The sequence below is a fragment of the Pseudomonas sp. EL_65y_Pfl1_R83 genome, from assembly GCF_963970695.1.
Lineage (GTDB): Bacteria > Pseudomonadota > Gammaproteobacteria > Pseudomonadales > Pseudomonadaceae > Aquipseudomonas > Aquipseudomonas tritici.
Genome location: NZ_CAXAQI010000002.1, coordinates 56,593 through 113,399, shown reverse-complemented (window position 1 = coordinate 113,399; position 56,807 = coordinate 56,593). Strand labels below are relative to the sequence as shown.

54 protein-coding genes and 1 tRNA gene (2 of these 55 only partly in view) are annotated in these 56,807 nt (G+C 59.0%); 21 read left to right on the top strand and 34 right to left on the bottom strand.

The window, feature by feature from the left end; genetic code table 11:
• The 8 genes from AACY08_RS02755 to ppsA all read right to left on the bottom strand — a co-directional run.
• Positions 1-741 carry the 5' portion of an OmpA family protein gene (locus tag AACY08_RS02755; RefSeq protein WP_339467880.1) on the bottom strand. The gene continues 240 nt to the left of window position 1, outside the view, so only the first 741 of its 981 coding nucleotides appear in the window; its start codon is at positions 739-741; its stop codon lies off the left edge, out of view.
• Positions 742-848: 107 nt separating this feature from the next.
• Positions 849-1,439, bottom strand: coding sequence for an RNA polymerase sigma factor SigX (sigX, locus tag AACY08_RS02750; protein WP_003175518.1), 591 nt, complete (start codon positions 1,437-1,439; stop codon positions 849-851).
• An 87-nt stretch (positions 1,440-1,526) separates the two neighbouring features.
• The gene (locus AACY08_RS02745) at positions 1,527-2,351 is read right to left on the bottom strand and encodes a mechanosensitive ion channel family protein (protein WP_131699687.1); all 825 of its coding nucleotides are present in this window, start codon (positions 2,349-2,351) and stop codon (positions 1,527-1,529) included.
• Positions 2,352-2,353: 2 nt separating this feature from the next.
• Entirely contained in the window at positions 2,354-2,599 is a 246-nt protein-coding gene (locus AACY08_RS02740) for a hypothetical protein (RefSeq protein ID WP_025854229.1), read from the bottom strand.
• Positions 2,600-2,685: 86 nt separating this feature from the next.
• Complete coding sequence (locus tag AACY08_RS02735) at positions 2,686-3,681, bottom strand: zinc transporter ZntB (RefSeq protein WP_339418813.1); 996 nt, start codon at positions 3,679-3,681, stop codon at positions 2,686-2,688.
• Positions 3,682-3,694: 13 nt separating this feature from the next.
• Positions 3,695-4,186 (bottom strand): ribonuclease E activity regulator RraA, encoded by a 492-nt coding sequence (rraA, locus tag AACY08_RS02730; protein ID WP_339467878.1) that lies wholly within the window; start codon positions 4,184-4,186, stop codon positions 3,695-3,697.
• Between the two features lie 188 nt (positions 4,187-4,374).
• Positions 4,375-5,364: an alpha/beta fold hydrolase gene (locus AACY08_RS02725; protein WP_339418817.1), complete on the bottom strand. Its 990-nt coding sequence runs from the start codon at positions 5,362-5,364 to the stop codon at positions 4,375-4,377.
• 106 nt (positions 5,365-5,470) lie between these two features.
• Positions 5,471-7,846, bottom strand: coding sequence for a phosphoenolpyruvate synthase (gene ppsA / locus AACY08_RS02720; protein WP_339427937.1), 2,376 nt, complete (start codon positions 7,844-7,846; stop codon positions 5,471-5,473).
• 178 nt (positions 7,847-8,024) lie between these two features.
• Here ppsA and ppsR point away from each other — a divergent pair, with 178 nt between their 5' ends.
• On the top strand, positions 8,025-8,843 hold the full coding sequence (ppsR, locus tag AACY08_RS02715) for a posphoenolpyruvate synthetase regulatory kinase/phosphorylase PpsR (RefSeq protein WP_027603681.1): 819 nt from the start codon (positions 8,025-8,027) through the stop codon (positions 8,841-8,843).
• Positions 8,844-8,936: 93 nt separating this feature from the next.
• On the opposite strand, the gene AACY08_RS02710 is transcribed toward ppsR, so the two are convergent.
• Positions 8,937-10,361: an aminotransferase-like domain-containing protein gene (locus tag AACY08_RS02710; RefSeq protein WP_339467876.1), complete on the bottom strand. Its 1,425-nt coding sequence runs from the start codon at positions 10,359-10,361 to the stop codon at positions 8,937-8,939.
• A gap of 160 nt (positions 10,362-10,521) precedes the next feature.
• On the opposite strand from AACY08_RS02710, the gene AACY08_RS02705 reads away from it, so the two are divergent.
• From AACY08_RS02705 to AACY08_RS02685, 5 genes are read left to right on the top strand one after another with little or no spacing between them, the layout of a single operon-like run.
• On the top strand, positions 10,522-11,415 hold the full coding sequence (locus AACY08_RS02705) for a DMT family transporter (RefSeq protein WP_175403055.1): 894 nt from the start codon (positions 10,522-10,524) through the stop codon (positions 11,413-11,415).
• Positions 11,416-11,453: 38 nt separating this feature from the next.
• On the top strand, positions 11,454-13,316 hold the full coding sequence (moeB, locus tag AACY08_RS02700; RefSeq protein WP_339467874.1) for a molybdopterin-synthase adenylyltransferase MoeB: 1,863 nt from the start codon (positions 11,454-11,456) through the stop codon (positions 13,314-13,316).
• 15 nt (positions 13,317-13,331) lie between these two features.
• On the top strand, positions 13,332-14,246 hold the full coding sequence (locus tag AACY08_RS02695; RefSeq protein ID WP_339427934.1) for a PLP-dependent cysteine synthase family protein: 915 nt from the start codon (positions 13,332-13,334) through the stop codon (positions 14,244-14,246).
• Between the two features lie 37 nt (positions 14,247-14,283).
• Positions 14,284-15,276, top strand: a complete 993-nt coding sequence (locus AACY08_RS02690; protein ID WP_339467872.1) for a serine O-acetyltransferase — start codon at positions 14,284-14,286, stop codon at positions 15,274-15,276.
• A 2-nt stretch (positions 15,277-15,278) separates the two neighbouring features.
• Entirely contained in the window at positions 15,279-16,007 is a 729-nt protein-coding gene (locus tag AACY08_RS02685; protein ID WP_339467870.1) for an alanyl-tRNA editing protein, read from the top strand.
• A gap of 75 nt (positions 16,008-16,082) precedes the next feature.
• On the opposite strand, the gene prpD is transcribed toward AACY08_RS02685, so the two are convergent.
• From prpD to AACY08_RS02655, 6 genes are all read right to left on the bottom strand, one after another.
• Positions 16,083-17,567 (bottom strand): 2-methylcitrate dehydratase, encoded by a 1,485-nt coding sequence (prpD, locus tag AACY08_RS02680; protein WP_339467868.1) that lies wholly within the window; start codon positions 17,565-17,567, stop codon positions 16,083-16,085.
• A gap of 128 nt (positions 17,568-17,695) precedes the next feature.
• Positions 17,696-18,886 (bottom strand): 2-methylaconitate cis-trans isomerase PrpF, encoded by a 1,191-nt coding sequence (gene prpF / locus AACY08_RS02675; protein WP_339467866.1) that lies wholly within the window; start codon positions 18,884-18,886, stop codon positions 17,696-17,698.
• A gap of 9 nt (positions 18,887-18,895) precedes the next feature.
• Positions 18,896-21,490, bottom strand: a complete 2,595-nt coding sequence (acnD, locus tag AACY08_RS02670; protein WP_339467864.1) for a Fe/S-dependent 2-methylisocitrate dehydratase AcnD — start codon at positions 21,488-21,490, stop codon at positions 18,896-18,898.
• Positions 21,491-21,626: 136 nt separating this feature from the next.
• Positions 21,627-22,754 carry a bifunctional 2-methylcitrate synthase/citrate synthase gene (gene prpC, locus AACY08_RS02665; RefSeq protein ID WP_339467862.1) on the bottom strand — a complete coding sequence of 376 codons (1,128 nt, stop codon included), beginning with the start codon at positions 22,752-22,754 and terminating at the stop codon, positions 21,627-21,629.
• Between the two features lie 40 nt (positions 22,755-22,794).
• Positions 22,795-23,688 (bottom strand): methylisocitrate lyase, encoded by an 894-nt coding sequence (prpB, locus tag AACY08_RS02660; RefSeq protein ID WP_025854214.1) that lies wholly within the window; start codon positions 23,686-23,688, stop codon positions 22,795-22,797.
• Positions 23,685-24,395 (bottom strand): GntR family transcriptional regulator, encoded by a 711-nt coding sequence (locus AACY08_RS02655; protein ID WP_339467860.1) that lies wholly within the window; start codon positions 24,393-24,395, stop codon positions 23,685-23,687. The genes prpB and AACY08_RS02655 overlap by 4 nt, the downstream gene beginning before the upstream one ends.
• 272 nt (positions 24,396-24,667) lie before the next feature.
• On the opposite strand from AACY08_RS02655, the gene rloA reads away from it, so the two are divergent.
• The 4 genes from rloA to pabB all read left to right on the top strand — a co-directional run bounded on the left by rloA (position 24,668) and on the right by pabB (position 29,162).
• Positions 24,668-25,201, top strand: a complete 534-nt coding sequence (rloA, locus tag AACY08_RS02650; RefSeq protein ID WP_339467858.1) for a retropepsin-like aspartic peptidase RloA — start codon at positions 24,668-24,670, stop codon at positions 25,199-25,201.
• 5 nt (positions 25,202-25,206) lie between these two features.
• Positions 25,207-26,739, top strand: coding sequence for an osmotic stress tolerance membrane protein RloB (gene rloB, locus AACY08_RS02645; RefSeq protein WP_339467856.1), 1,533 nt, complete (start codon positions 25,207-25,209; stop codon positions 26,737-26,739).
• Positions 26,739-27,725 carry an alpha-L-glutamate ligase-like protein gene (locus AACY08_RS02640; protein ID WP_339418837.1) on the top strand — a complete coding sequence of 329 codons (987 nt, stop codon included), beginning with the start codon at positions 26,739-26,741 and terminating at the stop codon, positions 27,723-27,725. The genes rloB and AACY08_RS02640 overlap by 1 nt, the downstream gene beginning before the upstream one ends.
• Positions 27,726-27,818: 93 nt before the next feature.
• Positions 27,819-29,162 (top strand): aminodeoxychorismate synthase component I, encoded by a 1,344-nt coding sequence (pabB, locus tag AACY08_RS02635; protein WP_339418839.1) that lies wholly within the window; start codon positions 27,819-27,821, stop codon positions 29,160-29,162.
• A 70-nt stretch (positions 29,163-29,232) separates the two neighbouring features.
• Here the strand turns inward: pabB and thrH are convergent, their stop codons facing one another.
• Positions 29,233-29,850 carry a bifunctional phosphoserine phosphatase/homoserine phosphotransferase ThrH gene (gene thrH, locus AACY08_RS02630; protein WP_339436457.1) on the bottom strand — a complete coding sequence of 206 codons (618 nt, stop codon included), beginning with the start codon at positions 29,848-29,850 and terminating at the stop codon, positions 29,233-29,235.
• Positions 29,851-30,003: 153 nt separating this feature from the next.
• Here thrH and AACY08_RS02625 point away from each other — a divergent pair, with 153 nt between their 5' ends.
• From AACY08_RS02625 to AACY08_RS02615, 3 genes are all read left to right on the top strand, one after another.
• Positions 30,004-30,738: a phosphoadenylyl-sulfate reductase gene (locus AACY08_RS02625; RefSeq protein ID WP_339436458.1), complete on the top strand. Its 735-nt coding sequence runs from the start codon at positions 30,004-30,006 to the stop codon at positions 30,736-30,738.
• Between the two features lie 376 nt (positions 30,739-31,114).
• Positions 31,115-32,641 carry an NCS1 family nucleobase:cation symporter-1 gene (locus AACY08_RS02620; protein WP_339467854.1) on the top strand — a complete coding sequence of 509 codons (1,527 nt, stop codon included), beginning with the start codon at positions 31,115-31,117 and terminating at the stop codon, positions 32,639-32,641.
• A 13-nt stretch (positions 32,642-32,654) separates the two neighbouring features.
• Positions 32,655-33,383 (top strand): aspartate/glutamate racemase family protein, encoded by a 729-nt coding sequence (locus AACY08_RS02615; RefSeq protein ID WP_339467852.1) that lies wholly within the window; start codon positions 32,655-32,657, stop codon positions 33,381-33,383.
• 104 nt (positions 33,384-33,487) lie between these two features.
• On the opposite strand, the gene AACY08_RS02610 is transcribed toward AACY08_RS02615, so the two are convergent.
• The gene (locus AACY08_RS02610; protein WP_339467850.1) at positions 33,488-34,411 is read right to left on the bottom strand and encodes a LysR family transcriptional regulator; all 924 of its coding nucleotides are present in this window, start codon (positions 34,409-34,411) and stop codon (positions 33,488-33,490) included.
• A 125-nt stretch (positions 34,412-34,536) separates the two neighbouring features.
• Here AACY08_RS02610 and AACY08_RS02605 point away from each other — a divergent pair, with 125 nt between their 5' ends.
• Positions 34,537-35,283, top strand: coding sequence for a 3-oxoacyl-ACP reductase family protein (locus AACY08_RS02605; protein ID WP_339467848.1), 747 nt, complete (start codon positions 34,537-34,539; stop codon positions 35,281-35,283).
• Between the two features lie 52 nt (positions 35,284-35,335).
• Here the strand turns inward: AACY08_RS02605 and AACY08_RS02600 are convergent, their stop codons facing one another.
• Positions 35,336-36,025, bottom strand: coding sequence for an HAD-IA family hydrolase (locus AACY08_RS02600; RefSeq protein WP_339467846.1), 690 nt, complete (start codon positions 36,023-36,025; stop codon positions 35,336-35,338).
• Between the two features lie 108 nt (positions 36,026-36,133).
• Here AACY08_RS02600 and AACY08_RS02595 point away from each other — a divergent pair, with 108 nt between their 5' ends.
• Positions 36,134-36,499: a DUF2784 domain-containing protein gene (locus tag AACY08_RS02595; protein WP_339467844.1), complete on the top strand. Its 366-nt coding sequence runs from the start codon at positions 36,134-36,136 to the stop codon at positions 36,497-36,499.
• 54 nt (positions 36,500-36,553) lie between these two features.
• A complete protein-coding gene (locus tag AACY08_RS02590) occupies positions 36,554-37,132 on the top strand; it encodes a DUF4337 domain-containing protein (protein ID WP_339467842.1) in 579 nt (192 codons plus the stop codon).
• 130 nt (positions 37,133-37,262) lie between these two features.
• Here the strand turns inward: AACY08_RS02590 and AACY08_RS02585 are convergent, their stop codons facing one another.
• Positions 37,263-37,631 (bottom strand): hypothetical protein, encoded by a 369-nt coding sequence (locus AACY08_RS02585; protein ID WP_339467839.1) that lies wholly within the window; start codon positions 37,629-37,631, stop codon positions 37,263-37,265.
• A 454-nt stretch (positions 37,632-38,085) separates the two neighbouring features.
• Between AACY08_RS02585 and AACY08_RS02580 the strand changes: the two genes are divergently transcribed.
• Positions 38,086-38,421: a hypothetical protein gene (locus AACY08_RS02580; RefSeq protein WP_339418854.1), complete on the top strand. Its 336-nt coding sequence runs from the start codon at positions 38,086-38,088 to the stop codon at positions 38,419-38,421.
• An 89-nt stretch (positions 38,422-38,510) separates the two neighbouring features.
• On the opposite strand, the gene AACY08_RS02575 is transcribed toward AACY08_RS02580, so the two are convergent.
• The gene (locus AACY08_RS02575) at positions 38,511-39,575 is read right to left on the bottom strand and encodes a 2,3-butanediol dehydrogenase (RefSeq protein WP_339468286.1); all 1,065 of its coding nucleotides are present in this window, start codon (positions 39,573-39,575) and stop codon (positions 38,511-38,513) included.
• Between the two features lie 504 nt (positions 39,576-40,079).
• Positions 40,080-40,169 (bottom strand) — tRNA-Ser (locus AACY08_RS02570).
• 336 nt (positions 40,170-40,505) lie between these two features.
• Between AACY08_RS02570 and AACY08_RS02565 the strand changes: the two genes are divergently transcribed.
• The 3 genes from AACY08_RS02565 to AACY08_RS02555 all read left to right on the top strand — a co-directional run bounded on the left by AACY08_RS02565 (position 40,506) and on the right by AACY08_RS02555 (position 43,233).
• Positions 40,506-41,198 carry a crotonase/enoyl-CoA hydratase family protein gene (locus AACY08_RS02565; protein ID WP_339418856.1) on the top strand — a complete coding sequence of 231 codons (693 nt, stop codon included), beginning with the start codon at positions 40,506-40,508 and terminating at the stop codon, positions 41,196-41,198.
• Positions 41,199-41,411: 213 nt separating this feature from the next.
• The gene (locus AACY08_RS02560) at positions 41,412-42,134 is read left to right on the top strand and encodes a 1-acylglycerol-3-phosphate O-acyltransferase (RefSeq protein ID WP_339467836.1); all 723 of its coding nucleotides are present in this window, start codon (positions 41,412-41,414) and stop codon (positions 42,132-42,134) included.
• Positions 42,135-42,261: 127 nt separating this feature from the next.
• Positions 42,262-43,233, top strand: coding sequence for a magnesium and cobalt transport protein CorA (locus tag AACY08_RS02555; protein WP_339467834.1), 972 nt, complete (start codon positions 42,262-42,264; stop codon positions 43,231-43,233).
• Here the strand turns inward: AACY08_RS02555 and AACY08_RS02550 are convergent.
• The 3 genes from AACY08_RS02550 to AACY08_RS02540 form a co-directional block, all read right to left on the bottom strand.
• Positions 43,230-43,955, bottom strand: coding sequence for an amidotransferase (locus tag AACY08_RS02550; RefSeq protein WP_339467832.1), 726 nt, complete (start codon positions 43,953-43,955; stop codon positions 43,230-43,232). The genes AACY08_RS02555 and AACY08_RS02550 overlap by 4 nt on opposite strands.
• An 82-nt stretch (positions 43,956-44,037) precedes the next feature.
• Positions 44,038-46,185, bottom strand: coding sequence for a 3-hydroxyacyl-CoA dehydrogenase NAD-binding domain-containing protein (locus tag AACY08_RS02545; RefSeq protein WP_339467830.1), 2,148 nt, complete (start codon positions 46,183-46,185; stop codon positions 44,038-44,040).
• Positions 46,186-46,201: 16 nt separating this feature from the next.
• Positions 46,202-47,407 carry an acetyl-CoA C-acetyltransferase gene (locus AACY08_RS02540; protein ID WP_339467828.1) on the bottom strand — a complete coding sequence of 402 codons (1,206 nt, stop codon included), beginning with the start codon at positions 47,405-47,407 and terminating at the stop codon, positions 46,202-46,204.
• A gap of 647 nt (positions 47,408-48,054) precedes the next feature.
• On the opposite strand from AACY08_RS02540, the gene AACY08_RS02535 reads away from it, so the two are divergent.
• Positions 48,055-48,855 (top strand): c-type cytochrome, encoded by an 801-nt coding sequence (locus AACY08_RS02535; protein ID WP_339468285.1) that lies wholly within the window; start codon positions 48,055-48,057, stop codon positions 48,853-48,855.
• Between the two features lie 27 nt (positions 48,856-48,882).
• Here AACY08_RS02535 and AACY08_RS02530 read toward each other — a convergent pair whose 3' ends face one another.
• The 10 genes from AACY08_RS02530 to AACY08_RS02485 all read right to left on the bottom strand — a co-directional run.
• Positions 48,883-49,686, bottom strand: a complete 804-nt coding sequence (locus AACY08_RS02530; RefSeq protein ID WP_339467826.1) for a transglutaminase family protein — start codon at positions 49,684-49,686, stop codon at positions 48,883-48,885.
• Positions 49,683-50,633: an alpha-E domain-containing protein gene (locus AACY08_RS02525; RefSeq protein ID WP_065873938.1), complete on the bottom strand. Its 951-nt coding sequence runs from the start codon at positions 50,631-50,633 to the stop codon at positions 49,683-49,685. The genes AACY08_RS02530 and AACY08_RS02525 overlap by 4 nt, the downstream gene beginning before the upstream one ends.
• Positions 50,634-50,637: 4 nt before the next feature.
• Entirely contained in the window at positions 50,638-52,047 is a 1,410-nt protein-coding gene (locus tag AACY08_RS02520) for a circularly permuted type 2 ATP-grasp protein (protein ID WP_339467824.1), read from the bottom strand.
• A 436-nt stretch (positions 52,048-52,483) separates the two neighbouring features.
• Positions 52,484-52,825, bottom strand: a complete 342-nt coding sequence (locus AACY08_RS02515; RefSeq protein ID WP_010208429.1) for a ribonuclease E inhibitor RraB — start codon at positions 52,823-52,825, stop codon at positions 52,484-52,486.
• A 213-nt stretch (positions 52,826-53,038) separates the two neighbouring features.
• Positions 53,039-53,275, bottom strand: a complete 237-nt coding sequence (locus AACY08_RS02510) for a hypothetical protein (protein ID WP_339418867.1) — start codon at positions 53,273-53,275, stop codon at positions 53,039-53,041.
• A 103-nt stretch (positions 53,276-53,378) separates the two neighbouring features.
• Complete coding sequence (locus tag AACY08_RS02505) at positions 53,379-53,984, bottom strand: START domain-containing protein (RefSeq protein ID WP_339467822.1); 606 nt, start codon at positions 53,982-53,984, stop codon at positions 53,379-53,381.
• A gap of 41 nt (positions 53,985-54,025) precedes the next feature.
• Complete coding sequence (locus tag AACY08_RS02500) at positions 54,026-54,280, bottom strand: YkgJ family cysteine cluster protein (RefSeq protein ID WP_049711955.1); 255 nt, start codon at positions 54,278-54,280, stop codon at positions 54,026-54,028.
• Positions 54,281-54,442: 162 nt separating this feature from the next.
• Positions 54,443-54,910, bottom strand: a complete 468-nt coding sequence (locus AACY08_RS02495; RefSeq protein WP_339418869.1) for a translation initiation factor 2 — start codon at positions 54,908-54,910, stop codon at positions 54,443-54,445.
• Between the two features lie 104 nt (positions 54,911-55,014).
• On the bottom strand, positions 55,015-56,454 hold the full coding sequence (locus AACY08_RS02490; RefSeq protein ID WP_049711953.1) for an aminotransferase-like domain-containing protein: 1,440 nt from the start codon (positions 56,452-56,454) through the stop codon (positions 55,015-55,017).
• Positions 56,455-56,621: 167 nt separating this feature from the next.
• A protein-coding gene (locus AACY08_RS02485; protein WP_339467820.1) for an OmpA family protein crosses the window boundary here: on the bottom strand, positions 56,622-56,807 show its end. The gene runs 630 nt beyond the window's last position; only the last 186 of its 816 coding nucleotides appear in the window; the start codon falls outside the window, past its right edge — the gene reads right to left on this strand; it ends in the stop codon at positions 56,622-56,624.

The window sequence follows — 56,807 nt, the reverse complement described above, 5'->3', positions numbered from 1 at the left end:
TGGGTACTGAGCCATGAAGTCGGCCAGGTTTTTAACGTCGCTGTAGCTGTTAGGCTTAACAACGGCCTTGTCGAAGTCGAACTTAACGTCCAGCTCAACACGAACAACCTGAGCAACTGGAGCTTCTGGCTCTGGAGTTGGCTCTGGAGCTGGTGCTGGGGTAGGAGCTGGAGCTGCTGCGCCAGCGTTACCGCCGAAGTTCACGCCCAGGCCGACCAGTGCGGAGTAGTCCCACTTGCCGTTGTCCAGACCGTAGTCAGCTTCAACACCGGCACGAGCGTACAGGTTGTTGGTGAAGTAGTACTTCACGCCAGTACCAACGGTAGCGAAAGTGGTCTGGTCGCGACCGCTGTGGCCGTCAGCCAGAACGTTGGTACGGCTCTGGTGGCCGAAACCGCCTTCTACGTACGGACGCAGGCTGTCTACGCCAGCTTGACCGAAGTGATACTGGGCAACCAGGCTGCCGGTGTCGCCTTTGATCTTCTGGCTACCAGTACCGTCGTTCGAACGGGTGTGGTTGGTCTTGTCGTACGACAGGTTCAAGGACAGGTCGTCGGTCAGGAAGTAACCGATGCGAGCGCCAGGATTGAAGCCGTCTTCGATGTGCTTGACGCTATCGTTGTACTGCTTCTTGTAGAACAGCTCGCCTTCAACTGCGCCTTGGCCTTGTGCCAGAACGCCGAAAGAAGTAGCGGCAATAAGAGAACCAATGGCCAAGCCCAAGGTGTTTTTCAGTTTCATCCGTTAAATCCCCATCTGGTGATTGTAAAGCAGTCCCACAAACCGGGGGACAACTCGGCGACAAGTCTAACAGAACTTGCCTACACGTAAGAGATATTTGCTACGCACTAAGTTTCAGTCTCGCCCGCAAATTTCTCACGTAATTTATCAAGAGCACGTTTGTAACGCATTTTTGTAGCACTCAAACCCATGTGCATGATGTCAGCGATTTCCTGAAATTCCAGCTCTGCGACAAATCGTAGCACCAGAATTTCGCGGTCAATCGGGTTCACATACACCAACCAGCGATCAAGTCCGCCCTTCTCCTCGGGTGCCGGCGCCTTCTCTTCAGACGCCTCCTCAAGGGGGTCAAGACTCAAGGCGTCCATCAAGCGACGCTTTCGCCGTTCCTTGCGATACTGCGTGATGCACTCGTTGTAGGTGATGCTATACAGCCACGTTTTGAACTTCGATTTGCCCTCGAAGTTCTTTAAGCCGTACAGCACCTTGAGCATCACTTCCTGACAGACATCATCCGCATCTCTATCGTTCCCTAAATACCTTGAACAAACGTTGAACAGAGTGCGTTGATATCTGCGCATCAATTCTTCATACGCACGAGTTACGTGAAACAGCTCCGTGTGCGCGCGCGCGACCAGCTCCTCATCAGAGAGCTCACGGGGGTCATAGCGCGTGGACAGCGTTTGGGCTTTATTCAAAACAAGTCGTGCCGACAGTCAGGTCAATGTCCGCCACTGCCCGGTCAGCCGGGTTCGCGGCGGCGTACATTAGCAGGGTTTTCCGGATTAGCGGCTACTGACCTGCTGCTCGAGGAGAATCCGATTGGACAACGACACCAGGTCGCCGTCATCGGTGAGTACTGTCGTCTTGACTGTGCCGATCTCTTCGATTTGCCCTTCGACCTCGCCCACACGCACCTGTTGCCCTACCTGATACAGCTCACGCACATAGATTCCCGCAAGAATCTGACTGGCAATTTCCCGGCTTCCCAAGCCCATGGCCAGCGCAACGGCCAGACCAACGGTAATCAAAACAATCACAATCACGTGGTTGAGCAGGTCAGTCTTGACCTCCAACTGGCTGATCGCGACCGAAATACTGATGATGATTACCAGTCCCTGAGCGATTCGCCCAAGACCGGCGGCATAGTCCAACCCCACACCTTCAGCGGCGCCACGCACCAGCCCATTGGCCAATTGCGCCAGCAAAACGCCTACCAGCAATACCAGCGCGCCGCCGAAAACTTTCGGCAAATACAGCGCCAGCATGTCGAGCGTAGCTGATACTCGCTCAAGCCCAAGGGATTGAGCCGCAGAAACCAGGAAAATCAACAAAACAAACCAATAAACGATTTTGCCGATCAATGTGGAGATCGGCACCTGCAGCCCCGCGCGGCCCAGCAGCTTAGTCAGGCCAGTGCCTGCCATCAAGCGGTCGAGGCCCAGTTTTGCAAGCAATTTGGACAGCAGAGTGTCGAGCAACTTGGCCACGACAAAGCCCAGCAGTACCAGTACCAGTGCACCAAACAGGTTGGGAATGAAGTTCGCCACCTTGGTCCACAATGCGGTCATCGCGGTGACCAGGCTCTGGGTCCAGAGATCAAGTTCCATATTCAATCAGCCTTATCAGCAGTGCGAGCAAGAGGTTTACGACGGGAAACCGGCGATACGTGGGCCGAACCGTTGTTCAGGGCCATCATCAATGCCGGAACCCAGCGACCGAGCAGACCGAACAGGTCACCCGCACCCACCTGACGGTTGGCGGTTTTCAACACGCGGCCCAGGCAAGCATCGTCGTCGCGGTTGGACGGCGAGGCATTGAGCATGTCACGCAAAGACTGTTCGAACGGATCGTGCATAAAGACCTCTCGCAAGTGTTTTAAAAGACGAGGGTAAAATTCTCGGGGTCACATACGACCTTTCCTACGTTCAGCTCATATTCAGCTCAAACCCAGCGCAACCGTCGAAAAAGCCACCACTGGCCGAGCGCAACCGAGGCCATCAACAGGCACGCAATCATGAATCCATAGGGGCTGGCGGAGAACGGAATACCCCCCACATTTATACCCAGCAGACCGGTGAGAAAACTCATCGGCAGGAAGATCCCGGTAATGATCCCGAAGCGGTACATGGTGCGGTTCATACGCACGCTCAAGCGCCGATCTTCGGCCTCAAGCACAAGCCCCACGCGCTCTCGGGTCAATTCGAGCTCTTCCAAGTAACGGGTCAGGCTGTTGTTCAATTCGTTCCAGTAGTCGGCATCGTCATCGCAGAACCAGGGTAATTTGATGCGTGTGAGCTGGGCAAAAATATCCCGCTGCGGCGCGAGGAATCGCTTCAGACCGGCCGCTCGCCGGCGGATCTGCAGAACGCTGCCATGTTCCGGGGTATACCGTTCGTCGGTATCGAGTTTTTCTTCCTCGGCGTCGACGACTTCCGACAGGTCGGCGACCAAATCCTGCACTTTATGGGTCAAGTACTGCGCCATATAAAGGATGAGTTCCGACGCGGTTCTAGGCCCCTTACCGTCCGCCAATTGCACCAGCAACTCATCAGTGGCGCGCAACGGGCGCAATCGCAGGGAAATCACACGACTGGCCGCCGCGAAAATACGCACCGAAACCATATCTTCCGGTTCTGCGCCCGGGTTGAGGTTGACCCCACGCAGGAACAACAGCAATTCCGAGTCCGGCAGCGGCAACAGGCGCGGCCGGGTGTTTTCCTCCAGCAACAGGTCACAGGCGAATTCACTCAACCCACTGGATTTACGTAGCCAGGTCTGGGTTTGCGGGTGGCTGCGATCCCAATGCAGCCAGAGGCTTTCCTGGGGCTGCAGTTGCAAATCATCGAGTTCAGTCCGGGCAATCGAACGCGCACCGCCTTTACCGTCCAGCACCAGGGCATGCACCAGCCCCCATTGCGCGTTTTCTTCCTCGAACATCCTCACTCCTGTCTTATTCAGGCATTTTCAGCGGACTGGGTGAAACGATCACGCCGTTGTTATCGGCGTATACGTATTCACCCGGGCGAAACGTCACGCCTGCAAACGTGACCACTACGTTCAGGTCACCGATACCGCGTTTGTCGGTCTTCATCGGATGGCTGGCCAGAGCCTGAACACCCAGGTCGGTCTGGGCGATCACATCGACGTCACGGATGCAGCCGTAGATCACCAGGCCTTCCCAGCCGTTTTTCGCGGCTTTCTCGGCAATCATGTCGCCCAGCAGCGCGCGGCGCAGCGAACCACCCCCGTCGACCACCAGCACCTTGCCAGCGCCAGGCTGGTCGGCTTGTTCCTTGACCAGGGAGTTATCTTCGAAGCATTTGACGGTGACAATCTCGCCGCCAAACGAATCTCGTCCGCCGAAATTGCTGAACATCGGCTCAAGCACTTGCACCAGATCCGGGTAGGCGTCGCACAGGTCGGGAGTCACGTAATGGTTCATTGAAAAATTCCTTTCTGTCAAAGAGGTGTCTTTCGAAAGAAGCGCCAGGCAAAGCAGGTGCGAAACATCCCATCCGCTTCGCCGCAACGCAATAGCCACTGCGCGACTGAATATGACCAGAAGCGTTTGACGCGTCATATCTTAGCCGCAACCACACACGAGTGAAACGCCCTTGGCAGAGCGCTCCTTCAAGCCTCGGCCAATACCTCGGCTTGCGCGCCAGACAAGGGTGTGAGCGGATCTTTCAGCCACTGCGCCACCAATGGCCACACTTCGACCTGCGCGGCTTTGCTGACGAGCATTTCCACATGCCCGAAATCCCCGCTAAACCCCCGCTGGCGGCCCAGGCACAAGTATTGGCGGTGCTCGGAGCCGACTTGCTCAAACAACTTGCGGCAGGCCCAGTCGGGGTCTTGATGATCCCCGGCAGCACTGACAGCCAGCAGCGGCACATCGACGCTTGCCAAGCCTTTCCACCAGTCGTGTTTACCTTCACCAAACCGCCCGAACAGGCCATTCCAGCGCATAGCTTCGATCAACACGCCCGCAGGTTCGTCCTCAGGGCCGCGCTTGAAGCGCGAGCCCGACAGCTCGCCGAAGCGCTTCAAGAGCAAGCGGCCCGTCCATTCCACCGGGGGGAGTTTCAACGGCCAGTGGGTGCGACTGACCTGACAGCCAAACAGTGCCACTGAAGCCACTGCCGGCGCGCCAAGGTGCTGCCCGCCCAAGGCCGCCGCCAAGCTTGTCCCCCCCAGGGAGTGGCCGATCCAGTGTGGAACCTGTCGGCTTTGCTCGCGCACAAAGGCGCCAATGGCCGGTAAGTCATAGCGTGCGTAGTCCGCGACGCGGTTGCGAGCGTAGTGATGATTGCGCTTGGACAAGCCGTGGCCACGCATTTCCGGGATCCACACATCAAAGCCCTGGCGCGCCAGATAAGCGCCCAGGCCGATCCCCTTGGGCGAATACCAGAAGCGCCGATTGGAAAAACTGCCATGCAACAAAATAACCGGAATACCGCGGTTTTCCGAGGCATCGGCCAAGCCCAAACGGGTAACCGCCAACTCCACGGTGCCGTCGGGGCTGTTGCCAGGTTTGAGGCGGTACACATCTTCACTCAGGTCGCCACGACGTTCAGCGCTGATCAGGGCGACGGGAAACAGGTTGCTGCTGCTTTGCATAATGCTCTTGCACAAAAAAGGGCGGCGTCCGGAAGGATTTCCGCCCTGCACAGATAAGAATGCCGGTCACCCTCAGCGGGTGACCGGCACTTTTGACGTGACGACCTTAGGCCGACGCTTGGCCTTCCGCCAGGAAGAACCAGGTTTCCAGCACGGAATCAGGGTTCAGCGAGACACTTTCGATGCCCTGCTCCATCAGCCATTTGGCCAGGTCCGGGTGATCGGAAGGGCCTTGGCCGCAGATACCGATGTACTTGCCAGCCTTGTTACAAGCCTGGATAGCATTGGCCAACAGCTTCTTGACGGCAGGGTTACGCTCGTCGAACAGGTGAGCGATGATCCCGGAGTCGCGATCCAGGCCCAGGGTCAGCTGGGTCAGGTCGTTGGAGCCGATGGAGAAACCGTCGAAGAATTCCAGGAACTCTTCAGCCAGGATGGCGTTGGACGGCAGTTCGCACATCATGATGATGCGCAGGCCGTTTTCGCCACGGGACAGGCCGTTTTCCGCCAGCAGGTCAACCACTTGGCTCGCTTCGCCCAGGGTGCGCACAAACGGCACCATGATCTCGACGTTGGTCAGGCCCATCTCGTTGCGCACGCGCTTGAGGGCGCGGCATTCGAGCTCGAAGCAGTCACGGAACGCTTCGCTGATGTAACGCGAGGCGCCACGGAAACCCAACATCGGGTTTTCTTCTTCCGGCTCGTAGAGTTTTCCGCCGATCAGGTTGGCGTACTCGTTGGACTTGAAGTCCGACAGGCGCACGATGACCTTTTTCGGGTAGAACGCCGCCGCCAGGGTGCTGATGCCTTCCACCAGCTTCTCGACGTAGAAGCCCACCGGATCGTTATAGCCAGCGATGCGCTTGTCGACGCTTTCTTTAATATCCAGCGGCAGGCCGTCGTAGTTCAACAGGGCCTTGGGGTGCACGCCGATCATGCGGTTGATGATGAACTCCAGGCGGGCCAGGCCAACGCCGGCGTTCGGCAACTGCGCGAAATCAAAGGCACGGTCCGGGTTGCCGACGTTCATCATGATCTTGAACGGCAGGTCGGGCATGGCGTCGATGGAGTTCTGCTTTATATCGAAGCCCAGTTCGCCTTCAAAGATAAAGCCGGTGTCACCTTCGGCGCAGGAAACCGTCACGCCCTGGCCGTCCTTGAGCAGTTGGGTGGCGTTACCGCAACCCACTACCGCAGGAATGCCCAGCTCACGGGCGATGATCGCCGCGTGGCAGGTACGCCCACCCCGGTTGGTGACGATGGCGCTGGCGCGTTTCATCACCGGTTCCCAGTCCGGGTCGGTCATGTCGGAAACCAGTACGTCACCTGGCTGGACTTTGTCCATTTCGGACACGTCCTTGATGATCCGCACCTTGCCGGCGCCGATGCGTTGGCCGATGGCACGGCCTTCCACCAGTACAGTACCGGTTTCTTTCAGCAGGTAGCGTTCCATGACATTGGCCGAAGTGCGGCTCTTCACGGTTTCCGGACGGGCCTGCACGATGTAAAGCTTGCCGTCGTCACCGTCTTTGGCCCACTCGATGTCCATCGGGCACTTGTAGTGCTTTTCGATGATCATTGCTTGTTTAGCCAATTCGCTGACTTCAGCGTCGGTCAGGCAGAAACGCGCGCGCTCGGCCTTGTCGACATCAACGGTTTTAACCGAGCGACCGGCCTTGGCCTCGTCGCCGTAGATCATCTTGATGGCCTTGCTGCCCAGGTTGCGGCGCAAGATGGCCGGACGGCCGGCTTCAAGGGTGTGCTTGTGTACGTAGAATTCGTCTGGGTTGACCGCGCCCTGTACAACGGTTTCGCCCAGGCCGTAGGCGCCGGTGATGAACACCACGTCACGGAAGCCCGATTCGGTATCGAGGGTGAACATCACGCCGGCGGTGCCGGTTTCCGAACGGACCATACGCTGTACACCGGCGGACAAGGCCACCAGCTTGTGGTCGAAACCTTGGTGCACACGGTAGGAAATCGCGCGATCGTTGAACAGCGAGGCGAACACTTCCTTGGCCGCGCGGATCACGTTTTCCACGCCGCGGATGTTCAGGAAGGTCTCTTGCTGGCCGGCGAAGGAGGCGTCTGGCAGGTCTTCGGCGGTGGCCGACGAGCGCACGGCGACGGCCATGTCCGGGTTGCCAGCCGACAGGGCAGCGAAGGCGACGCGGATTTCTTCGTTGAGCTTCTCAGGGAACTCGGCGTCCATGATCCACTGGCGGATCTGGGCGCCGGTCTTGGCCAGGGCGTTGACGTCATCGACGTCCAGAGCGTCCAGCGCGGCGTGGATCTGAGCGTTGAGGCCGCTCAGTTCGAGGAAATCCCGGTAAGCCTGGGCCGTGGTGGCGAAACCACCAGGCACCGACACACCAGCGCCTGCAAGATTACTGATCATCTCGCCGAGGGATGCGTTCTTGCCCCCCACGTGCTCTACATCATGGACGCCGAGCTTATCGAGGGAAACTACGTACTCTACCAAGGTGATCTCTCCACTAACTGTGTTGGAAAAGCTCAGGACGCCGGCAGCTCAGTAGGAGCATTCGCCAGCGCTTGTGGCCTGGACCTGGAAAATAAGTGAGAATGCGGCCCACTGCGGGACGGCAAAATCGCGCCTATCATATCCAAGATTCGCCATCAGCTTAAGGCCCAGGGCTCAAATGAAACGATCTGCTTTCTTTATCTCCGACGGCACCGGCATCACAGCCGAAACATTGGGTCAAAGCCTGCTCGCGCAGTTCGAAAACAATACCTTCGCCAAATTCACCCGGCCTTATATCGACAGCGTGGATAAAGCGCGGGCCATGGTACAACAAATCAATCTGGCGGCTGAAAAAGACGGCTTTCGGCCGATCATTTTTGACACCATCGTCAATCAAGACATCCGTGAGATACTCGCAACCTCCAATGGTTTCATGATCGACATCTTCTCGACGTTCCTGGCGCCACTGGAGCAGGAGTTGAGTGAACACTCCTCCTATTCAGTAGGAAAGTCCCATTCCATTGGTCATAACTCCAACTATATGGAGCGTATCGAGGCCGTCAACTTCGCCCTCGACAACGATGACGGCGCCCGCACTCACTATTACGATAAAGCCGACCTGATCCTGGTGGGCGTTTCGCGCTGCGGCAAGACCCCAACCTGTCTGTACATGGCTATGCAATTCGGCATTCGTGCGGCCAACTACCCGCTGACCGAAGATGACATGGAGCACCTGACGCTGCCGGCCGCCCTGCGGGCGCATTCGCATAAGCTGTTTGGCCTGACAATCGATCCGGACCGCCTCACTGCGATCCGCAATGAGCGCAAGCCTAATAGCCGCTACTCCAGCTATGCCCAGTGCGAGTTCGAGGTGCGCGAGGTAGAAAATCTGTTCCGTCGCGAGAATATTGCGCATATCAATTCCACGCATTTTTCGGTGGAAGAGATTTCAGCGAAGATTTTGGTGGAGAAAGGGGTGGAGCGCAGGTTCAAGTGAAGCAGTTACAAGCTACAAGCTACAAGAAAGAACCAATCGGCTCTTCTAGTCTTGCAGCTTGTGGCTTGGCGCTTATAGCTGAAACCTTATAGCTTATAGCTGAAACCTTCCTCCCCCCTGCCCCAGCGCGGTGGCCAACGCATCAAACCCCGCCCGCAACAACTGATCATTCCCCGACGTATTACAGATACTCGCCCGAATAAATTGCGGCACCGCCGTCTGCCCCACGGCAAACGCCTCGGCCGTAGCAATCAAGTAGTTGTTCTGCCTGAGCTCCGCCTCGATTTCCGACGCACGCCACGGCTCCGGCACTTCAATCCAGAAATGCGGGCTGTTGAGGTGGGTGCGGTATTCCAGGCCCGCCAGAAGATCGCGTACCAGCGCCTTACGGCGGCTGATCTCATTGATCTGCTGGCGCAACAGGTATTGCGCCGTGCCGTTCTCGATCCACTGGGTGGCCAGCTCAAGGGTGACAGGCGTGGCCATCCAGCAGGTCGAACGCAGCGCCGCCGAAATACGGCTGACCAACGCCGGCGGCGCATGCACATAGCCCACACGTAGCCCGGCCGACACCGCCTTGCTCAGGCTACTGATCAAAATCGTACGCTCGGGGGCGAAATGGCTGAGGGGCGGTGGTCGGTCCTCGACCAGCACACCGTGGGCTTCATCCTCAAGAATCAGCAGGTTGTGTTCGCGACACACCCTGACCAAGGCTTCGCGACGCGCCACCGAGAGCACCGCGGTGGTCGGGTTCTGGATCGTCGGCGTGCAATACAGCGCTGAGACCCGGTGATTACGACAGACTTCATCCAGCGCGCTCGGCAGCACACCTTCTTCATCCATTTCCAGGCCGATCAACCGGATACCCAGCATGCGCGCGGCGGTGATCAAACCGGGGTAAGTCAGCTGTTCGGTGACCACCGTATCGCCGGCCCGCAACAGCGCCATCATCGAGCACAGCAAGCCATGCTGGCCGCCGTTGACGCAGATGACTTGCTCGGGGATCGGATGAAAATCACGCTGCACCAGCCACTGCGCACCGGCTTCGCGGTAGCGCGGCAGGCCGGCGTCCGGGGTGTAGGCACTGATATCCTGGAGAAACTTGGCGTTGGTCGACAGGGTTTGGAAGCTCTGGGCCAGAAACAGCGTTTCCTGCCCTGGGATGTGCATGTTGCGGCTCATGTCGAAAAACTGGCGCGGCTCTTCGCTGAAGTTGCGAAAACCTTCATCGCGCTGGCGCTCCATCCCACGCTTGCGCACGAACGTGCCGTCACCGACCCGCGCGACAACCAACCCCAGACGTTCCAGCTCGCCGTAAGCGCGGCTGATAGTGCCGATGGTGACGCCAAGATTGTCGGAAAGCACCCGATGGGGCGGCAGTTTTCGTCCCGGCTCAATCAAGCCTTCGAGGATGCCCCGTTCCATGACATCGGACAGGCGCTTGTACTTCACGCCCTGCCCGCTGGACAACCCCTCACGCATAATTGACACCATGTCAATATTTGTTTTGACAGCCATCTTTCGCCCTAATAGTGTGCTTTTACGGGTTCAATCGCCGAATTTTACAACTCATTACACGCTCAATATAGAGTTCAATTCCGGCTCAGGGAAGCAATAAACGATGCCAATGTCCGCCGTTCTCGAAAACACTGCCAAGACAAAACCCCAAAAACAGTGGTTGGCCGGCTTGGTCACCAGCGTGATGTTCCTGATCGTGTGCCTGAGCTGGGGCACAACCTGGCTGGGGATCAAGATTGCCGTGGAGAGCGTTCCGCCACTGACCTCCGCCGGTTTGCGCTTCCTCATCGCCTTCCCGCTGTTCCTGTGTTTTGCCATGGTGCGTCGCGAGCCGATCCTGTTTCCACGTGAGAGCCGCTGGTTCTTCGTGTTCGTGACCTTGTCCTACTTCAGCGTGCCCTACTACCTGCTCAACTACGGCGAGATGCATGTCTCGTCCGGCCTCACCGCTTTGTTATTCAGCTGCATGCCGGTATTCATCCTGATTTTCTCCGCGCTGTTCCTGCGCGAACGTATCTACTTTTCCCAGGTGGTCGGCATCGGTATCGGCTTCGGCAGCCTCTACATGATCATCAAGAGCCAGGGCCTGCACCTGGACCACGCGGAGTTCTTTGGCGTCCTGGCGATCCTGACCGCGGCAATCATGCATGCCTTGTGCTACGTGATTACCAAGCAAAAAGGCAGCGCCATCAGCGTTATCACCTACAACACTCTGCCCATCGGCATTGCCGGGATGATGCTGTTCGTCGCCGGGCTGTGGTTTGAAACACCGACATTCGAAGACATCACCCTGCGCTCCTGGAGTGCCCTGTTCTACCTGGGGCTGGTGGCTTCAGTGGGTGGGTTCATCGTGTACTTCATGCTGCTCAAGCGCTTGAGCCCGATCATCCTGTCGTTCGTGTTCATCATCTTTCCGGTGTTCGCGGTGATCATCGGCGCCTGGTACGAAGGCTTGGCGATTTCCCGCGACCTGATGCTGTATTCGGCCATTCTGCTGGCCGGCTTTGCGATTACCAAATTGCCCATCGAGAAACTCATGGCCAAGAAAAATTGACCCTCCTTTCCCATCAACATGAGCAACGCGAGAGAAACATGGACGTCCTCCGCCCAAAAGCCCTGGAACAGATTTACGCCCACGCCAGCCGCAGCTACCCCGAGGAATGCTGTGGTTTTGTCTTCGCCGACGGCAGCGTGTACCTGGGCAACAATATCCAGAATGAGCTGCACCGCAAGAACCCCGAGATGTACCCGCGCAGCGCCGCCAATGGCTACACGTTTTCGGTGGCCGACACCCTGCTGATGAACAAGGCGTTTCGCAGCGACAACCCGGTGGTGGTGATCTACCACTCCCATCCGGATGTGGGTGCCTATTTCAGCGACGAAGACCAGGACAAGGCGCTGTTCATGGGCGAGCCGATCTACCCCGTCAGCTACCTGGTGGTAGACGTTCGCCAGGGCCAGGCCCTGGGCTCCAAGCTGTTTGCCTGGGATGGCAAGCATTTCGCCCTTAAACCTTTCAACGACCTGCACACGGAGTTGTCCATGAACGCTGTCTCTTTCCCTGACATTCTGGTTCGCGTGGCCAAGCTGCCGGAATCGACCCTCGAGGGCACCGGATCGACATTGCGCGAAGTCATTGAAAACCTCTGCGGCAGCCACCCGCAATTGCGTCCGCACCTGTTTCACGAGAAGAACAACCAGCTCAAGGAACACTTCCTGTTTACCGCTGAGGAGGAGCTGATTGGTGCCGATGAACGGCTGCCTGAAAAAGCCAGAATCGAAGTACTGCTCGCCACGTCGGGCGGCATCGACGTCGACGCTTTGAGCAACGAGGAAGTACAGCGCTATGTGCGCCACATCACCCTACCGGGTGTCGGTCGCGAAGGTCAGTTGAACCTCAAGAAAGCCAAGGTGCTGATTATCGGCACCGGTGGCCTGGGTTCGCCGATCAGCCTGTACCTGGCAGCCGCCGGCATCGGCACCCTGGGGCTGGTGGACTTCGATGTGGTGGAAAGCAGCAACCTGCAACGCCAGATCGTCCACGGCAACAGCACATTGGGTATGCCAAAGGTCGAATCCGCCAAGCAGCGCCTGCAAGACCTCAACAGTCATATCCAGATCAATGCCCACGACACCGCCCTGAATGCCGACAACGCCCTGGAACTGGTGGGCGCCTACGACCTGGTGATCGACGGCACCGACAATTTCGACACCCGCTATTTGGTCAACGACGCCTGCGTGCAACTCGGCAAGCCCTTGGTGTACGGCGCCATCTACCGCTTCGACGGGCAGATCAGCGTGCTCAACTACAAAGGCGGCCCGTGCTACCGCTGCCTGTTCCCCAGCGCGCCGCCGGCCGAACTGGCCCCCAATTGCAGCGCCGGGGGCGTGATCGGCGTACTGCCCGGCGTGGTTGGGATGATCCAGGCGACCGAGGCCATCAAGCTATTGATCGGCATTGGCGAGCCTTTGTCCGGCCGCTTGATGCGTTTTGATGCGCTGGCGATGAAGTTCAGCGAGATCCGCTTCAAGCGCCGCGCTGATTGCCCGTGCTGCTCGGAACTGCGCCACAGCCAGGCCCACACTCCAACGGTCTGCGCCGACGCAGTGCCGAACAAGCCTTCACTGGCCGAAGAACGCTATATCAAGCCCCGCGTGCTCAAGCAACTGCTCGACCACCCGCGCAGCGCCGACGTACTGGTGGACGTGCGTGACGCCAGCGAACTGGAAGTGTGCAAATTGCCGGGCGTGGTGCATATCCCCCTCGCCGAACTGGACGGGCACCTCGACAGCCTCAGTCGGGACAACACCCACTATTTGATCTGCTACGCCGGAACCCGGGCCGAACAAGCCGCCAGTACCTTGCTGGCAGCCGGCTTCGCTAACACCAAAGTCCTGCAAGGCGGCATGAAACACTGGGTTCGCGACGTCGAACCCGACATGCCTTTGTACTGAGCCGGGGGCTGACTGATGTTGCATAACTCCATTCTCGACGTGATCGGCCATACGCCAATCGTGCGCCTGGCGCAGTTTTCCGAAGACCTCGGCGTCGAGGTCTACGCCAAGCTGGAATCCCTAAACCCGGGCGGCAGCCACAAGGCGCGCATCGCGTTGGGCATGATCCTCGACGCCGAGCGCCGGGGTGTGCTGATCCGCGACTCCGGGCAAACCATCATCGAGCCCAGCGGCGGCAATACCGGCATTGGCCTGGTAATGGCCGGCAATGTGCTGGGCTACAAAGTCGTGCTGGTGATCCCCGACAACTACAGCCCCGAAAAACAGAAGTTGCTGCGTTTGTACGGAGCCAAGGTGGTGCTGTCGGACAGTCGCCTGGGTAACAACTCCCACGGCGAAAAGTGCATGGAGCTGCAGCTGGAAAACCCCAGCTATGTGATGCTCAACCAGCAGCGCAACGGCGCTAACCCACAGACTCATCGCGACACCACTGCACCAGAAATCCTCCGCGCCTTTGGCGAGCAACGCGCAGACTATTTTGTCAGCGGCATCGGCACCGGTGGGCATATCACCGGCATCGGCGAAACCCTGAAAGCTGCCTGGCCAGCCCTTCGCGTCATGGGCGTGGAACCGGAAGAATGTGACCTGCTGAAAAACCAGCACGCGCCGCACCACATCCAGGGCCTGTCGATTGGCCTGATACCAAGCATCCTCAACCTGGGCGTGATCGACGGCATGCTCAAGGTCTCGCGTCAGGAATGCATCGACATGATGAAACGCATCATGCGCACCGACGCCATCAGCCTGGGCCTGTCTTCCGCCGCCAGCATGGTGGCCATCGCCAAGCTTGCCCCCGAACTGCCGCCCGAAACGGTGGTGTTGACCATGGTCTACGACAATGCCGACAGCTACCTGCCGAGTTTCGAATAATCGGTTTTCCAACCATCCAGAACGCGGGGGTGCCTCTATGGGCGGCTTTATCGACATGCAACAGTTGCACGATGAGTTGATCACTCACCTCATCAAGACCCTCACACCCGTGCAAATGAAACAGCTGGAACCGCACCTGGCACCGTTGATCCAGAATGCCGCCCAGGCAGTGGCCGAGGACCTGATCGCCTACGCCTACCGCGATCCGGCATCACGTGGGCGTGGCGAGCTGATCCTGGAGTCCTACGCTTCGTTCAAGGCGGTGCTGTATTACCGGCTGGCACACTTGGTGTGGAACTTTCCCGACCAGACCAACGGGATGTTTTCCCGCATCGCGCTCAAGCTCAGTAACCAGGGCAAAGTGCTCTCCGGCGCCGAGATTCACCCGGCAGCGCGGATCGGCCGACGCTTCGTGCTGGACCACGGCTACGGCACGGTGATCGGCGAAACCTGCGAGATTGGCAACGACTGCTACATCCTCTGCGGCGTCACCCTGGGCGCCCGTGGCATCGCCAAAAACCCCGACGGCAAGCGCCACCCGCGCCTGGGCAATAACGTCGAAGTCGGCTCCGGCGCCCGCGTGCTGGGCTATGTACTGATCGGTGACAACGTATTTATCAGCCCATCCTGCGTGATCACGCAGGACGTTCCCGCTGGCACCAAAGTGAAGGTGGTGAACCAGATCCAACTGCAAAAGAACGATGAGTCGGACCACAGCAACTACCTCGGCGCCTTCGCCTTGGATGAGCGGTTACATGTGGTTGGCGAGATCAATGCCAGCCACAAGGTGACGGTGCTGGACGCCGACTTTCACCCCTTGCAGGGCCTGATGCTGGAGCCCACGGTAAAAGAGCGTCACCACCTGCAGTTCCGATTGCACCGGGTGGAGTCGGGCAACCCATTGCCGCGCTTGCCACTGAACCTGAAGGTCTGCGGCCCCGAATTTGAAATCACCCTGCTCTCACCTCCTGGCTTGAGTGCAATGGTGCGTTCCCTGCTGCAAGCCAGCCCACTGATCGTGCGAGGTTGAACATGTCTGTGCACACCATGGAAACCCTGGCGCTGTTCGACAGCGCGCCCTACCAGAATGCTTTCAGCGCACGGGTGATTGCCGTCAGCGAACATGGCATTGCCCTGGAGCACACGCTGTTCTATCCCACGGGTGGCGGGCAGCCAGGCGACACCGGTCACCTCACACTGGCCGACGGTACGCGAGTCGAAGTGACGGGCACGGTGCGCGACCCGGTGCTGCGCTCGATCATCTGGCATCAGGTGGAATACTGCCCCGAGCAACTGGTCGCCGGGGTGCAGGTGGACGCCGGACTCGATTGGGATCGCCGTTACCAGCACATGAAAATGCACACCTGCCTGCACCTGTTGTGCTCGATCATCGACGCACCGGTAACGGGATGCAGCATCAGCGCGGACAAGGGGCGCCTGGATTTCGACCTGCCGGAAATGACCCTCGATAAAGACACCATCACCCGCGACCTCAATGCGCTGATTGAACAGGCTCACGCGGTGAAAACCCTGTCGATGCCGGCCTCGGAGTACGCCACCTTGCTGCAGATCACCCGCACAAAGGCGGTGGCTCCGCCGGTGATTCAGGGCTCGGTCCGGGTGATTGAAATTGCCGGTATCGATATCCAGCCGTGTGGGGGCACGCATGTGACCAACACCGAAGAAATCGGCCGGGTGTTTTGCGAGAAGATCGAGAAGAAGAGCAAGCACAACCGCCGAGTTATTTTACGGTTCGAATGACCTCTGGCCCTGACTTGATAGCACTGACAATAAAGATCACTGATAGGGTTTCCACCGATGAATACGTAGTGCCAATCAGATCACGAACAGGTCCACGAACCGATTCACGGGCATCGCCTCAAGCCGCGCCTGGTCCTTGCACAACGCAACAATCTCGCCACAGCGCTGTGCAGTAAACCGCGTAGCCAGGTTGGCCTTGAACTTGTCTTCCAGCAAGGGAATGCCATCCACTCGGCGCCGGCGATGCCCAATCGGGTACTCAACCGCCACCTGCTCAGTGCTGCTGCCATCCGTGAAGAACACCTGAACGGCGTTGGCGATGGAGCGCTTGTCGGCCTCCAGGTATTCACGGCTGTAGCGCGGGTCTTCGACAATGACCATTTTTTGCCGCAACTGATCGATAATTGGATGCGCGGCGTGGAATTCATCTTCGTACTGCTCGGCCACCAGATTGCCGAAGGCCAGCGGCACCGCAGTCATGTATTGCAGGCAATGGTCACGGTCCGCTGCATTCGCCAGTTGGCCGACCTTGGAGATAATGCGAATCGCCGACTCATGGGTGGTAATAACGATACGCTCGATTTCATGCAGGCGATCTTTCACCAATGGATGCAAGGTCACCGCCGCCTCACAGGCCGTTTGCGCGTGGAACTCTGCCGGGAAGCTGATCTTGAACAGCACGTTCTCCATCACATAAGTGCCGTAGGGCTGGGACAGGCTGAACGCGCGGTTGTCCTCCGGCTTGAGCATCAGGTCCTTGTTGGTGTGGCTGAACAGCACGTCGTAGAACCCCCACTGCGGCGCGCTCAATACGCTGGGAATACCCATCTCGCCACGCAACGCGATATGCGCCAGCCGCACACCCCGACTCGACGCATCCCCTGCCGCCCAGGATTTGCGCGACCCGGCGTTCGGCGCATGCCGATAAGTGCGCAACGCCTGCCCATCGACAAACGCATGGGACAACGCCGCAAGCAACTGCTCCCGGTTGGCGCCCATCAGCTTGGCGGTGACGGCCGTGGAGGCGACTTTTACCAACAGCACATGGTCTAGGCCGACGCGGTTGAACGAGTTTTCCAGGGCAATCACGCCCTGGATTTCGTGGGCCATGATCATCGCTTCCAGCACGGTGCGAACTGTCAGCGGTGCGTCGCCATTGGCCACGCGTTTTTGCGACAGGTGATCGGCGACGGCGAGGATGCCGCCGAGGTTATCCGAAGGGTGACCCCATTCGGCGGCGAGCCAGGTGTCGTTGTAGTCGAGCCAACGCACGATGCAACCGATGTCCCACGCCGCCTTGACCGGGTCCAGCCGGAACGACGTCCCCGGCACCCGCGCGCCAAACGGCACCACCGTGCCCTCGACGATCGGCCCCAGGTGCTTGGTGCACTCGGGGAAGCGCAAGGCCAGCAGGCCGCAACCTAATGTGTCCATCAAGCAGTGGCGGGCTGTGTCCAATGCGTCCTGCGAGTCGATCCGGTAGTTGAGGACATAGTCGGCGATGTCCTGCAGGACCTGGTCGTAGTCGGGGCGGTTGTTCTGGTCGACGTTGGCGCTCATGGCAGTGCTCCAAAAAATGGTTGGGGGGGGGGTAGTCCTCGGGGTCACGGTTGATCGGGTTGCGGCCGGTCTGGTTGCCTGCCTATATGCGTAATGCACCACTTACCCTGTGGGGTCTGTGTTGGGGGTTAGAACGCGTCTCCAGGCACGCGTACAAAGCCTTCCATCAGCACCCGTGCGCTGCGGCTCATGATGGCTTTCTTAACAATCCATTCGCCGTTCACTTGAGTGGCTTCGGCCCCGACACGCAAGGTGCCGGACGGATGCCCAAACCGCACGGCGTTACGCTCGATACCACCGGCTGCGAGGTTGACCAAGGTCCCGGAAATGGCCGCCGCGGTGCCAATCGCCACCGCCGCCGTGCCCATCATCGCGTGGTGCAGCTTGCCCATGGACAGCGCACGCACCAGCAAGTCCACATCGTCGGCCTTGATCGTCTTTGCGCTGGAGGCCACGTAATCCGCAGGCTTGGCCACAAACGCCAGCTTCGGCGTGTGCTGGCGCTGCGCGGCTTCGTCCAGGTGTTTGATCAGGCCCATGCGCAACGCGCCGTAGGCCCGCACGGTTTCGAACATGGCCAACGCTTTCGGATCGCTGTTGATTGCGCCTTGCAGTTCGGTACCGGTGTAGCCGAGGTCTTCAGCGTTGATGAAAATCGTCGGGATGCCGGCATTGATCAGCGTCGCCTTGAAGGTGCCGACACCGGGTACTTCCAGGTCATCCACCAGGTTGCCAGTGGGGAACATCGAGCCACCACCGCCCTCCTCGTCCGCCGCCGGGTCCATGAACTCCAACTGCACCTCGGCTGCCGGGAAGGTCACGCCGTCCAGTTCGAAGTCGCCGGTTTCCTGCACAGCGCCGTCGGTGATCGGCACGTGGGCGATGATGGTCTTGCCGATATTCGCCTGCCACACGCGCACCACGGCCACGCCGTTACGGGGCACGCGGGCGGAGTCAACCAAACCGGCGCTGATGGCGAAGGCGCCGACTGCCGCCGACAGGTTGCCGCAGTTGCCGCTCCAGTCGACGAAGGGTTTGTCGATGGAGACCTGGCCGAACAGGTAGTCCACGTCATGCTCAGCGCGGGTGCTTTTGGCCAGGATCACGGTTTTGCTGGTGCTGGACGTGGCACCGCCCATACCGTCGATCTGCTTGTCATAGGGATCGGGGCTACCGATCACCCGCAGCAACAGGGCATCCCGCGCAGCGCCCGGTACCTGCGCCGCTTCGGGCAGGTCCTGGAGGCTGAAAAATACACCCTTGCTGGTGCCGCCACGCATGTAGGTGGCGGGGATCTTGATTTGCGCTACGTGTGCCATGGTTACCCCTCAGGCGGTCGCCGCCGATTCCAGGAAGTCCTGGGCAAAACGCTGCAACACGCCGCCCGCCTCGTAGATCGACACTTCTTCGGCGGTGTCCAGGCGGCAGGTCACCGGCACTTCGACACGTTCGCCATTCTTGCGGTTGATCACCAATGTCAGCGTGGCACGCGGGGTGCGCGCACCGACCACGTCGTAGGTCTCGCTGCCGTCGATCTTCAGCGTATGGCGATCCGTGCCCGGCAGGAACTCCAGCGGCAACACGCCCATGCCCACCAGGTTGGTGCGGTGGATACGCTCGAAGCCCTCGGCGGCAATCGCTTCCACACCGGCCAGTCGCACGCCCTTGGCCGCCCAGTCGCGGGACGAGCCCTGGCCGTAGTCGGCGCCGGCGATGATGATCAGCGGCTGCTTGCGCTCCATGTAGGTTTCGATGGCTTCCCACATCCGCGTGACCTGGCCTTCCGGCTCGATGCGCGCCAGAGATCCCTGCTTGACCTTGCCGTTCTCAACAACCATTTCGTTGAACAGTTTCGGGTTGGCAAAAGTCGCGCGCTGCGCAGTCAAGTGGTCGCCACGATGCGTCGCGTAAGAGTTGAAGTCGACTTCCGGCAAGCCCATTTTCGCCAGGTATTCGCCGGCGGCGCTGTCGAGCATGATTGCGTTGGACGGCGACAGGTGGTCAGTGGTGATGTTGTCCGGCAGCACCGCCAGCGGGCGCATGCCCTTGAGCGGGCGCGCGCCGGCCAGCGCGCCTTCCCAATACGGCGGACGGCGGATATAGGTGCTCTGCGGGCGCCAGTCATACAGCGGCGCGACTTTCGGGCCGGTGTCTTCGTGGATCGCGAACATCGGAATGTAGACCTTGCGGAACTGCTCCGGCTTGACCGAGGCCTTGACCACCGCGTCGATCTCTTCGTCGCTCGGCCAGATGTCCTGCAGGCGGATGTCCTTGCCGTTGGCGTCGAGGCCGAGCACGTCCTTCTCGATATCGAAACGGATAGTGCCGGCAATCGCATAAGCCACTACCAGCGGCGGCGAGGCCAGGAACGCTTGCTTGGCGTACGGGTGAATACGCCCGTCGAAGTTGCGGTTGCCCGAGAGCACGGCGGTCGCGTACAAGTCGCGGTCGATGATTTCCTGCTGGATCACCGGGTCGAGTGCGCCGGACATACCGTTGCAGGTGGTGCAGGCGAAGGCCACGACACCAAAACCAAGCTGCTCCAATTCAGTGGTCAAGCCGGCTTCGTCGAGGTACATCGCCACGGTTTTCGAACCGGGAGCCAGGGACGATTTGACCCACGGTTTGCGCACCAGCCCCAGTTTGTTGGCGTTGCGCGCCAAGAGGCCTGCGGCAATGACGTTGCGCGGGTTGCTGGTGTTGGTGCAACTGGTGATGGCGGCGATGATTACCGCGCCGTCCGGCATTTGCCCCGGCACCTCTTCCCACTGGCCAGAGATACCTTTGGCCGCCAGGTCACGGGTAGCGACACGAGCGTGCGGGTTGCTCGGGCCGGCCATGTTGCGCACAACGCTGGACAGGTCGAAGGTGAGGCCACGCTCGTATTGCGCGCCTTTGAGGTCATCGGCCCACAGGCCAGTGTGGCGGGCGTATTGCTCAACCAAGGTGACTTGTTCGTCTTCGCGGCCAGTAAGCTTGAGGTAAGCGATGGTCTGTTGATCGATGTAGAACATCGCCGCGGTGGCGCCGTATTCCGGTGCCATGTTGGAGATGGTCGCACGGTCGCCGAGGGTGAGGTTTGAGGCGCCCTCGCCGAAAAACTCCAGCCACGCGCCGACCACTTTTTGCTTACGCAGGAACTCGGTCAGCGCCAGCACCATATCGGTGGCGGTGATGCCGGGTTGCAGCTTGCCCGTCAGCTCCACGCCGACACTTTCCGGCAGGCGCATCCACGAGGCGCGACCGAGCATCACGCTTTCGGCTTCCAGACCACCGACGCCGATGGCGATCACACCCAGTGCGTCTACGTGCGGGGTGTGGCTGTCGGTGCCAACGCAGGTGTCGGGGAATGCAACACCGTCACGCACCTGAATCACCGGGGACATTTTCTCCAGGTTGATCTGGTGCATGATGCCGTTGCCTGGCGGGATCACGTCGACGTTCTTGAAGGCCTTCTTGGTCCACTCGATAAAGTGGAAACGGTCTTCGTTGCGACGGTCTTCGATGGCGCGGTTTTTCTCGAACGCGTCCGGGTCAAAACCACCGGCTTCGACGGCCAGGGAATGGTCGACGATCAGTTGGGTCGGCACCACCGGATTGACCTGCGCCGGGTCACCGCCTTGCAGGGCGATGGCATCGCGCAAGCCGGCGAGGTCGACCAAGGCGGTCTGGCCGAGAATGTCGTGGCACACCACGCGCGCCGGGAACCACGGGAAGTCGAGGTCGCGCTTGCGTTCGATCAGTTGGCTCAAGGACGCGTTGAGGGTGGCCGGGTCGCAACGACGCACCAGGTTTTCTGCGAGGACGCGGGAGGTGTAGGGCAAGGTGGCGTAGGCGCCGGGGGTGATTGCCTCGACAGCCGCGCGGGCGTCGAAGAAATCGAGGCGGCTGCCGGGGAGTGCTTTGCGGAATTCAGTGTTCATCGTCAAGGCTCGGTCACGGTAGATACAAAAGGAAAAGACGACGCGGATTTGATGTGAAATGCGATCCAATGTGGGAGCGAGCAAGCCCGCTCCCACATTGGATTCGGTGACCACTTCAAGACGCCGGTCTCTTCATTCAGCGACGTTCGATTGGCACGAACTTGCGCTGCTCAACGCCGGTGTATTCGGCGCTTGGACGGATGATGCGGTTGTTGGCGCGCTGCTCGAAGACATGCGCGGCCCAGCCAGTCAGGCGCGAGCACACGAAGATCGGGGTGAACAACTTGGTCGGGATGCCCATGAAGTGATACGCCGAGGCATGGTAGAAATCGGCGTTGGGAAACAGCTTCTTCTGTTCCCACATGGTTTTGTCGATGGCTTCGGAGACCGGGAACAACACCTTGTCACCCACCTCGTCAGCGAGTTTTTTCGACCAGCCCTTGATCACTCCATTGCGCGGGTCGTTGTCTTTGTAGATCGCGTGGCCAAAGCCCATGATCTTATCCTTGCGCGCCAGCATGCCGAGCGTGCCTTGGACGGCTTCTTCAGCCGACGAGAATCGCTCGATCATCTCCATCGCCGCTTCGTTGGCGCCGCCATGCAGCGGACCGCGCAGGGAGCCGATGGCGGCGGTAACGCAGGAATAGAGATCGGACAGGGTCGACGCACACACGCGGGCGGTGAAGGTCGAAGCGTTGAATTCGTGCTCGGCGTAGAGAATCAGCGACACGTTCATGACTTTCTCGTGCAACTCGCTCGGTTTTTCGCCGTGCAACAGATGCAGGAAATGGCCGCCGATGGTCGGCTCGTCGGTCACGCAGTCGATACGCTTGCCGTCGTGGCTGAAGCGATACCAGTAGCACATGATCGCCGGGAAGGCCGCCAACAGACGATCGGTGACGTCGCGCTGCACGCTGAAGTCTTTCTCCGGCTCGATATTGCCAAGGAACGAGCAACCGGTGCGCATCACGTCCATCGGGTGAGCGTCGGCAGGAATGCGTTCCAGCACTTCCTTGAGCGCTTGGGGCAGGTCGCGCAGCTTGCCCAGCTTTTTGCGGTAGTCCGCCAGCTCGGCCTGGGTCGGCAGTTCGCCGTACAGCAGCAGGTAGGCGACTTCTTCAAACTGTGCATCGGCAGCCAGTTCGCGCACGTCGTAGCCGCGATAGGTCAGGCCGGCGCCCGCTTGGCCGACGGTGGACAGTGCGGTCTGCCCGGCCACCTGGCCACGCAGGCCGGCGCCACTGAGTACTTTTGCTTCAGCCATGTTCTTTCTCCAATCTTGAATTTATTAGGGAGGCCGTTCGTTACTTCTTGGCTGCGAACAGCGCGTCGAGCTTCTGCTCGAAGGTGTGGTAGTCGATGCGATCGTAAAGCTCCATGCGGGTTTGCATGGTGTCGATCACATTCTGTTGGGTGCCGTCGCGACGGATCGCGGTGTAGACGTTTTCGGCGGCCTTGTTCATGGCGCGGAACGCCGAGAGCGGGTACAGCACGATGGAAACATCAGCAGATTTCAACTGTTCGGTGGTGTACAGCGGTGTGGCGCCAAACTCGGTGATGTTGGCCAGGATCGGCGCTTTCACGCGGGAGGCGAACAGCTTGTACATCTCCAATTCGGTAATGGCCTCCGGAAACACCATGTCGGCGCCAGCTTCGATGCAGGCGGCGGCGCGTTCCAGGGCGGATTCCAAACCCTCGACGGCCAGGGCATCGGTGCGCGCCATGATCACAAAGCTGTCATCGGTGCGCGCATCCACGGCGGCCTTGATGCGGTCGACCATTTCCTGCTGCGACACAATTTCTTTGTTCGGGCGATGGCCGCAGCGCTTGGCGCCGACCTGGTCTTCGATATGGATGGCAGCCGCGCCAAACTTGATCATCGACTTGACGGTACGCGCCACGTTGAACGCCGAGGAGCCGAAACCGGTGTCCACGTCCACCAGCAGCGGCAGGTCGCACACATCCGTAATGCGGCGTACGTCGGTGAGTACGTCATCCAGGCCGGTGATGCCCAGGTCCGGCACGCCGAGGGAGCCGGCAGCCACCCCGCCACCCGACAGGTAGATCGCCTTGAAACCGGCGCGCTTGGCCAGCAGCGCGTGGTTGGCGTTGATCGCGCCGACCACCTGCAAGGGGTGCTCACTGGCGACGGCGTCACGGAAACGCTGGCCGGGGGTGCTTTTATTGTTAGAACTCATGACTCACCTCTATCAGTAGCACCGCCTGGGAAGTGACGGGCAATGTTGCGTTTGGAAGCGCCGATGTGCCGGCGCATCAACAGTTCGGCCAGTTCACCGTCGCGATCGGCAATCGCGTCAAGAATGCGGTGGTGCTCGGCAAAGGCCTGGCGTGGACGATTGGGGGTGGCGGAAAACTGGATGCGGTACATGCGCACCAGTTGGTACAGCTCGCCGCAGAGCATTTGGGTCAGGGTGCGGTTGCCGGCGCCTTGAATGATCCGGTAATGAAAGTCGAAGTCGCCTTCCTGCTGGTAATAACCGAGGCCGGCCTGGAACGCTTCATCGCGTTCGTGGGTGTGCAACACCTGGCGCAGTTCTTCGATTTCCGCATCGGTCATGCGCTCGGCGGCCAGGCGACAGGCCATGCCTTCGAGAGATTCGCGGATTTCATAGAGTTCGATCAGCTCGGCATGGCTCAACGACACCACCCTCGCGCCGACGTGAGGCACACGTACCAGCAGGCGCTGGCCTTCCAAGCGATGGATCGCCTCACGCAGCGGGCCACGGCTGATGCCGTAGGTGCGTGCCAGTTCTGGCTCGGAGATCTTGCTGCCCGGGGCGATCTCACCCTTGACGATGGCGGCCTGGATACGCCGGAAGACGTTCTCGGACATGGTCTGGGAATCGTCTTGCGCCATCACTGGGGATTCCAGCTGATCCAGCATATTGTCGACACCTTTAAAAGCAATGCCACAAAAACTAGCCAATCAGACCAAGATAGTCAAAGAATAAATCAACATTGTCGACAATCGTCTAATAACCGCTGCTAAACTCGTGCAGGGCATGGCCGCCTGCCAGCGCTGGCGCCAAAAAAGCATCATGCTAGAATGCTCGCGGTATTTGCCTGACATCGCTAGATGAAACGGCGCACGAGGGAGCTTGCGCAGTAATGCCAGTCGCCTTGAATCAAACATCGCACTGCACCGCCTCAGGATTTATGAGACTCAAGCCCTTACCCCTGTTCTGCCTATTGTTCATGCCAGGCCTTGGCGCCGCTGCCGAGAAGACCGTGTATGGCCTCAACGAATACGCCCAATTGGCCGGCATCAATCTGGAAGTCGCCGCCAAACTGGACACCGGTGCCAAGACCGCGTCCCTCAGCGCCCGCGACATCAAGCGCTTCAAGCGCAATGGCGAATCCTGGGTTCGCTTCTACCTGGCCATCGACACCGCCCATTCCCACCCCATCGAACGCCCCCTGGCCCGCGTCAGCAAGATCAAGCGCCGTGCCGGTGACTACGACCCCGATGAGGACAAAAACTACACCGCCCGTCCGGTGATTACCCTGGACATCTGCATGGGCACTGCTTTACGCAGCATCGAAGTGAACTTGACTGACCGCAGCGCATTCCAATACCCGCTGCTGATTGGCTCCGAAGCGCTGAAACGCTTTGATGCGCTGGTCGACCCCAGTCTTAAATACGCAGCGGGCAAGCCCGCTTGCGCCGCCGACGCTCATACCGCCGAGTAAAACGAATGCGCTCTCTGACCCTGCACCTGAAAATCCTGATCGCCATCCTGGTGGTGTTGGGTATCTCAGTCACCACCTATCAGATCTTCGTGCTGGGGATCCCCGTTACCGAAGACGCCACCGACGACTTGTGGAACATCGACGCCAAGGTCGAGTTCGTCGCCAACCCGAAAGATCCCGTGAAAATCCAGATGTTCGTACCGCCCTTGAGCCGCGACTTCGTCAGCCTCAACGAGAGTTTCATCTCGAATAATTACGGCGTGAGCGTCAACCGCACCGACGGCAACCGCAAGGTCACCTGGTCGGCACGCCGCGCCAAGGGCAACCAGACCCTGTATTACCGCCTGGTCCTGACCAAGCGCTACAGCGGCGAAAAGGTCAAGGTCAAGGGCCCCACCTTCCGCGACAGCATCGCGGTGGAAGGCCCGGAGAAGATCGCCGCCGAAGCCCTGCTTGCGCCGATCCGCCAGCACTCGGCCGACGTCGAGACCTTTATTACTGAAGCCATCAAGCGCACCAACAACCTCAACGACGACAATGTGAAACTGCTGCTCGCGGGCGATCCGTCGACGCCGCACAAAGCCAAGATCGTCGAATTGCTGCTGTCCATTGCCCACGTGCCGGTGGAAAAAGTCCACACCATCCGCCTGGTCGCCGACCAGCCGCAAAGCCCGGAACTGTGGCTGCGCAGCTTCAACGGCAATGAATGGTTGTACTTCAACCCGGAAACCGGCGAACAAGGCCTGCCCGCCGACCGCTTGCAGTGGTGGACCGGCGATGAAAACCTGATCACCGTCGATGGCGGCAAGAAGGCCATGGTGACCTTCAGCCTGAACAACAGCGAAATGAACGCGATTCGCCTGGCCAAGCTGACCGACGAGAACACCGACGCCAACTTCCTCGAATACTCGCTGTACGGCCTGCCGCTGCAAACCCAGCAGACCTTCATGATCATGGTGATGATCCCGATCGGCGTGTTGGTGATTTTGATCCTGCGCAACCTGATCGGCCTGCAGACCCTGGGAACGTTCACCCCGGTGCTGATCGCCCTGGCGTTCCGCGAGACGCAGCTGGGCTTCGGGATTGTGCTGTTTACGATTATCACGGCGCTGGGTTTGTCGCTCAGATCGTACCTGGAGCACTTGAAGCTGCAGATGCTGCCGAGGTTGTCGGTGGTGTTGACCTTTGTGGTGGTGCTGATCGCGGCCATCAGCCTGTTCAGCCATAAACTGGGGCTGGAGCGTGGGCTATCGGTGGCGCTGTTCCCGATGGTGATTTTGACCATGACCATCGAACGCCTGTCCATCACCTGGGAAGAACGCGGCGCCAACCATGCGCTGAAAGTGGCGATTGGTACGCTGTTCGCCGCATCCCTCGCGCACTTGATCATGAGCGTGCCGGAGCTGATTTACTTTGTGTTCACCTTCCCGGCCATCCTGCTGATTTTGGTGGGCTTCATGCTGGCCATGGGTCGGTATCGCGGCTACCGCTTGACCGAGCTGGTGCGATTCAAGGCCTTCTTGAAGGCAGATCAGTAATGTTCGGATTCTGGAAGACCTGGAAGGCGCTGGAAGCGCGGGGGATCATGGGCATCAACCGGCGTAACGCCGACTACGTGCTCAAGTACAACAAGCGCAGCCTGTACCCGATTGTGGATGACAAGATCATCACCAAGGAACGCGCGCTGGCGGCCGGCATCCATGTGCCGGAAATGTACGGGGTGATCTCCACCGAGAAGGAAATCGACAAGCTCAACGAGATCATCGGCGGGCGCAGCGACTTCGTGATCAAGCCGGCCCAGGGCGCCGGCGGCGACGGCATCCTGGTGGTGGCGGACCGCTTTGAAGGGCGCTATCGCACGGTGTCCGGCAAGATCATCAGCCATGAGGAGATCGAACATCAGATTTCCAGCATCCTCACCGGCCTGTACTCATTGGGCGGCCACCGTGATCGCGCGCTGATCGAATACCGCGTGGTGCCTGACCAGATCTTCAAGAGCATCAGCTATGAAGGTGTGCCGGACATTCGCATCATCGTATTGATGGGTTACCCGGTGATGGCCATGCTGCGCTTGCCGACCCGCCAGTCGGGCGGCAAGGCCAACCTGCACCAGGGCGCGATTGGCGTCGGCGTCGATCTCGCCACCGGCTTGACCCTGCGCGGCACCTGGCTGAACACCATCATCACCAAACACCCCGATACCACCAACGCGGTGGATGGCGTGCAACTGCCCAACTGGGACGGTTTCATGAAGCTCGCAGCCGGCTGCTATGAGCTGTGCGGGCTGGGTTACATCGGCGTGGACATGGTGTTGGACCAGGAGAAAGGCCCGCTGATCCTGGAACTGAATGCGCGGCCTGGGTTGAATATTCAGATTGCCAACGACTGCGGTTTAACCTTGCGTACGCATGCGGTGGAAGCGCGACTGGAAGAACTGAAAGCAGCCGGCGTGACGGAAACCCCGGAAGAGCGGGTGAAGTTCGTGCAGGAAATGTTTGGGCATATTGGGGCTTTCGCCAGCTAAAAGCTGCAAGCTATAAGCTTCAAGACACAGCCCTCGTGTTTGTTACACTTGCAGCTTGAAGCTCAAAACTTGCAACTGCCTTTAAGGCCCCTCATGTCGACCTGTTCCGTACACCCGCTGCCCTACCGGGCCAACCCCGCGGAGTATTTCGCGGTCATTCGCCACGCGCCTGGTGCCGTGCTGCTGGACAGCGGCCGGCCAGCGGCTGAACGCGGGCGGTATGACCTTCTCAGCGCTTGGCCGCAAGCGACGCTGACGGTATCGCCTGACGAAAGCGGTGGCGATTTCCTGCAACGGTTGCGGGAAAATCTCACGCAGCTGGGTGAGGCGGATTTGCCTGTCGGGTATGAGCTGCCATTTGCCGGAGGCCTGATCGGCTACCTGAGCTATGACTTTGGTCGGCACCTTGAGCAGATGCCACACCTTGCAACAGACGACCTGCACCTGCCGGATGCGCGCTTTGGGCTGTATGCCTGGGCGCTGATCAGCGATCACCACACGCAGACCAGCCAGTTGGTGTTTCATCCGGCACTGGCCGACAGCGAGCAGCAACGGTTGATTGCGCTATTCAGCACTGGCGCTATCGACGCGCCCGCATCCTTCAAACTTCAAGGCCCCATGGCCCCGGACCTCACCGCCGAGGCTTACCGCCAGGCCATCGCGCGCATCCAGGATTACATTCAGGCCGGCGACTGTTACCAGGTCAACTTTGCTCAACGCTTCCGTGCACCGTGCATTGGCGATCCATGGGTCGCCTACTGCGCATTGCGTAAAGCCTGCCCGACACCGTTCTCCGGGTTCCAAAGCCTGCCGGACGACGGCGCGGTACTGAGCCTGTCGCCAGAGCGCTTCGTGCACATCAGCAAGCGTCGCGTCGAAACCCGCCCCATCAAAGGCACCCGCCCCCGTGGCCTGACGCCCGAAGAAGACGCTGCCAACGCTGCCGAACTGCTGGCCAGCCCCAAGGACCGCGCCGAAAACCTGATGATCGTCGACCTGCTGCGCAACGACCTCGGCCGTACCTGCCGCACCGGCTCGGTGAGCGTGCCGGAGCTGTTCAGCCTGGAAAGCTACCCTAACGTCCACCATCTGGTGAGCAGCGTTATCGGCGAGTTGGCCGACGACAAAGACGCTCTCGACCTGATCGCGGGCAGCTTTCCCGGAGGCTCCATCACCGGCGCACCGAAGATCCGTGCGATGCAGATCATCGACGAGCTGGAGCCTACTCGACGCGGGCTGTACTGCGGTTCTTTGGTGTATCTGGATGTTAGGGGGGAAATGGACAGCTCCATCGCCATCCGTAGCTTGCTGGTCAAGGAGGGGCAGGTCTGCTGCTGGGGCGGCGGCGGGATTGTGGCGGACTCGCAATGGGAGGCGGAGTATCAGGAGTCGCTGACGAAGGTGCGGGTGTTGTTACACACTTTGGAAGGCTTGTAGCGTCAGCGCCCCCGAGTTCAAGGTGGGAGCTGGCTTGCCTGCGAAGAGGCCACCAGCCGCGCCGAAGGACTTACAGACTCAACGGGCGATTCGACGCCTTGATGAACTCGTTCTTCAGGTCCTCAAACGTATGCACCGCCGGGAACTGCGGGAACTCGCGGATCACATTCTCCGGTGCATGGAACAGAATCCCACGGTCGGCTTCGCCCAGCATGGTGGTGTCGTTGTAGGAATCGCCGGCGGCGATCACGCGGTAGTACAGGCTCTTGAAAGCCAATACCGACTGGCGCTTGGGGTCTTTCTGACGCAATTGATAACTCACCACGCGGTCAGTTTCGTCGGTGATCAGACGGTGGCAGAGCAGGGTCGGGAAACCCAGTTGGCGCATCAGCGGCTGGGAGAATTCGTAGAAAGTGTCTGACAGGATCACCACCTGAAAGCGCTCACGCAGCCAGTTGACGAACTCGATAGCGCCGTCCAGCGGCTTTAGGGTGGCGATCACTTCCTGGATGTCGGCGAGCTTGAGCCCGTGTTCATCGAGGATGCGCAGGCGTTGCTTCATCAGCACGTCGTAGTCGGGAATGTCCCGGGTGGTGGCCCGCAGGGATTCAATACCGGTTTTTTCGGCGAAGGCGATCCAGATTTCCGGAACCAGTACCCCTTCCAGGTCAAGGCAGGCAATTTCCACAAGACACTCCCATTTAGATGTTGTTGATTGAGCGGGCAAAAGGACTGCCGAACTCTAGCGACTCACGCTCGCCGCCGCAACGCAGGGCGGATTTTGATACCATCACTCCCCTATAGAGCGCTCAGCGCCACTGACCTGTAGGAAACCGTCCTGATGAACCAAGCCTTCGACGTCGTTGAACTCGCCGCGACTTACGCCAACAAGTCTGCGCAGGACATTCTCAAGCTGGCGTTCAGCCAGTTCGGTGATGACCTGTGGATTTCCTTCAGCGGCGCCGAGGACGTGGTGCTGGTAGACATGGCCTGGAAGCTGAACAAGAACGTCAAAGTGTTCAGCCTCGACACCGGCCGCCTGCACCCGCAGACCTACCGGTTTATCGAGCAGGTGCGCGACTTCTACAAGATCGACATCGAGTTGATCTCACCAGACCAGCGCAAGCTGGAGCCCTTCGTCAAAGAGAAGGGCCTGTTCAGCTTTTACAAGGACGGCCATGGCGAATGCTGCGGCGTGCGCAAGATCGAGCCGCTGCGCCGCAAACTTTCCGGCGTAAATGCCTGGGCCACCGGCCAGCGCCGCGACCAGAGCCCGGGTACACGGAGCCAGGTGGCTGCACTGGAAATCGACACGGCGTTCTCTACGCCTGAGCGCACTTTGTACAAGTTCAACCCGCTGGCGCAGATGACCAGTGAGGAAGTCTGGGGTTACATCCGCATGCTGGAGCTGCCGTATAACAGCTTGCATGAGCGTGGTTTCATCAGCATTGGTTGCGAACCTTGCACGCGTCCGGTGTTGCCGAACCAGCATGAACGCGAGGGGCGTTGGTGGTGGGAAGAGGCTACACAGAAGGAATGTGGGTTGCATGCGGGGAACATCATCAGTAAGGCCTAAGTCCTTAGCGCCCACATTTGTTTTGTGTTGACCTCTAGAATGTACACATAGATGTAACCATCGGTGCCATTTATGTGTGCAATCCTCCTCGATGCGCACCATAACGTAACACCTCTACTCGCCCTCTGTTTTCCGTCGTGATCTATCCCTCTCCCATAGAAAAATAAATAGCTGTTCAAACGGTCAATTTATATCGCTTTTAATTCAGCGAGTTATTTATAAAATCTACAAAAAGGAAATTATCCGTCGTTTTCATAGATCGAAAACTGGCACGTATGTGGCTTAAGGTGAAATACGCTTTGTATACAATAAATACAAAATCTACATACACTTTGCCATCTGCGGCCCGGCTGCTGATGTGCCGGAGCCTGCCGGAATGCGTACTAGCCTCTCGAATGACATCGCACTGGATCTGCCCTCCTCCCTGAACCCCGAGGCGACACGTCCGGGCCCGCTGGTACTCAGCCCGCGCCTACATAACAAGGACCTGGCGCCCACCAAGGTCGAAGGCCGGCGTTGGGGGCGCTACAGCATCTTTGCGTTATGGACCAACGACGTACACAACATCGCCAACTACTCGTTCGCCATTGGCTTGTATGCATTGGGCCTGGGCGGCTGGCAGATCTTGTTGTCCCTCGGCATCGGTGCGGCGCTGGTGTACTTCTTCATGAACTTGTCGGGCTATATGGGGCAGAAGACCGGCGTACCGTTTCCGGTGATCAGCCGCATCAGTTTCGGCATTCATGGCGCACAGATTCCGGCGTTGATCCGCGCGGTGATTGCGATTGCCTGGTTCGGTATCCAGACCTACCTTGCCTCGGTGGTTTTCCGCGTGTTGCTGACAGCCATTCATCCAGGCTTCGCCGACTACGACCACAACTCCATCCTCGGTCTGTCCTCCCTCGGCTGGGCCTGTTTTGTGGCGATCTGGCTGTTGCAACTGGTGATCCTGGCCTACGGCATGGAAATGGTGCGCCGCTATGAAGGCTTCGCCGGGCCGGTGATTCTGCTGACGGTAGCCTCGTTGGCCGGTTGGATGTACTTCCAGGTCGGCGGCAATATAGCCTGGTCGATCCGTGAACCGCTGAGTGGTGGCGAGATGTGGCGCAATATCTTTGCCGGCGGCGCGCTGTGGCTGTCAATCTACGGCACGTTGATTCTCAACTTCTGCGACTTCGCCCGCTCTTCGCCGTGCCGCAAGACCATTCAGGTCGGCAACTTCTGGGGCTTGCCGGTGAATATTCTGGTGTTCGCTGCGATCACGGTGCTGCTGTGCGGCGGGCAGTTCCAGCTCAATGGCCGGGTGATCGAAAGCCCGACCGAGATCATCGCAGCCATCCCTAATACCGTGTTTCTGGTTCTGGGCTGCCTGGCGTTCCTGATCGTCACCGTGGCGGTGAACATCATGGCCAACTTTGTCGCGCCCGCCTTTGTGCTGAGCAACCTGGCGCCCAAGTACCTGAACTTCCGTCGCGCCGGGTTGATCAGCGCCACCGTGGCCGTATTGATCCTGCCGTGGAACCTCTACAACAGCCCGCTGGTGATCGTGTATTTCCTGTCTGGCCTGGGCGCACTGCTGGGGCCGTTGTACGGGGTGATCATGGTCGATTACTGGTTGATCCGTAAAACCCAGGTGGACGTACCACAGTTGTATAGCGAAGACCCCCGTGGTGTTTATTACTACAGCCGCGGAGTCAATTTACGTGCAGTGGCGGCATTTGTTCCTGCGGCAGTGATCGCCATTCTCCTGGCCCTGCTGCCCGGTTTCGCCAGCGTCTCACCGTTTTCCTGGATGTTTGGCGCCGGTATTGCAGCGCTGCTGTATGGGCTGATCGCCAAGCGCCAGCCGTTCTACGCCGATGTCAGCGGCGAAAGCATTGCAGTCGATAACGTCAGTCACTAATCAAGGACATTCCATGCGTATCCTAGTGGTCAACGTCAACACCACCGAATCCATCACTGAAACCATCGCCCAGCAGGCACGGGCTGTGGCCGCGCCGGGCACCGAGATTGTCGGGCTCACGCCCTACTTCGGCGCGGAGTCGGTAGAGGGCAATTTTGAAAGCTACCTGGCGGCCCTCGCGGTGATGGACCGGGTGATGGCCTACGACCAGCCGTTCGACGCGGTGATCCAGGCCGGCTACGGCGAACACGGTCGCGAAGGTTTGCAAGAATTGCTCAACGTGCCGGTGGTGGACATCACCGAAGCCGCCGCCAGCACCGCGATGTTCCTGGGCCATGCGTACTCAGTGGTGACCACCCTGGACCGCACTGTGCCGCTGATCGAAGACCGCCTGAAACTCGCCGGCCTGTACCAGCGTTGCGCCTCGGTGCGGGCCAGTGGCATGGCGGTGCTGGAGCTGGAAGAAGACCCGTTGGCGGCGATGGAGGCTATCGTGCGTCAGGCCGAACTGGCCATCCGCGAGGACAAAGCTGAGGTGATCTGCCTGGGGTGTGGTGGCATGGCCGGGCTGGATGAGCAGATTCGCCAGCGCACCGGGGTGCCGGTGGTGGATGGCGTGACGGCGGCGGTGACCATTGCTGAGTCCTTGGTACGGTTGCGGTTGTCGACGTCGAAGATCAGGACGTATGCGACGCCGCGGCCGAAGAAAATCATTGGCTGGCCGGGCATGTTCGGCCGGTAGACCGAGGTGTGGCCATCGCAGGCAAGCCAGCTCCCACATTGGAATGCGATCATCTGTGGGAGCCGGGCTTGCCCGCGATGGCCGCGCCTCGGTCCACAGTTTGATCAGATGGCACTAAATCGCTGGCTCAGTTGCTGCTCGGCAAACTGCTCGATGATGAAATCCACAAACGCCCGGGTCTTGCCGGGCAGCAGTTTGTGTTCGGCGTAGTAAATGGAGATGTTGCCATCGTCGACATACCAGTCGGGCAATACCCGCACCACGGCGCTACTGTCGAGGAACGGCACAGCCATCGGCATGCTCACCAAGGCAATGCCCAGGCCTTGGCCGCTGGCGCAGCAGGCGGCTTCGGAGTCACTCATGGTCATACTTGGCTTGAGCATCAACGGGCGTTGCTCTCTTTCAATACTGGTCAACTGCCAGGAACGGATGCGACCGGTTTGTGGTGAGCGGATCAGGATGCCCGTGCAACGCGCCAAGTCTTCAGGCGTGTCTACCGGCGGGCGTTGCGCCAGGTAATCCGGTGAGGCCACCAACACGCGGTGCGCGGGCGTGAGCTTACGGGCCACGACGCCCTGGGGCAGCTCAAAACCACCGCCGATGGCTGCGTCAAAGCCTTGGCCGATCAGGCCGACCTGGCGGTTATCGAAATGCCAGTCCGGGCTGATGTCCGGAAAGCGCCGCATGAACGCTCCCAGCAGTGGCACCACATACCGATTGCCGAACACCGGGCCCATGCTGACCTTGAGCGTCCCCACCGGCCGCCCTTCGGCACTGGCCAGGTTGGCCACGGCGTTCTGAATGGTGGTGAGGCTGCCGCTCACTTCTTCGAGAAAGAGCTTGCCGGCTTCGGTCAACGTCAGGCGCCGGGTGCTGCGTTGGAACAAGCGCACACCGAGACGCGCCTCCAGCTTGGCAACGCTTTTTCCTACCGCTGCCGGGGTCAGGCTAAGGTGCCGCGCCGCCTCGGCAAAGCTGCCCCCTTCGGCGCTGCGCACAAAGCATTCGATACTGCCAAAGCTTTCCATGCCACTTACTCTAAACTTTTGGTTTACACAGACTATAGCAATCACGGTCTACCGACGGGGGCGGGTGAGGTCGATACTCGGTTCCAACAACAAGGCATTCCGCCTTGAACAGTTAGGAGATCGACATGACCACACAAGACCTCAGCGGTAAAGTCGCCTTGATTCAAGGCGGTTCCCGCGGCATCGGCGCCGCCATCGTCAAGCGCCTCGCAGCACAGGGCGCAGCGGTTGCCTTTACCTACGTCAGCTCAGCCACCAAGGCCGAAGCGTTGCAGAACAGCGTGATCAGCGAAGGCGGCAAAGCCCTGGCGATTCATGCCGACAGCGCCGATGCCGGCGCGATCCGCAACGCAGTCAACGCTACAGTCGAAGCTTTTGGGCGCCTGGATATCCTGGTGAACAACGCCGGCGTGCTGGCCATTGCGCCGCTGGAAGATTTCAAGCTGGAAGATTTTGACCAGACCCTGGCCATCAACGTACGCAGTGTGTTTATCGCGACCCAGGAAGCAGCCAAGCACATGGGTGAAGGTGGCCGGGTGATCAACATTGGCAGCACCAATGCCGAGCGCATGCCGTTTGGTGGTGGTGGCCCCTATGCAATGAGCAAGGCGGCGCTGGTCGGCTTGACCAAAGGTTTGGCGCGGGATCTGGGGCCTCGCGGGATTACCATCAATAACGTGCAGCCTGGGCCGGTAGATACTGATATGAACCCGGCGAACAGTGATTTTGCCGAGAGTCTGATTGGGTTGATGGCGGTGGGTCGGTATGGGCATGTCGAGGAGATTGCCAGCTTTGTGGCCTACCTTGCAGGGCCGGAGGCTGGGTACATCACCGGTGCAAGTTTGACTATCGATGGTGGCTTCAGCGCATAACAAATGTGGGAGCAGGCAAGCCAGCTCCCACATTTTTTTGACCGCGTTTTGGTCAGGAGAGCGGCGGCAGGCCGTAGGCGGCCAGGTCGAAATCCGCGAGTTTGCGGATGATCTGGTCGGCGTGGTGGTATTTGCTGTCGGCCATGGCTTCATCCGGCACGGCGATGGCGGTCATGTGGGCAGCCTTCGCGGCGGTCACGCCGAAGGGCGAATCTTCGAATACCAGGCAATCCTGGGGCGCAACGCCCAGGCGGCGGGCGGCGGTGAGGAAAATGTCTGGCGCAGGTTTGGCGGCGCCGACTTCCGGGTCGTCAGCGGTGACGATGGTGTCGAACAGGGCAAACCATTCGCGGTGCAACGTGGTCTTGTGACCAAACGAATTGCGCGACGAACTGGTGCCCACAGCAATCGGAATATTGTGCGCTTTCAGGTGCCGCACCAATGCTTCGGCGCCGGGCATGCCCAACGCCTTGGGGAAGCGCTCGCTCATCAGCGGTTCACGGATCTTGAGAAACTCGGCCGGTGTGATAGGCAAATCCAGCGCCTTGACCACGTAGTCGGCCAAATCCTGAGCGCCACGCCCGATGATGTGCTGCTTAATGCTCCAGTCATAGGTACGGTCGTAGCGTTCGGCGATGATCTGCGTGACTTCGGTGTAGATGCCTTCGGTGTCCAGCAACAACCCGTCCATGTCGAAAATCACGGCCTTGATCGGACCGACTGCGGTATGCGGTGCATTCATCACTACAGAACCCTGGAGGAAGGACTAAAAGGATTCAGCACAATAACGGCCACGCTTGTCAGCTAGCAACCCTTTAGACTATCCACCTCCCCTTTCGAAGTGTCCGCGATGCTCTACCGCCTAGCCGCCGACAGCCTGGTGCTGTTCCACCTGACTTTCATCCTGTTTGTACTGTTTGGCGGCCTGCTCGCGCTTAAGTGGCGTAGTGTGATGTGGTTGCACTTGCCTGCTGCTGTATGGGGCGTGGCCGTCGAGGTGTTTCACCTGCCTTGCCCATTAACCCGTTGGGAAAACCTGTTTCGTCATCTCGCCGGGCAGGACGGTTATGGCAGTGGGTTCATCGAGCATTACATCCTCATACTCATCTACCCCGCCGGGCTGACCCCACAGATCCAATTGGGCTTAGGCGCGCTGGTGCTGATGATTAATATCGCGGTGTATGCGCGGTTGATCCGGCGTTACGTACAGGCTTGAGACAGCTTCGCTGGTGAAGAATCAGACTCCCTCATTCCCTTCATAGACGCCGCCATGTCCGAAGCCTTCGAAGTCCCCAGCCCCCACGAAAAACACGTCGAACACACCACCGAACATGCCCACGGCCGCGGGGACAATTTCGCCAGTCGTATCGCCGTGATGACCGCCCTCATGGCCACCCTCGGCGCCATGCTCAGCTACCAGGCCGGCTCCACGGAAAGCGAAGCGGCGATGGACAAAAACAACGCCGCCATTTTCAAGACCGAAGCCGCCAACCAGTGGAATTACTACCAGGCCAAATCCAGCCGACAAAACCTCGCGGAACTCGCCACGCACATTCCAGGTGTGGACGCGGTGCATTACAAGGAAGAGATCGAGCGCTACAAGGGCCAGAAGGAAGACGTGCGCAAGCAGGCCGAAAAGCTTGAAGCCACGTCAACGCAGTGGGATGAGAAGTCGGAGCAGGCGCTGCACCAGCATCATCGCTGGGCACAGGCGATGACGGCGATACAGATCGCGATTTCGTTGGCGGCGATTACCTTGCTGACGCGTAAGGAATGGCTTAAACGCCTGTCGTATACGGCCGGTGGCGTAGCCGTGGTGCTGGGCAGCCTGGCGTGGCTGCATATCTGACATAGCGCAGGCCAAAGGTAGGAGCTGGCTTACCTGCGATGACGGACCATCACTCAACATCATCGTTGACTGTCACACCGTAATCGCAGTCTGGCCAACTACCAGATCTACTGACTTGCGCTGAACTGAATCAGGCCCGATTCGCCGCTCTGCTGTGGTGGAAGTACAAGTAAGCCAGCCCAACTGGCGCAATGAAAATAGCCATGCTCCAGCAGATCGCCATGGTGAACACCTTGACGATCAGCATCAGAATCGCATTCACGAAGAACACGTTGTTGCCAAAGATGTAATCCATGATGCTTTCGTAAACGAAGCGTGCGTAGGGGTAAAGCACGCTGTTGACCACGCAATAAAACAGAGCACCCATTGTGAACACTCCGGTTTTCGAGTGGGTAAGCGCGGTATAGATCAGCACGGGAAAAATCAGCCCGAACAGAAAATTGCGAATGTAGTACTGGGCAGAAAGCCCGCCGAATGTCTTGCGAAGCACCGGATGCATTTAGATCCCTCTGAATGGCGTGTTGGAAAGGCGGCGACCTTAGCAAGTCCTGGAATTCATGACCAGCATTTGTAATGCCCTTTGCCATCACACCGCGATAGCGTAAAACCTCAAACAAATCCGTCCCGTTTATCCATCTATCTACAAGGAAGTACTCGTGCGGGCGCCGGGGGAAACCATTGTTATCGACAACGTACTGCTGATGGGTGCGGCTGGAAACCTTCCGGGCTGACGTCTTCGGAGTGGCCCTGGTTGCTGGGTGCCATTGGGTTGGTTGCTGGACTGGTGAACTGCAGCCTCGCGCTCTATCTGGTTCTCCTGACTGTTTTTCCGATTACATGCAGGTATCGGAACATGAAATCTTCAGGCAATTGATTTCAATATGTTGCCCGAGCAACTAGAGTAGCGCCCCCTCGAGAATTGGATCTCGATATTTAGTCCATGGAGTTACACAGTGAAGTACGTCAGTAAAGCAGTTGCCGCAGCCGTTCTTGGTCTCGCCCTCGCAGGTTGCACCGGCACCGCTATCAAATCCCCGCAATACGACAGCAGCCAATACACTGTGCTGGGTCACAGCGAAGCCAGCGCCACTGGCATCATGCTGTTCGGCGTCATCCCAATCGGCCAGAACAGCCGTTTCGTTCGCGCCCAGGATGCTGCCATCAAGGCAAAAGGCGGCGATGCGCTGATCAACACTCAGATCCAGGAAAAATGGTTTTGGGCCTGGGTGCTGAGCGGTTACACCACCAAGATTTCGGGTGATGTGGTCAAGTTGAAAGCTGCGAAATAAAGCAGTACGCATAAAAAAACACCGGGCATTGCCCGGTGTTTTGGTTTTTTGAATGTGGATTTAATGCATCACGCCCCCCATCACTCGTTTCAGACTCGAGCGGGTGACACGATGATTTTCACATTGTGCTCCTTGTTGTTGACCAGCTCCTCGAAGCCCTGACCCACGATCTGTTCCAACTGAATGCGCCCAGTCACCAGCGGTGTGATGTCCAGCCGTCCATCCGCGATAAAAGCGATCACGTCAGCGAACTCGCCGTTGTAGGCCAGTGCACCCAGTACCTGCTTTTCCGTGGCCACCAACTCGAAAAAGTTGAACTCGCTGGGCTCCTCGAAAATCCCCACCAGTACGCACTTGCCGGCCTTGCGGATCAAATCGATCGCGAGCTTGGCCGTGTGTTTGTTACCGATGCATTCGAAACTGACATCCGCCCCGAGCCCACCCGTCAGGCGTCGTACCTCAGCCATAACGTCGCATTGATTGGGATCGAGCACATGCGTCGCCCCCACTTCCAGGGCCTTGGCCTTGCGGGATCCGGACATTTCCAGAGCGATCACCTGAGCCGCACCGGCCGCTTTGGCGCACATGATGGTGCACAGGCCAATGGTGCCGGCACCGACCACCACCACGTGTTGCCCGAGTAGGCTTCCGGCTTTTTTCACCGCGTGCATGCCCACTGCCAGCGGCTCGATCAGTGCCCCCGCTTCGGCCGGAAAGTTCGCCGGCAACTTGTACAGCAGGTTGGCTGGCACATTGACCAGTTCGGCGAAGGCACCATTGTTCATCAACCCAGTGAACGCCAGATTCTCGCAAATGTTGTACAGCCCGTGGGTGCAGTAGTAGCACGTGCCGCAATGTTGGCACGCATCGGCCGCCACCGGTTCGCCGACACTGAAGCCCTGCACACCGTCACCGAGTTCGACGATCTCGCCACAAAACTCATGACCGAGAATGCATTGGCCCTTAATCCCGGTCAGCGGGTGCGGAGCGTCAACCGGTATGAACACCGGCCCCGCCACGTACTCATGCAAATCGGACCCGCAAATTCCGCACCATTGCACACGGATCTGCACCCAACCAGCAGGCGGCGAAATCGGCAGCGGAACATCCTCGACACGAATATCATTGCGGCCGTGCCAGACAGCGGCACGCATGCTGCGTTGCGGTTTGATCGAAAGGGTCATCGCGACATCTCCTTGAGACGGTTGATCCTGGCGCCCCGCAACCGTCCGCCGGCAGAGGCCTCAGTGCTATTGCACAGCGGCCAAAACCAGTCGATTGAGCGAGACATAGGGCACTTCTTTTTATTATTGGTTGACCAGTCGGGCTGGGTACTGGAGGCAGAGCAAGGCCGGTGCCAGATCCGCAAAAACACCTGGGCAACCCTTTTTTAGAGCGGCGGGATGGGTACTCAAGAATGGCGAGGATCGAGTTCAGGTGAGACGCTGCAGGTCAGACCAGATTAGGTAGACACGAGACGGTGAGACGTTGCGTCTCAGCGCTAGGCGCGAGGAATGAAGCAAGTAGGGATCAATGAAGACGGCCATACCAGCAGCCTGTGTTCCCATGGATATTCCCATATGGGCCTTTTTTGACCTTCTGAAAACACAAAACCCCTGAAAACTTTTACGTTTTCAGGGGTTTTGTCGTTTCAAATTTGGCGGTGAAGGAGAGATTCGAACTCTCGATACAATTTCTTGTATACACACTTTCCAGGCGTGCTCCTTAAGCCACTCGGACACTTCACCGTATCTCGTCAAACCAGTTCAGTCTGTCGAGGCGCGCTAATGTAGTCGAAAGCCTTTCTGATGGCAAAGGTTTTTTTCAGAATTTTCATGCGGTTAGCCGGTTATGCCTGGACGCATCCGGCGAGGGGTGGTGATTGTGCCATTCTCAGGCATCAGCGGCGCGCGTCTGGGGCAGTCATTGAGCCCTGCCCCAGGCATTCCAGCCGCCTGTGTGCGGGAAAAGTCTGACTGGCCAGTCAGTCACAGCGCTTTACCGGCGCGGGCGTGGTGGGTAACGTCTGCGCATGCACGTCTATTAACAAGCCTTCTATAACAAATCCTACAAGGAACCGCGTGATGAGTGAGTTGATTGCCTACCACCTCGAAGACGGTATCGCGACCCTGACCTTGAGCAACGGCAAGGTGAATGCCATTTCTCCTGCTGTGGTCAGTGCCTTTAATGAAGCGCTGGACCAGGCGGAGAAGGACCGGGCGGTAGTGGTGATCACCGGCACGCCGGGGATTCTGTCGGGTGGTTATGATTTGAAGGTGATGACTGCCGGCCCTAAAGAAGCAATCGGCCTGGTGACGTCGGGTTCGACGTTGGCGCGTCGTCTGTTGTCGCACCCGTTTCCGGTTATTGTGGCGTGCCCTGGGCATGCGGTGGCCAAGGGCGCGTTTTTGCTGTTGTCGGCGGATTATCGGATTGGGGTAGAAGGCCCGTTCAGCATTGGCCTGAACGAGGTCGCGATTGGCATGACCATGCACCACGCGGGTATCGAGTTGGCGCGGGATCGGCTACGCAAGTCGGCGTTTCACCGTTCGGTGATCAATGCCGAGATGTTCGACCCACAGGGTGCACTGCAAGCTGGCTTCCTCGATAAGGTGGTCGCACCGGAGGAGTTGCAGGCAGCGGCGCTGGAAGCAGCGCGTCAGTTGAAGAAGCTTAATATGAACGCCCACAAGCACACCAAGTTGAAGGTGCGCAAGGAACTGCTGGAGGCCTTGGACGATGCAATCATCCACGACCAAGGGCATATCCTGAGCTAAACCCCTACATCTGATACGCCAGAGCCCGACCTTGAGTCGGGCTTTTTCTTAGACTTCAAACCGAACGATCTTCAGCCCCTCTAGCCTGCCAGTGTCGGCAGATGTTGAAACATGCACTAAAACATCGGCTATCTCCTACCTATACCGGGGTAATTGCCGAATCCAGTGCACATCCGTACACTGCGCCACCTTTTGTCTCCATAGGCCGTGTCGATGCTTTATCTGTTGCGTATGTTGTTGATGAGCCTGCACTTTATGCTCGCCGGTGTGCTGGGTGTGCTAGTAGGTATCTGCCGGCCATTCAATCCGGACAACAGCCGCCTGTGTGCCTACCTTTACGCGCTGCCGGCCATGTGGATTCTGCGTTTGAACGTAAAAGCCGATGTGGACTCGCTGCGCAATAAGCCCGGCACCTGCGTGGTGATCGCAAACCACCAGTCCAACTATGACCTGTTCGTCGTTGGCAATGTGGTGCCGTACCGCACGGTATGTATCGCCAAAAAAAGCCTGAAATGGGTGCCGCTGTTCGGCCAGTTATTCTGGCTGGCGGGCAATGTGTTGATCGACCGGGGCAATGCGCACAAGGCGCGCCGTGCGATGCTCACCACGACCCAGACGCTGCAACATAAAGACACGTCGATATGGGTGTTCCCGGAAGGTACGCGCAACCTGGGTAACGGTTTGCTGCCGTTCAAGAAGGGGGCGTTCCATATGGCGATCGCGGCGGGTGTGCCGATCGTGCAGGTGTGTGTCAGCAATTACGTCACTCACATGCGGCTTAATCGCTGGAACAGTGGTGATGTGCTCATACGTTCGTTGCCGCCAATTCCTACTAAAGGCATGACGGTGGATGACATCCCGGCGTTGATGCAGGCTTGTTATGCGCAGATGGATGAATGCATTGCGCGGATGGATCGCGAGTTGCGGGCGGCCTGAATAACGATCGTGGGCGGTTCGCACCCCAGCGCGAGCAAGCTCGCTCACAACAACGGCAGCTACAACGGAACGCCATTCAAGCTAAGCTGCCCAACATCTGTCCCCCCAATAAGAAGTGATCAGCACCATGGGTAGAGTTGTTGCGGCCGCCGTCTACAGCGCCGGTAAGAAAGTCTCTGATATAACCCTCGACGAAGGCGCCGCCTGGGCCGCCAAACCCGGTCACTTTGTATGGATCGGCCTGGAAGAACCCAACGCCCAGGAACTGGCCAACTTGCAACGCCAGTTCAACCTGCATGAGCTGGCCATCGAAGACGCTCTGGAAAAACACAGCCGCCCCAAGCTTGAAACCTTCGGCGATGCACTGTTTATCGTCACCTATTCACCGGTGCGCGAGAACGGCAAGCTGGAGTTTATCGAAACCCATATTTTTGCCGGTAATGGCTACATCATCACCGCACGCAACGGTCACTCGGCGTCCTACGGCTTTGTGCGCCAACGCTGTGAGGCGCGACCGCTGTTGCTGGAGCATGGGGAAGATTTCGTACTCTATGCGCTGCTGGATTTTGTCACCGAGAACTACCAGCCGGTGAGTGAAGCGATCCATGCCGAGATCGATGAGCTGGAGCGTAACGTGCTGTGCAGTTCGCTGAGTGAACGCGACATCCAGAAGATCCACGGCCTACGTCGCGACGTGCTGCGGCTCAAGCGTTACGTGGCGCCGATGGTGGAGATCAGCCAGGAGCTGCAGAAGCTGAGTTTCCCGTTTATCGACAAGAACATGCGCCCGTATTTCCGTGACGTGCAGATCCACGTGACACGGCAGATGGAAGACCTCACCACCCTGCGCGATATCGCCAGCCAGACCATCGAGATCGGTGTATTACTGGAGGCCTCGCGCCAGAGCGTGGTGCAGCGCAAGTTCGCCGCATGGGCGGCAATCCTGGCGTTCCCCACCGCGGTGGCGGGGATTTATGGGATGAACTTCCAGAACATGCCCGAGCTGCACTGGCACTACGGCTATTTTGCGGTGCTCGGGTTTATTGCGGCCGGTTGCACCGGCCTGTGGGCCAGCTTCAAGCGTTCGGGATGGCTTTAAACCCGGGCCTCGGGCTGGTGTGCCACAAAGCGCATCATCCATTCCGCCACAGTGGTGCCGTGGTGGTCGCGCTCAAGGCTGGCGACACCGTTTGTGTAGACCTTTTCACCCAGCGTTGTCTGAAGAATCTCCAGCAATTCGCGGGAATAGTCGTGGATAAATTCCGGGTGGCCTTGGAAGCACAGCACTTGATCGCCGATGTGGTACGCGGCGAACGGGCAAAACGCGCTGGACGCGATGACCGTGGCGTTTTCCGGCAGCGTGGTCACTTGGTCCTGGTGGCTGATCAATAGCGTCAGCTCTTCCACTTCCGGGCTCATCCACGGCGCCTTGGCGTCGAGCTTGTAATCGTGAATGCCCATGCCCCAACCCTGGCCGGCGCGCTCGGTCTTGCCGCCGAGCAGCAGTGCCAGTAACTGGTGACCGAAGCAGATACCGAGCAGCTTATCGCCGCGCTCGTAACGCTTGAGCAGATAGGTCTTGAGGGTCTGGATCCAAGGGTCGGTGCCGAAGGAGTCGGCCTTGCTGCCGGTCACCAGGTACGCGTCAAACACTTCATCGTCCGACGGGTATTCGCCATTCACCACGTTGTACACGACAAACTCGGCGGGTATAGGTTGCTTGGAGAACAGGCGCTTGAACATCTGCCCATACCCTTGGTATTGATCGATCAAGCCTGGACGCAGGATATCGGTTTCCAGGATACAGACGCGTAGCGACATAAAAAATACCTGACACGGTGATGGGAATAATGCACACCCCAGAGCCTGCCTTGAAATACCCCTTCAAGGCAAGCCCCCTTGATCACCGGAACACGTCACCCTCGGCAGCTTTTTCCAGCAATAAAGCCGGCGGTGTGAAGCGTTCGCCATACTGCTCGGCCAGATAGTGCGCGCGGGCGACAAAATCGTTCAGCCCATATTGGTTGATGAACTGCAAGGCGCCACCGCTCCAGGCCGCGAAACCAATGCCGAAAATCGACCCCACGTTAGCGTCCGCCGTGGACATCAACACCCCCTCCTCTAAACACCGCACGGTTTCGATGGCCTGGATAAACAGCAGGCGGTCGCGCACGTCCTGTGGCGAGATGCGTTGATCGGCCCGTTCAAAGCGGCTTTTCAGCTCCGGCCACAGGTACTTCTGCCCGCCGTTGGGGTACTCATAGAAACCGCCTCCCGCCGCCTTGCCGACGCGTTTGTATTCGTTGACCAAAAGGTCGATTACCGCTGCCGCCGGATGCGCTGGCACTGCCTTACCTTCCGCCTGCAGATCCTTGGCCGTCTGCTGCCTTATATGGCTCATCAGGCTCAGAGATACTTCATCCGACACTGCCAGCGGGCCCACCGGCATGCCGGCCTTGCGCGCTTCGGTCTCGATCATCGGTGCGGACACGCCTTCGCCAAGCATGGCGATGCCTTCGTTGGTAAAGGTGCCGAACACCCGCGAGGTGAAAAAGCCACGACTGTCGTTGACCACGATCGGGGTTTTCTTGATTTGCAGTACGAAATCGAAACCGCGGGCCAGGGTTTCGTCTGAGGTATGCGCTCCTTTGATGATCTCCACCAGTGGCATCTTGTCCACCGGGCTGAAGAAATGCAGGCCGATGAATTTGCCTGGATCCGGCACTGCTGTAGCAAGCCCGCTGATGGGCAAGGTGGAGGTGTTGGAAGCAATTACCGCATCGGCACCCACTACGCGTTGCGCTGCGGCGCTGACTTTAGCCTTGAGTTCGCGATCTTCGAACACGGCTTCGATAACCAAGTCGCAGCCGGCCAGGTCGGTATCGGAGGCCGTAGGATGAATCCGCGCCAAGATTGCTTGCCGTTGCTCAACGCTCAGTTGCCCACGGCTGACCTTTTTGTCCAGCAGCGCCGCGGAATGCGCCTTGCCCTTCTCGGCGGCCGCCAGGTTGACGTCCTTGAGCACTACTTCGACGCCTGCACTGGCGCTGACATAGGCAATGCCTGCGCCCATCATCCCAGCGCCGAGCACACCGACTTTGCCGGTGATGCAAGGCGCGAAACCCTGCGGACGTGAACTGCCGGCGTTGATCTCGTTTAGCTGGAACCAAAAGGTGCCGATCATGTTTTTCGCCACTTGCCCGGTCACCAGCTCGGTGAAGTAGCGAGTCTCGATGAGGTGCGCCGTGTCAAAATCTACCTGGGCACCTTCAACGGCGGCGCAGAGGATTTTCTCCGGGGCCGGGAAACAGCCATTGGTTTTACTGCGCAAAATCGACGGCGCAATTGCCAGCATCTGCGCAATTTTTGGACTGGACGGTGTGCCGCCGGGCATTTGGTAAGCCTTGGTGTCCCAAGGCTGCTTTGCATCCGGGTTGGCCAGAATCCAGGCGCGGGATTTGGCCAGCAGCTCTTCGCGGTTTGCCGCCAACTCATTGATCAACCCGGCTTGCAGCGCCTGTTGTGGCCTGACTTTTTTACCTTCCAGCAAATACGGCAGAGCCTTTTCCAGCCCCAGCATGCGCACCATGCGCACTACCCCGCCGCCGCCCGGCAGTAGGCCCAAGGTGACTTCCGGTAAGCCAAGCTGCACTGACTTGTCATCCAGCGCGACGCGATAGTGGCACGCCAGGCAAATCTCCCAACCACCTCCCAGCGCCGCGCCATTGATGGCAGCCACCACAGGCTTGCCGAGGTTTTCCAGGCGGCGCAGTTGCGCTTTCAGCACCAACACACCGTTGTAGAAATCCTTGGCGTGGGGCTTGTCGACCTTGATCAGTTCATTGAGGTCGCCACCGGCAAAAAACGTCTTCTTCGCCGAGGTGATCACCACCCCGGCAATGCTGTCCCTTTCCGCCTCCAGCCGCTCGACCGTTGCCGCCATGGCCCCGCGGTACACGCCGTTCATGGTATTGGCGCTCTGGCCGGGCATGTCGAGGGTCAGCACCACGATCCCGTCCTGGCCTTGTTCGTAACGAATTGCTTGGGTCATGACATATTCCTTGGGCTCAGAGGCGTTCGATGATGGTGGCGATGCCCATGCCACCGCCGACACATAGCGTGGCCAGGCCGTAGCGCTGCTGGCGTACTTCCAGCTCGTCGAGCAAGGTGCCGAGGATCGCGCAACCGGTGGCGCCGAGCGGGTGGCCCATGGCGATCGAGCCGCCATTCACGTTGACCCGCGCAGCGTCGATGCCCATGTCCTTGATGAATTTGAGCACGACAGCGGCAAACGCTTCGTTGACCTCGAACAGGTCGATGTCTTCGACACGCAAGCCGGCCTTGGCCAGCGCTTTGCGCGTTGCCGGCGCGGGGCCGGTGAGCATGATGGTGGGGTCGGTGCTGGTGACCGCCGTGGCGACGATGCGCGCGCGCGGTTGCAGGCCCAGCTCGCGGCCCATGGCCTCGGAGCCGATCAGCATCAGCGCGGCGCCATCGACGATGCCGGAGCTGTTGCCGGGAGTATGTACATGATGGATGCGCTCAACGTGGCTGTAGACCCGCAACGCGGTGGCGTCGAAGCCCATCTGCCCCATCATTTCGAAGCTCGGCTTGAGCTTGCCAAGGCCTTCGAGAGTGGAATCGCCGCGGATGAATTCGTCTTGGTCCAGCAGCACAATGCCGTTCTGGTCCTGCACCGCGATCAGCGATTTGTTGAAGGAACCGTCTGCACGCGCCCTGGCCGCTTTCTGCTGCGAATGCAGGGCAAAGGTGTCGACGTCCTCTCGGGTGAACCCTTCCAGGGTCGCGATCAGGTCAGCGCCAATGCCCTGGGGGGTGAAATGGCTGTGCATATTGGTTTGCGGGTCCAGAACCCAGGCGCCACCATCACTGCCCATGGGCACGCGGGACATGGACTCGACGCCACCGACCACGACTAAGTCTTCGAAGCCGGAGCGGACTTTCATCGCACCCAGGTTGACCGCTTCCAGGCCTGAGGCGCAGAAGCGGTTGACTTGTACACCGGCAACGCTGATGTCCCAATCCGCCACCAGAGCGGCGGTCTTGGCAATGTCGGCGCCCTGATCGCCCACCGGGGTCACGCAGCCGAGCACGATATCATCCACTTGATGGGTGTCGAGGTCGTTGCGCCGGGCCAGCGCCGTGAGCAAACCAGCCACCAGGTTCACTGGTTTGACGCTGTGCAAGGCGCCGTCCGCCTTGCCTTTGCCACGGGGCGTGCGTATCGCATCAAAGATCAAAGCTTGGGTCATGACGTCCTCGAACCGCTGTGCATGGATGCCTCTACCTTAGGCCCGATTGACACGGTTTCAATGACGGATGCGCTCATTGCTTTTGACCCCCACGCTCGGACGAACGGTAGCCTCCTAAGGTAATTGCGTGGTTAATCGTTTTAGCTGTCTAGCCAAGGCATTGGCGCCAAGATGGCGTTATGCCTCATGCCTATTTAAGCTGAACTGCTGATTGGCTGATATGAAATAGGTCTAAGCCACGAAGAACGAGGGCTCTAAGGTTGAATCAGTAAGAAGCTGCTGCCGGGTTTTGCTGGAGCAGCTGTAAGAAAAGTGACACGTCATCTCGCCATACTGAAATAAAACCGGCACGCATTTGACGCTCAGAAATAACAACAAAAGGCAGTCAGCCATGTTCAAACATTCGAAAGTACGTCAGGCGGGACTTATTCTATTCGCCACCACACTGATCCTGATCTTGCCCAACTTGACCAAGGTTATTGGGTGACTCCTCAACACTCACATTCCGCGCCTACACAGCACCGGGTTTGCCGCTTTTGGCAGCACCTGCCGGGACATTGCGCATAGCGGTCCTGCAGGGGCTGCCTTTTTATGTATGGATTTCCGGTATCGTGAGCACCCTCGCCACTGCACACCGGGCCTCCCTCTTGAAAGCCATCTTCGCTCTATTCGCCTTGCTGATCGGCCTGCCCGCGTCGGCGGCGCAATTGACCATCGAGCTCGACCACAGCAGCAAGACCTGGCAGACCGCCGACTTGCTCAAGCATCCGCACGCGCAAACGGTGCAGATCGTTGATGACGTTTCCTACAAGCGCACTATGACTTATCGGGCAGTGCCGCTGGCCTTGCTCCTACCGGGACTGAAACCTGAGAACCACCTGCAGGCTGTTGCCTTGGATGGTTTCGCCGCCGAGCTCACGGCCGCACCGCTGCTGGAAAAACAGGGCGCACGTGCCTGGCTGGCGGTGGAAGATCCCGCTCAACCGTGGCCTGCATTGACGGAAGGCAAACCGAGTGCCGGGCCGTTCTATCTGGTGTGGACCGATCCGCAAGCCGGGCATATCAGCCCTGAGCAGTGGCCGTTCCAGATCTCAGGGATCAAACAATTGAAGACCGTGGCGGAGCGCTTTCCGGCGTTGTTGCCCGACCCGAAACTGGCGGCCAATGACCCGATCAATCAGGGCTTTGCGCTGTTCCAGAAAAATTGCCTGGCCTGTCATCGCCTCAACGGTGCCGGTGACGCGCAGGTGGGGCCGGACTTGAATATTCCCTATAACCCCACCGAGTATTTTGGCGGTGATTTCCTCAAGCGCTATATCCGCGGCCCACAGAGTTTGCGGCATTGGCCGCAGGCGAAGATGCCAGCATTTGCGGCCAGTGTGTTGCCGGATGGTGAGCTGGATTTGCTGGTGAGGTATTTGAAGCATATGGCGGGGCGTAAATTGTAGAGCGGGTTTGCCCGCTCACTACATCCGTTATTGCTGCTGGACGGAAATCACCGGCGTCGGCGCCACAAACACCTTGGCATGCATCTGCTCATGCCCACCGCCCCGGCGCATGCCGCGTACCGGGCAAGCATCGAGGTAATCCAACCCCACCGCCAGTTTCAAATGCCGCTCCGGCCGGGCCAGTTGGTTGGTCACATCAAAGCTGTACCACGCGTCATCCAGCCAGGCTTCGGCCCAGGCGTGGCTGGCCAGGTGCGTACTGTCCTCAGTGTACAAATACCCCGACACATAGCGCGCAGGGATCCCAAGGCTACGCGCACACGCCAGGAACGCATGGGTGTGGTCCTGGCACACGCCTGCACGGCCAGCGAAGGCCTGGGCGGCACAGGTGTCGACGTCGGTCGCGCCAGGCGTGTAGACCATCGACTGGTTAAGCGCATGCATCAAATCAATCAGCGCTGTACGGTCGCGGCGTTGATGGCAGTGCTGGTGGGCAAAGCCGCGCAGGGCGTCATCAGGCTCGGTCAGACGGGTGCAACGCAGGAACGGGAACGCCGACTGGCTCTCATGTTCGGCCTCGCGCAACTCGTCGATATCCACCTGGCCGCGGGCGCCGATGATGATGGCGTCGTGCGGTTCATCCAGGGTCAGCACGTGCAGGATGTTGCCGAACGGGTCCACCTGGGCGCGCACCGGACGCGGCAGGTCGAGCTCCCAACTGAGTACGCGCTGGCGCTCGCTGTCGTGAGGTGTAAGACGCAGGTACTGGATGCTGGCGCGCACTTGGTCTTCGTAGTGGTAGGTGGTTTCGTGGCTGATGGAGAGTCTCATGCGGCCTCCAGGTAGGAACTGTAGATGGCGTCGCCCAACTGGCGAACCAAGGGAATGAAGTCGGTCAGCCAGGCGTGCAGGCCTTCCTCGAGGATTTCATCGATGGCGGTAAAGCGCAGGCGCGCGTCCATCTCGGCGGCCAGGCGCTGGGCCGGTCGGCCATTGAGGCCGGGCAGGCTGGCGAGGATCTGGTCAATTTCTTCGCTGCAGGCGCGTAATGAACGCGGTACGTCGGCGCGTAGCAGCAGTAACTCCGCGACCTGCCGGGCGCCGGGGGCATCACGGTAAATCTCGGTGTAGGCCTCGAACGACGACAAGGCGCGCAGCAAAGCGCTCCATTGATAGTAGGCGTGGGCCGTGCCATCGCTGACGGCTTCGGCTTGGTCGCCGGCCATTTCATAGCGGGCGTCCAGCAGGCGCAGGGTGTTATCGGCACGTTCGATAAAGGTGCCCAGGCGAATGAACCGGAACGCATCGTTACGCATGATGGTGCCGTAGGTGGCACCACGGAACAGGTGGGACCGTTCCTTGACCCACTCACAGAACCGGCTCATGCCATAGCGGCTCAAGCCCTGCTGAGCGATGTCACGAATATCAAGCCAGGTAGCGTTGATGTTTTCCCACATGTCGGCGGTAATTCGCCCACGCACCGCATGGGCGCTCGCCCTCGCTGCGCCGAGACAGCTGTAGATGCTGGCCGGGTTCGCCGCGTCCAGGGCAAAAAAGTGCAACAGCCGTTCGGCGTGCAACTCGCCGTGGCGCGCGTGGTAATCCTCCAGGGTGCCGGTGATCAACAGCGGCATGGCCAGTTCATGCAGGCCATCACCGCGCCCATCTTGAGGCATCAGCGACAGCGAATAGCTGACATCAAGCATGCGCGCGAGGTTTTCCGCGCGTTCCAGGTAGCGCGACATCCAGTACAAATCCGAGGCAGTTCTACTCAACATGGCATCAGTCCTCGACCACCCAGGTGTCTTTGGTGCCGCCGCCCTGGGACGAGTTGACCACCAGCGAACCTTCACGCAATGCCACACGGGTCAGCCCGCCTGGGACTACACGAGTTTCCTTGCCCGACAATACGAATGGGCGCAGGTCGATGTGGCGCGGCGCAATGCCGTTTTCGACAAAGGTCGGGCAGGTGGACAAGCACAGGGTCGGTTGGGCGATATACGCATGGGGCTTGGCCTTGATGCGCGCACGGAAGGCTTCGATTTCGGCCTTCGTGGACGCCGGGCCGACCAGCATGCCGTAGCCACCGGATCCTTGGGTTTCCTTCACCACCAGGTCCGGCAGGTTAGCCAACACGTGGGACAGTTCGTCAGGCTTACGGCATTGGAATGTCGGAACGTTCTTCAGGATGGGTTCTTCATCCAGGTAAAAACGGATCATCTCGGTGACGAAGGGGTACACCGACTTGTCATCCGCCACCCCGGTGCCGATGGCATTGGCCAGCACTACGTTGCCCGAGCGATAAGCCGCGAGCAGGCCAGGCACGCCGAGCATGGAATCCGGGTTGAAGGCCAATGGGTCGAGGAACGCATCGTCGAGGCGGCGGTAGATCACGTCCACGGCCTTGGGGCCATCGGTGGTACGCATGAATACGCGGTCATCGCGCACAAACAGGTCGGCGCCTTCCACCAGCTCCACGCCCATTTCCCGGGCCAGGAACGCATGTTCAAAGAACGCGCTGTTGAAGCGTCCCGGGGTCAGCACAACCACGCTGGGGTTATCCAGGGGGCTGGAGCTTTTCAGGGTGTCGAGCAGCAGGTTGGGGTAATGATCGATGGGCGCAATACGCTGGGCGGCGAACAGCTCGGGGAACAGGCGCATCATCATCTTGCGGTCTTCGAGCATGTAGCTGACGCCGCTCGGGGTACGCAGGTTATCTTCAAGCACGTAGTACGTGCCGTCGCCGTCACGTACGAGGTCGACACCGGAGACGTGGGAATACAAGTCGCGGTGCACATTCAAACCCTGCATAGCCAGTTGGTATTGCTCGTTGGCCAATACCTGTTCGGCTGGGATGATCCCGGCCTTGATGATGCGTTGCTCGTGATACAGGTCGGCGAGGAACATATTCAGCGCCTTGACCCTTTGGATGCAGCCGCGCTCGACAATCCGCCATTCGCTGGCGGGAATGCTGCGCGGGATGGTGTCGAATGGAATCAGGCGCTCGGTGCCCTGCTCGTCCCCGTAGAGCGTGAAAGTGATACCGGCGCGGTGAAACAGCAAATCGGCCTCACGCCGACGCTGGGCCAGCAGTTCAGCAGGGGTATCAGCCAACCAGCGCGCGAACTCGCGGTAATGCGGCCGGACCTGCCCTGCCCCGTCGTACATTTCATCGTAATAAGTGCGGATCATGCCGAACTCCTTGTCACCCGGGCGCTAGAACCATCGCAAGGCCCGTGCCAGCGGCATAAACACTTAAAAATCAGTGAGTTGAATAACCACCGAAATCCATTCGCACCGTCCTGGTGCGCAGAATGCCCGGTGCACTGCCCCCTGCTTCATCGCAATGCGGGCTTTGACTATCAACAGCATAGCCAGAGTTGATTTCGCTGCCCGGACAAGCCTACGGATAATCATCAACATCTGCTGAATAGGACGTGTCCTACAGCTCAACCCTTTGCGCGATCGGTAACGTAGTGCTTCGTATACCGACCTCCCGGTCTTCCCTTTCGGCCACCCTGCTCGGGTGGCTTTTTTTGGGCGCTGAAAAGACCTGGGTGGACGCCACAAACAAAATCGGCCGACCCAAAGGTCAGCCGATACGCTGTGTTTCTCATACTGCTCGCTGCTACATGGGTAACCCACGCACCTCCTGCTTCACGCCCCACCCCTCGATGATCCCGCCCAGCGGCTCGACCACCGCCCCAAAGTCTTGCTCGAAGTCTCCTATGCCGTCGTAGGTGGCAGACATGATTTTGCTCAGTTCCAAGTACCAGGCACCATCGTCGCGCGCACTGACTTGGGCATTCAGGGATTCCCCACGAAACTCACCCGCAGCCCTGCGCGCCCGTTCTTCATCAGGAAAAATGGCGTAGAACTCAATGGGGTGGAAACGTGAAAAGTCAAAACCGCCTTCTTTCATGCGGCGCAGAACATTGGTGCTGATGTCTTCTTGATAGGCTGTGCTCATGAAAAGTGCTCCTCAAACTGATGGATAGACTTTCCGTGCTTCCCGAAGCCCACGCCGCAATGGCGTAGGAGCTACGGCAATAACATCACCGCTGGAAAACAAGCATGTAGCTGACAAGACCAGTACCTAGCGATTCATTCGCTGATCTCACTTGCAGAGTAGCGCGAAGCTATCGCCTCCACCAGAGGTGCTTGAAGGGTGTACAGCGAATGTTCAGACAACAGGAGAGATGTCGAGGATCTGGATACTGTTCTGGTCTTTGAGGATCTTGACCGTAGGATCGGACTGACGGCCCTCAAGGTCGTTGAGGTCGAGTTCGGCGGCGACAGGCACCAGTTTGTTGCGAATCATGTGCGCAGCATCTTCGCGGCTAGGTTGTTGTTCGCAGGTGAACTGCTCCACGGACTGTACGCCGTGATCATCAACGAAAGTAATCTGCCACTTTTGCATCGGTGCCTCCTCGAAAAAGCCCGCGTGTGGGCTCACATTTATCTGGACCTTGAGGGGTCAGCAAACGTTCCACTCTGGGCAGGAAGCACCGGATCAATTGCGCTTATTTTTCAGCGTGTTCTTTCAAGGCTTTCAACGTGTTGAACGGCGCGTCCACCACGAACTTGTTGGCCAACCACGATGGCACGCTGCCGCCTGGCTCGGTGTGCACCTGATAAGTGACTTCGGTTTGGTTGTCGCCTTTTGGCACCAGTTTCCAGAAGCCTTCGACTTGGGCAACCCGTACGAAGCCTTTCTCTTCTGGCTGATAGGTCGGGACCTCCAGCAAGGTTCGGGTCACGCTGCCGTCAGCGCCCTTCGAGGTGGTGATTTTGAGGATCGAATCACGATCACTGACGGGGAACGGAGCATTGAACTGGGTGTAGGTGTAGCTGACGTCACCCTCGTGTTTCAGCAGTTTTTGCAATTTGCACTCGTGAATCCATTTGCAGGCACCCACTACGTCTTCCTGCAGCGCAACAATCTTGGCAACCGGCGCCTTGACCAAGGTCACACCGCGATACGCCTTGTACTTGGAACCGGCAACTTCGCTCAGGGACACCTTGATACCGTCTTCGTCCTTGGCGACTTGCCAATCCTCAGCCTGGGCAGTAGCAGCAAACAACACCGTAAAACCGCACAACACAGCCATTCGTTTCAGCGAACCCATAGGTGTATTCCTTATTGTTGAAGTTACGAGAGTAAAGCCCATCAAGCCGCCGTCATCTGCTCCCACCAGCCGATCAGACGGATGGCATCGGCCTGGTCGGTGCCGCAGACCTCGATGTCCGCCTTGAACTCACTGCACACCGCCGGGCGTTCAGGTTGCCCGAACAGCTGGCATAGCTGTTCGACCGACAGGTGCAGGCAGCGTTCGCCGGCCGGTTTGCCCTGTGGCATTCCAGGTAACGGCGAGCTGATGGAGGGGGCGATGCAGCAAGCGCCACAGCCTTCACGGCAATTCATGACCAGCAGGTCCTCGACGACTCAATGTGGATGGCCGGGCTAGAGTACGCCCTTAAACAGCCGTTTTAAAATGGTCTAACAGGGGTTTTTCGCAGAAAACAAACGTGACTGACCAGTCTGCGACAGATGGTCGGAGGGCGGCGTCACGTAGGTGAGAAAAGTTTACTGCTTGAACTCGAACTCCAACGCTGCGCCTTCCACTTCACGCCGCTCTTCATTGCGCAACTGCAGCTTCATCTCATTGCTGAGCAGGCGGCCGTTGATCTGAAATGCACTGTTGTCGGTGGGCTTCGCACCAAACATCGGCGGCAGCAGGGGCACGCTTTTGGGCTTGGCCATGGTGCCAATGGGCTGAAGGTGCCTGACCATGTCCGTTGGCAATGACAGATCCAACTGTGCCGGCGGCAATTGTGTCTGCGCCACTTCACGGGACGATTTGGATCGACTTGCCGCACGTTTTTTGGCCGCAGCACTTTGTTTCTTCACGGCGGGAGCTTTCTTGGCAGAGGTTTTCTGTTTCGAACTGGCAGTTGGCTTGGTTTCGCTCACAGGTGCTGCCGCCAGCGCGGTGCTGAAGTTGCACAGGCTTAACAGGCCAATCACACAAACAGCGCGAAAAATCGAGGTCATATTGCCTACAGCATTAACGGCAGAGGGCCATATGCTCGCTTGTTGTGCACGGCATGACAAGTGCGCTGATTAGCGTGCTATAGGATTTTCCCCCTTTGTGCGCCTCAAAGGCCGGCTGCCGTTTCCTGGCAAAGCTGGCTGGCAAGCATACCCAGCGTCATCAGCGCCCGCTCTGCCTCACGGTTCCAGGGCGTACCGCAGTTGAGGCGAATGCAATGGTTGAACTGCTCGGTGTTACTGAAGATCAGGCCTGGTGCGATGCTGATGCCCTGTTGCAGTGCGCGTACATGCAGTTCCTGGGTATTGACCCGTCCGGGTAAACTGACCCACAAAATGAAGCCGCCGGTCGGGCGAGTCATCTGCGTGCCTTCCGGGAAATATTGCTGCACCGCGAGCTGGAACGCGCTGAGATTCTTGCGGTACTCCTGGCGTATATAGCGCAGGTGCCGATCGTAGCCGCCGTTTTCCAGATAGGCCGCAACGCCCATCTGAGTGACGCTGCACGCCGAGTGAGTACTGAACATTTGCAGGCGCTGCAGCTCCTGCTGGTATTTGCCGGCGATCATCCAGCCGATGCGCACACCGGGGGACAGCGTCTTGGAAAAGCTCGAGCAATAGATAACTCGGTCGAGGCGGTCATAGGCTTTCAGGGCCTTGGTGCGGCCTAGTTCGAACATCAGCTCGCCGTAGATATCGTCCTCGACAATCTGGATATCGAAATCCGAAGCCAGGCGCAGCAACTGTTTCTGACGTTCCTCGGGCATGGTGCCGCCCAAGGGATTGCTCAGGCGCGTGGTCAGCACCAGCGCTTTGATCGACCATTGGTTAGCCGCCAGTTGCAGGGCTTCCAGGCTCATGCCGGTGGATGGGTCGCTGGGGATCTCGATGACCTTGAGCCCCAGCAAGTCAGCCAACTGCAGCAAGCCGTAATAGGTTGGCGATTCAGCGGCAATCAAGTCGCCAGGCCGTGTCAGCACCCGCAGTGACATCTGCAAGGCATCGACACACCCGTGGGTGATCACGACTTCGGAAGGGTCCACCACCACGCCCGCATCGCGCATACGGATCGCCACCTGGCGGCGCAGCGGCTCAAAGCCGGGGCTGAACATGTAACTGAACGCTCGCGGGCTCTGGAAGCGCGTGACCTTTGCCAACTGTTGGTGCAATGCGCGTACCGGAAGGTAGTCCACGCTGGGCACAGCAGCGCCCAATGGGAACACGCCTTCGCGCCGCGACTCGCCCAATACCTGCTGGATGATACTGCTGCGGGTGACCAACCCTGGGCGTTCGACCCGTGCGATGTCCGGCGTCGGCGCGGTGAGTGCTGGCGTCTGGTGCACGTAATAGCCGGATTGCGGCCGCGCCCGGATCAGCCCCTGGTCTTCCAGGTTGGCGTAGGCCTGCAACACCGTGGCGTGGCTCACGTTCAACTGCGAGCTCATCTTGCGCACCGAAGGCACGCGCTCGCCCGGTTGATAGACACCGCGCCGGATATCTTCAGCCAGTTGCTGGGCAATACGTTGGTAAAGCAACAGATTGGTCATGACGCAGCACTCGATTTCACGGGTATTTTATTTTTGTGTGAAACATACCAGCACAGTTTAGAAGTGTACGGGGACAGTTGCCACAATAGTCGAGCGCGCGCGGGAGTGACAGTAAAAACTGTAACGGTGTACACCAAACAAATGTGGGCTTGATCGGTACCAGACGCCTACCGAGCAGCGCCCAGCTGGCCTTTCTCATCCGAGAACACAATTTCCACACGACGGTTCTGCGCCCTGCCCCGCTCGGAGGCGTTGGCCTCCACCGGGTACTGGTCACCATAACCTTCAACCTGGATGCGTTTTTCGTCGATCCCCAGGTCCACCAGCACATCCGCCACCGACTGCGCACGGTC

Coding starts and splice junctions, on each gene's coding strand:
- AACY08_RS02745 (WP_131699687.1), bottom strand. CDS start 2,351: ATGGAACTTGATCTCTGGACCCAGAGCCTGGTCACCGCGATGACCGCA.
- AACY08_RS02740 (WP_025854229.1), bottom strand. CDS start 2,599: ATGCACGATCCGTTCGAACAGTCTTTGCGTGACATGCTCAATGCCTCG.
- AACY08_RS02735 (WP_339418813.1), bottom strand. CDS start 3,681: ATGTTCGAGGAAGAAAACGCGCAATGGGGGCTGGTGCATGCCCTGGTG.
- rraA (WP_339467878.1), bottom strand. CDS start 4,186: ATGAACCATTACGTGACTCCCGACCTGTGCGACGCCTACCCGGATCTG.
- AACY08_RS02725 (WP_339418817.1), bottom strand. CDS start 5,364: ATGCAAAGCAGCAGCAACCTGTTTCCCGTCGCCCTGATCAGCGCTGAA.
- ppsR (WP_027603681.1), top strand. CDS start 8,025: ATGAAACGATCTGCTTTCTTTATCTCCGACGGCACCGGCATCACAGCC.
- AACY08_RS02710 (WP_339467876.1), bottom strand. CDS start 10,361: ATGGCTGTCAAAACAAATATTGACATGGTGTCAATTATGCGTGAGGGG.
- moeB (WP_339467874.1), top strand. CDS start 11,454: ATGGACGTCCTCCGCCCAAAAGCCCTGGAACAGATTTACGCCCACGCC.
- AACY08_RS02695 (WP_339427934.1), top strand. CDS start 13,332: ATGTTGCATAACTCCATTCTCGACGTGATCGGCCATACGCCAATCGTG.
- AACY08_RS02690 (WP_339467872.1), top strand. CDS start 14,284: ATGGGCGGCTTTATCGACATGCAACAGTTGCACGATGAGTTGATCACT.
- AACY08_RS02685 (WP_339467870.1), top strand. CDS start 15,279: ATGTCTGTGCACACCATGGAAACCCTGGCGCTGTTCGACAGCGCGCCC.
- prpD (WP_339467868.1), bottom strand. CDS start 17,567: ATGAGCGCCAACGTCGACCAGAACAACCGCCCCGACTACGACCAGGTC.
- prpF (WP_339467866.1), bottom strand. CDS start 18,886: ATGGCACACGTAGCGCAAATCAAGATCCCCGCCACCTACATGCGTGGC.
- acnD (WP_339467864.1), bottom strand. CDS start 21,490: ATGAACACTGAATTCCGCAAAGCACTCCCCGGCAGCCGCCTCGATTTC.
- prpC (WP_339467862.1), bottom strand. CDS start 22,754: ATGGCTGAAGCAAAAGTACTCAGTGGCGCCGGCCTGCGTGGCCAGGTG.
- prpB (WP_025854214.1), bottom strand. CDS start 23,688: ATGAGTTCTAACAATAAAAGCACCCCCGGCCAGCGTTTCCGTGACGCC.
- AACY08_RS02655 (WP_339467860.1), bottom strand. CDS start 24,395: ATGCTGGATCAGCTGGAATCCCCAGTGATGGCGCAAGACGATTCCCAG.
- rloA (WP_339467858.1), top strand. CDS start 24,668: ATGAGACTCAAGCCCTTACCCCTGTTCTGCCTATTGTTCATGCCAGGC.
- rloB (WP_339467856.1), top strand. CDS start 25,207: ATGCGCTCTCTGACCCTGCACCTGAAAATCCTGATCGCCATCCTGGTG.
- AACY08_RS02640 (WP_339418837.1), top strand. CDS start 26,739: ATGTTCGGATTCTGGAAGACCTGGAAGGCGCTGGAAGCGCGGGGGATC.
- pabB (WP_339418839.1), top strand. CDS start 27,819: ATGTCGACCTGTTCCGTACACCCGCTGCCCTACCGGGCCAACCCCGCG.
- AACY08_RS02625 (WP_339436458.1), top strand. CDS start 30,004: ATGAACCAAGCCTTCGACGTCGTTGAACTCGCCGCGACTTACGCCAAC.
- AACY08_RS02620 (WP_339467854.1), top strand. CDS start 31,115: ATGCGTACTAGCCTCTCGAATGACATCGCACTGGATCTGCCCTCCTCC.
- AACY08_RS02615 (WP_339467852.1), top strand. CDS start 32,655: ATGCGTATCCTAGTGGTCAACGTCAACACCACCGAATCCATCACTGAA.
- AACY08_RS02610 (WP_339467850.1), bottom strand. CDS start 34,411: ATGGAAAGCTTTGGCAGTATCGAATGCTTTGTGCGCAGCGCCGAAGGG.
- AACY08_RS02605 (WP_339467848.1), top strand. CDS start 34,537: ATGACCACACAAGACCTCAGCGGTAAAGTCGCCTTGATTCAAGGCGGT.
- AACY08_RS02600 (WP_339467846.1), bottom strand. CDS start 36,025: ATGAATGCACCGCATACCGCAGTCGGTCCGATCAAGGCCGTGATTTTC.
- AACY08_RS02595 (WP_339467844.1), top strand. CDS start 36,134: ATGCTCTACCGCCTAGCCGCCGACAGCCTGGTGCTGTTCCACCTGACT.
- AACY08_RS02590 (WP_339467842.1), top strand. CDS start 36,554: ATGTCCGAAGCCTTCGAAGTCCCCAGCCCCCACGAAAAACACGTCGAA.
- AACY08_RS02585 (WP_339467839.1), bottom strand. CDS start 37,631: ATGCATCCGGTGCTTCGCAAGACATTCGGCGGGCTTTCTGCCCAGTAC.
- AACY08_RS02575 (WP_339468286.1), bottom strand. CDS start 39,575: ATGCGTGCCGCTGTCTGGCACGGCCGCAATGATATTCGTGTCGAGGAT.
- AACY08_RS02565 (WP_339418856.1), top strand. CDS start 40,506: ATGAGTGAGTTGATTGCCTACCACCTCGAAGACGGTATCGCGACCCTG.
- AACY08_RS02560 (WP_339467836.1), top strand. CDS start 41,412: ATGCTTTATCTGTTGCGTATGTTGTTGATGAGCCTGCACTTTATGCTC.
- AACY08_RS02555 (WP_339467834.1), top strand. CDS start 42,262: ATGGGTAGAGTTGTTGCGGCCGCCGTCTACAGCGCCGGTAAGAAAGTC.
- AACY08_RS02550 (WP_339467832.1), bottom strand. CDS start 43,955: ATGTCGCTACGCGTCTGTATCCTGGAAACCGATATCCTGCGTCCAGGC.
- AACY08_RS02545 (WP_339467830.1), bottom strand. CDS start 46,185: ATGACCCAAGCAATTCGTTACGAACAAGGCCAGGACGGGATCGTGGTG.
- AACY08_RS02540 (WP_339467828.1), bottom strand. CDS start 47,407: ATGACCCAAGCTTTGATCTTTGATGCGATACGCACGCCCCGTGGCAAA.
- AACY08_RS02530 (WP_339467826.1), bottom strand. CDS start 49,686: ATGAGACTCTCCATCAGCCACGAAACCACCTACCACTACGAAGACCAA.
- AACY08_RS02525 (WP_065873938.1), bottom strand. CDS start 50,633: ATGTTGAGTAGAACTGCCTCGGATTTGTACTGGATGTCGCGCTACCTG.
- AACY08_RS02520 (WP_339467824.1), bottom strand. CDS start 52,047: ATGATCCGCACTTATTACGATGAAATGTACGACGGGGCAGGGCAGGTC.
- AACY08_RS02515 (WP_010208429.1), bottom strand. CDS start 52,825: ATGAGCACAGCCTATCAAGAAGACATCAGCACCAATGTTCTGCGCCGC.
- AACY08_RS02510 (WP_339418867.1), bottom strand. CDS start 53,275: ATGCAAAAGTGGCAGATTACTTTCGTTGATGATCACGGCGTACAGTCC.
- AACY08_RS02505 (WP_339467822.1), bottom strand. CDS start 53,984: ATGGGTTCGCTGAAACGAATGGCTGTGTTGTGCGGTTTTACGGTGTTG.
- AACY08_RS02500 (WP_049711955.1), bottom strand. CDS start 54,280: ATGAATTGCCGTGAAGGCTGTGGCGCTTGCTGCATCGCCCCCTCCATC.
- AACY08_RS02495 (WP_339418869.1), bottom strand. CDS start 54,910: ATGACCTCGATTTTTCGCGCTGTTTGTGTGATTGGCCTGTTAAGCCTG.
- AACY08_RS02490 (WP_049711953.1), bottom strand. CDS start 56,454: ATGACCAATCTGTTGCTTTACCAACGTATTGCCCAGCAACTGGCTGAA.